This window comes from Streptomyces sp. HD (assembly GCF_028369295.1).
GTDB lineage: Bacteria > Actinomycetota > Actinomycetes > Streptomycetales > Streptomycetaceae > Streptomyces.
Window position 1 is genome coordinate 57,672 of record NZ_JAQMYP010000038.1, and the last position, 45,128, is coordinate 102,799.

Annotated in this window: 44 protein-coding genes and 1 pseudogene (1 of these 45 only partly in view); 21 read left to right on the top strand and 24 right to left on the bottom strand. The window is 70.3% G+C overall.

Annotation, left to right across the window (positions count from 1 at the left end):
- A protein-coding gene (locus POF73_RS31215) for a sigma factor-like helix-turn-helix DNA-binding protein (RefSeq protein WP_272122211.1) crosses the window boundary here: on the top strand, positions 1–248 show its end. 265 nt of this gene lie to the left of the window's left edge; only the last 248 of its 513 coding nucleotides appear in the window; its start codon lies beyond the left edge, outside the window; it ends in the stop codon at positions 246–248.
- Positions 245–493, top strand: a complete 249-nt coding sequence (locus tag POF73_RS31220) for a hypothetical protein (protein ID WP_272122213.1) — start codon at positions 245–247, stop codon at positions 491–493. The genes POF73_RS31215 and POF73_RS31220 overlap by 4 nt, the downstream gene beginning before the upstream one ends.
- A 49-nt stretch (positions 494–542) precedes the next feature.
- Here the strand turns inward: POF73_RS31220 and POF73_RS31225 are convergent, their stop codons facing one another.
- Positions 543–1,697 carry a cystathionine gamma-synthase gene (locus tag POF73_RS31225; RefSeq protein ID WP_272122216.1) on the bottom strand — a complete coding sequence of 385 codons (1,155 nt, stop codon included), beginning with the start codon at positions 1,695–1,697 and terminating at the stop codon, positions 543–545.
- Between the two features lie 180 nt (positions 1,698–1,877).
- On the opposite strand from POF73_RS31225, the gene POF73_RS31230 reads away from it, so the two are divergent.
- The 4 genes from POF73_RS31230 to msrA (POF73_RS31245) all read left to right on the top strand — a co-directional run bounded on the left by POF73_RS31230 (position 1,878) and on the right by msrA (POF73_RS31245) (position 6,886).
- Positions 1,878–2,996 carry a hypothetical protein gene (locus POF73_RS31230; protein ID WP_272122218.1) on the top strand — a complete coding sequence of 373 codons (1,119 nt, stop codon included), beginning with the start codon at positions 1,878–1,880 and terminating at the stop codon, positions 2,994–2,996.
- 198 nt (positions 2,997–3,194) lie between these two features.
- Positions 3,195–4,793: a M48 family metallopeptidase gene (locus POF73_RS31235; RefSeq protein ID WP_272122220.1), complete on the top strand. Its 1,599-nt coding sequence runs from the start codon at positions 3,195–3,197 to the stop codon at positions 4,791–4,793.
- A gap of 133 nt (positions 4,794–4,926) precedes the next feature.
- Positions 4,927–6,048, top strand: coding sequence for a hypothetical protein (locus POF73_RS31240; RefSeq protein WP_272122222.1), 1,122 nt, complete (start codon positions 4,927–4,929; stop codon positions 6,046–6,048).
- A gap of 124 nt (positions 6,049–6,172) precedes the next feature.
- Positions 6,173–6,886 (top strand): peptide-methionine (S)-S-oxide reductase MsrA, encoded by a 714-nt coding sequence (msrA, locus tag POF73_RS31245; RefSeq protein WP_272122297.1) that lies wholly within the window; start codon positions 6,173–6,175, stop codon positions 6,884–6,886.
- An 81-nt stretch (positions 6,887–6,967) separates the two neighbouring features.
- On the opposite strand, the pseudogene POF73_RS31250 reads toward msrA (POF73_RS31245), so the two are convergent.
- Together POF73_RS31250 and POF73_RS31255 are read right to left on the bottom strand one after the other, a co-directional pair.
- Positions 6,968–7,390: pseudogene (locus POF73_RS31250) on the bottom strand (hypothetical protein).
- A 134-nt stretch (positions 7,391–7,524) separates the two neighbouring features.
- Positions 7,525–8,130 (bottom strand): hypothetical protein, encoded by a 606-nt coding sequence (locus POF73_RS31255; RefSeq protein ID WP_272122226.1) that lies wholly within the window; start codon positions 8,128–8,130, stop codon positions 7,525–7,527.
- Between the two features lie 539 nt (positions 8,131–8,669).
- Between POF73_RS31255 and POF73_RS31260 the strand changes: the two genes are divergently transcribed.
- Together POF73_RS31260 and POF73_RS31265 are read left to right on the top strand one after the other, a co-directional pair.
- Positions 8,670–9,341, top strand: a complete 672-nt coding sequence (locus POF73_RS31260) for a HEAT repeat domain-containing protein (protein ID WP_272122229.1) — start codon at positions 8,670–8,672, stop codon at positions 9,339–9,341.
- A 4-nt stretch (positions 9,342–9,345) separates the two neighbouring features.
- Positions 9,346–10,350 (top strand): MerR family transcriptional regulator, encoded by a 1,005-nt coding sequence (locus POF73_RS31265; protein WP_272122231.1) that lies wholly within the window; start codon positions 9,346–9,348, stop codon positions 10,348–10,350.
- Positions 10,351–10,374: 24 nt separating this feature from the next.
- Here POF73_RS31265 and msrA (POF73_RS31270) read toward each other — a convergent pair whose 3' ends face one another.
- The 4 genes from msrA (POF73_RS31270) to POF73_RS31285 form a co-directional block, all read right to left on the bottom strand.
- Positions 10,375–10,887 (bottom strand): peptide-methionine (S)-S-oxide reductase MsrA, encoded by a 513-nt coding sequence (gene msrA, locus POF73_RS31270; RefSeq protein WP_272122233.1) that lies wholly within the window; start codon positions 10,885–10,887, stop codon positions 10,375–10,377.
- Between the two features lie 142 nt (positions 10,888–11,029).
- Positions 11,030–12,175: an RNA polymerase sigma factor gene (locus tag POF73_RS31275; RefSeq protein WP_272122300.1), complete on the bottom strand. Its 1,146-nt coding sequence runs from the start codon at positions 12,173–12,175 to the stop codon at positions 11,030–11,032.
- Between the two features lie 5 nt (positions 12,176–12,180).
- Positions 12,181–12,600: a YciI family protein gene (locus POF73_RS31280; protein ID WP_272122235.1), complete on the bottom strand. Its 420-nt coding sequence runs from the start codon at positions 12,598–12,600 to the stop codon at positions 12,181–12,183.
- A 145-nt stretch (positions 12,601–12,745) separates the two neighbouring features.
- Positions 12,746–13,675 carry a helix-turn-helix domain-containing protein gene (locus tag POF73_RS31285; RefSeq protein WP_272122237.1) on the bottom strand — a complete coding sequence of 310 codons (930 nt, stop codon included), beginning with the start codon at positions 13,673–13,675 and terminating at the stop codon, positions 12,746–12,748.
- Between the two features lie 174 nt (positions 13,676–13,849).
- Between POF73_RS31285 and POF73_RS31290 the strand changes: the two genes are divergently transcribed.
- Complete coding sequence (locus tag POF73_RS31290) at positions 13,850–14,890, top strand: NAD(P)-dependent alcohol dehydrogenase (RefSeq protein ID WP_272122239.1); 1,041 nt, start codon at positions 13,850–13,852, stop codon at positions 14,888–14,890.
- A 118-nt stretch (positions 14,891–15,008) separates the two neighbouring features.
- Here POF73_RS31290 and POF73_RS31295 read toward each other — a convergent pair whose 3' ends face one another.
- Genes POF73_RS31295 through POF73_RS31305 form a run of 4 tightly spaced genes read right to left on the bottom strand, consistent with a single transcriptional unit; the run spans position 15,009 to position 18,547 of the window.
- Positions 15,009–16,289, bottom strand: a complete 1,281-nt coding sequence (locus tag POF73_RS31295) for an iron chelate uptake ABC transporter family permease subunit (RefSeq protein ID WP_443049665.1) — start codon at positions 16,287–16,289, stop codon at positions 15,009–15,011.
- Complete coding sequence (locus tag POF73_RS46340) at positions 16,279–16,449, bottom strand: pentapeptide repeat-containing protein (protein ID WP_443049666.1); 171 nt, start codon at positions 16,447–16,449, stop codon at positions 16,279–16,281. Before POF73_RS46340 ends, POF73_RS31295 begins: the two co-directional genes overlap by 11 nt.
- Entirely contained in the window at positions 16,446–17,435 is a 990-nt protein-coding gene (locus POF73_RS31300; protein WP_272122244.1) for a FecCD family ABC transporter permease, read from the bottom strand. Before POF73_RS31300 ends, POF73_RS46340 begins: the two co-directional genes overlap by 4 nt.
- Positions 17,436–17,476: 41 nt before the next feature.
- A complete protein-coding gene (locus tag POF73_RS31305) occupies positions 17,477–18,547 on the bottom strand; it encodes an ABC transporter substrate-binding protein (protein WP_272122302.1) in 1,071 nt (356 codons plus the stop codon).
- Positions 18,548–18,719: 172 nt separating this feature from the next.
- Between POF73_RS31305 and POF73_RS31310 the strand changes: the two genes are divergently transcribed.
- From POF73_RS31310 to POF73_RS31330, 5 genes are all read left to right on the top strand, one after another.
- A complete protein-coding gene (locus POF73_RS31310; RefSeq protein WP_272122246.1) occupies positions 18,720–19,103 on the top strand; it encodes a VOC family protein in 384 nt (127 codons plus the stop codon).
- A 292-nt stretch (positions 19,104–19,395) separates the two neighbouring features.
- Complete coding sequence (locus POF73_RS31315; protein ID WP_272122249.1) at positions 19,396–21,891, top strand: tetratricopeptide repeat protein; 2,496 nt, start codon at positions 19,396–19,398, stop codon at positions 21,889–21,891.
- Between the two features lie 22 nt (positions 21,892–21,913).
- Entirely contained in the window at positions 21,914–22,195 is a 282-nt protein-coding gene (locus tag POF73_RS31320; protein ID WP_272122252.1) for a hypothetical protein, read from the top strand.
- A gap of 174 nt (positions 22,196–22,369) precedes the next feature.
- Positions 22,370–22,939 carry a TetR/AcrR family transcriptional regulator gene (locus POF73_RS31325; protein ID WP_272122304.1) on the top strand — a complete coding sequence of 190 codons (570 nt, stop codon included), beginning with the start codon at positions 22,370–22,372 and terminating at the stop codon, positions 22,937–22,939.
- Entirely contained in the window at positions 22,936–23,310 is a 375-nt protein-coding gene (locus POF73_RS31330) for a VOC family protein (protein ID WP_272122255.1), read from the top strand. The genes POF73_RS31325 and POF73_RS31330 overlap by 4 nt, the downstream gene beginning before the upstream one ends.
- 12 nt (positions 23,311–23,322) lie before the next feature.
- Here POF73_RS31330 and POF73_RS31335 read toward each other — a convergent pair whose 3' ends face one another.
- The 6 genes from POF73_RS31335 to POF73_RS31360 form a co-directional block, all read right to left on the bottom strand.
- A complete protein-coding gene (locus POF73_RS31335) occupies positions 23,323–24,093 on the bottom strand; it encodes a group II truncated hemoglobin (RefSeq protein WP_272122258.1) in 771 nt (256 codons plus the stop codon).
- Positions 24,094–24,191: 98 nt separating this feature from the next.
- Positions 24,192–27,443: a S8 family peptidase gene (locus POF73_RS31340; RefSeq protein WP_272122306.1), complete on the bottom strand. Its 3,252-nt coding sequence runs from the start codon at positions 27,441–27,443 to the stop codon at positions 24,192–24,194.
- A gap of 238 nt (positions 27,444–27,681) precedes the next feature.
- Positions 27,682–28,365, bottom strand: a complete 684-nt coding sequence (locus tag POF73_RS31345) for an ABC transporter ATP-binding protein (protein ID WP_272122259.1) — start codon at positions 28,363–28,365, stop codon at positions 27,682–27,684.
- 215 nt (positions 28,366–28,580) lie between these two features.
- The gene (locus tag POF73_RS31350; protein ID WP_272122260.1) at positions 28,581–30,047 is read right to left on the bottom strand and encodes an ABC transporter permease; all 1,467 of its coding nucleotides are present in this window, start codon (positions 30,045–30,047) and stop codon (positions 28,581–28,583) included.
- Between the two features lie 166 nt (positions 30,048–30,213).
- A complete protein-coding gene (locus tag POF73_RS31355; protein WP_272122262.1) occupies positions 30,214–31,473 on the bottom strand; it encodes a L,D-transpeptidase in 1,260 nt (419 codons plus the stop codon).
- A gap of 218 nt (positions 31,474–31,691) precedes the next feature.
- Positions 31,692–31,988, bottom strand: a complete 297-nt coding sequence (locus POF73_RS31360; protein ID WP_272122264.1) for a hypothetical protein — start codon at positions 31,986–31,988, stop codon at positions 31,692–31,694.
- 166 nt (positions 31,989–32,154) lie between these two features.
- On the opposite strand from POF73_RS31360, the gene POF73_RS31365 reads away from it, so the two are divergent.
- The gene (locus POF73_RS31365) at positions 32,155–32,541 is read left to right on the top strand and encodes an LAETG motif-containing sortase-dependent surface protein (RefSeq protein WP_272122266.1); all 387 of its coding nucleotides are present in this window, start codon (positions 32,155–32,157) and stop codon (positions 32,539–32,541) included.
- A 42-nt stretch (positions 32,542–32,583) separates the two neighbouring features.
- Positions 32,584–33,348: a hypothetical protein gene (locus tag POF73_RS31370; protein WP_272122268.1), complete on the top strand. Its 765-nt coding sequence runs from the start codon at positions 32,584–32,586 to the stop codon at positions 33,346–33,348.
- A 163-nt stretch (positions 33,349–33,511) separates the two neighbouring features.
- On the opposite strand, the gene hutH is transcribed toward POF73_RS31370, so the two are convergent.
- The 3 genes from hutH to POF73_RS31385 form a co-directional block, all read right to left on the bottom strand.
- The gene (gene hutH, locus POF73_RS31375) at positions 33,512–35,050 is read right to left on the bottom strand and encodes a histidine ammonia-lyase (protein ID WP_272122308.1); all 1,539 of its coding nucleotides are present in this window, start codon (positions 35,048–35,050) and stop codon (positions 33,512–33,514) included.
- Between the two features lie 135 nt (positions 35,051–35,185).
- Positions 35,186–36,334, bottom strand: a complete 1,149-nt coding sequence (locus tag POF73_RS31380) for a GGDEF domain-containing protein (RefSeq protein ID WP_272122270.1) — start codon at positions 36,332–36,334, stop codon at positions 35,186–35,188.
- 108 nt (positions 36,335–36,442) lie between these two features.
- Positions 36,443–37,252 (bottom strand): enoyl-CoA hydratase/isomerase family protein, encoded by an 810-nt coding sequence (locus POF73_RS31385; protein WP_272122272.1) that lies wholly within the window; start codon positions 37,250–37,252, stop codon positions 36,443–36,445.
- 218 nt (positions 37,253–37,470) lie between these two features.
- Here POF73_RS31385 and POF73_RS31390 point away from each other — a divergent pair, with 218 nt between their 5' ends.
- A complete protein-coding gene (locus POF73_RS31390) occupies positions 37,471–38,079 on the top strand; it encodes a hypothetical protein (protein ID WP_272122275.1) in 609 nt (202 codons plus the stop codon).
- Positions 38,080–38,174: 95 nt separating this feature from the next.
- Here POF73_RS31390 and POF73_RS31395 read toward each other — a convergent pair whose 3' ends face one another.
- Both POF73_RS31395 and POF73_RS31400 read right to left on the bottom strand, forming a co-directional pair.
- Positions 38,175–39,302: an adenylate/guanylate cyclase domain-containing protein gene (locus tag POF73_RS31395; RefSeq protein ID WP_272122277.1), complete on the bottom strand. Its 1,128-nt coding sequence runs from the start codon at positions 39,300–39,302 to the stop codon at positions 38,175–38,177.
- A gap of 167 nt (positions 39,303–39,469) precedes the next feature.
- The gene (locus tag POF73_RS31400) at positions 39,470–40,330 is read right to left on the bottom strand and encodes a biotin--[acetyl-CoA-carboxylase] ligase (RefSeq protein WP_272122279.1); all 861 of its coding nucleotides are present in this window, start codon (positions 40,328–40,330) and stop codon (positions 39,470–39,472) included.
- Between the two features lie 111 nt (positions 40,331–40,441).
- Here POF73_RS31400 and POF73_RS31405 point away from each other — a divergent pair, with 111 nt between their 5' ends.
- Together POF73_RS31405 and POF73_RS31410 are read left to right on the top strand one after the other, a co-directional pair.
- On the top strand, positions 40,442–42,037 hold the full coding sequence (locus POF73_RS31405; RefSeq protein WP_272122281.1) for an acyl-CoA carboxylase subunit beta: 1,596 nt from the start codon (positions 40,442–40,444) through the stop codon (positions 42,035–42,037).
- A 17-nt stretch (positions 42,038–42,054) separates the two neighbouring features.
- Positions 42,055–42,264 (top strand): acyl-CoA carboxylase epsilon subunit, encoded by a 210-nt coding sequence (locus POF73_RS31410; RefSeq protein ID WP_272122283.1) that lies wholly within the window; start codon positions 42,055–42,057, stop codon positions 42,262–42,264.
- Here the strand turns inward: POF73_RS31410 and POF73_RS31415 are convergent.
- Positions 42,261–43,391, bottom strand: a complete 1,131-nt coding sequence (locus POF73_RS31415) for an SGNH/GDSL hydrolase family protein (protein ID WP_272122285.1) — start codon at positions 43,389–43,391, stop codon at positions 42,261–42,263. The two genes, POF73_RS31410 and POF73_RS31415, sit on opposite strands and share 4 nt — an antisense overlap.
- Positions 43,392–43,510: 119 nt before the next feature.
- Between POF73_RS31415 and mmpB the strand changes: the two genes are divergently transcribed.
- Both mmpB and POF73_RS31425 read left to right on the top strand, forming a co-directional pair.
- Positions 43,511–43,639: a morphogenic membrane protein MmpB gene (gene mmpB / locus POF73_RS31420; protein ID WP_272122287.1), complete on the top strand. Its 129-nt coding sequence runs from the start codon at positions 43,511–43,513 to the stop codon at positions 43,637–43,639.
- A 31-nt stretch (positions 43,640–43,670) separates the two neighbouring features.
- Complete coding sequence (locus tag POF73_RS31425) at positions 43,671–44,291, top strand: Maf family protein (RefSeq protein WP_272122289.1); 621 nt, start codon at positions 43,671–43,673, stop codon at positions 44,289–44,291.
- Here POF73_RS31425 and POF73_RS31430 read toward each other — a convergent pair.
- Positions 44,260–44,766, bottom strand: a complete 507-nt coding sequence (locus tag POF73_RS31430) for a hypothetical protein (protein WP_272122291.1) — start codon at positions 44,764–44,766, stop codon at positions 44,260–44,262. The genes POF73_RS31425 and POF73_RS31430 overlap by 32 nt on opposite strands.
- Positions 44,767–45,128: the final 362 nt, after the last annotated feature.

Genomic DNA, 45,128 nt, shown 5'->3' on the forward strand with positions numbered 1-45,128 from the left:
GCGGTCTGGGCGTCCTCGCCCGGTTCCGCCCGCCCCCCGAGGGGCCGCTCGCCCGGCTCTCCCCGCAGGAACGCCTGATCCTGGTCCTCCGCCTGTACGAGGGGGTCGCCGAGGAACAGGTCGGGGCCCTGCTCGGCCTGCCGGCGGAGCGCGTCACCGCGATCTGCGACCGGGCGACGGCGACGCTGCTGCAGCCGCCGCGAGGAGCCGCGCCCGCCGTACTGGGAGCGAAGGCGGTGTCACCGTGAATCGCCCGCAGCGGGAAGCGGCCGCACGGCGGATCATGGAGGGCACGCCACCGCCGGTGCCGCCGGAGCTGTACACGGAGGTCGTGCGACGCGGCGGCCGCATGCTGCGCCGCAGGACGGCCGCCGTCCGGCTGATGTGGCTGCTGCTGTTCGCCGCGACGGTGGCGTTCGTGGTGTGGGCGGTGATGGCCCGCCCGTGGGTGGAGCCGCCGTCGGAGACGACCCCACCGCTGACGGGCTGGTGAGAACCGCCGGCCGGTGACGATCACCGGCCGGCTGCTGGGACCGTCCGGACTAGCCGAGCGCCTGCTGGAGGTCCTCCAGGAGATCGTCGACGTTCTCGATGCCCACGGAGAGGCGTACGAGGTCCCCGGGTACCTCCAGGGCCGAGCCGGCCGCGGACGCGTGCGTCATACGCCCCGGGTGCTCGATGAGGGACTCCACACCGCCCAGGGACTCGCCGAGCGTGAACACCTTGGCGCGGTTGCAGACCTCGACGGCCGCCTCCTCACCACCGGCGACCCGGAAGGAGACCATGCCGCCGAACGTCCGCATCTGCTTGGCGGCGACCTCGTGACCGGGGTGGTCGGGCAGCCCCGGGTAGAGAACGCTCGTCACGCGCGCGTGCCGGGTCAGCATGTCGGCGATCTTCGTGGCGTTCTCGCTGTGCCGGTCCATGCGCACCGACAGCGTCTTGGTGCCGCGCAGCACCAGCCAGGAGTCGAAGGGCCCGGCGACCGCGCCCATCGCGTTCTGGTGGAACGCCAGCTCCTCGCCGAGTGCCTCGTCACCGACGATCAGCGCGCCGCCGACGACGTCCGAGTGGCCGCCCATGTACTTGGTCAGGGAGTGCACCACCACGTCGGCACCCAGGGACAGCGGCTGCTGCAGGTACGGCGTGGCGAAGGTGTTGTCGACGACGAGCTTCGCGCCCGCGTCCCGGGTGATCTGGGCGACGGATGCGATGTCGGTGATGCCGAGCAGCGGGTTGGAGGGGGTCTCCACCCACACGGCCTTGGTCTTCGGGGTGATGGCGGCCCGTACCGCGGACGGATCGCTGGTGTCGGCGACCGACCACTCCACCCCCCACCGGGACACGACCTTCGCGAAGAGGCGGAACGTACCGCCGTACGCGTCATTGGGGATGACCACATGGTCGCCGGGGCTGAGCAGCGTACGCAACAGGCAGTCCTCGGCCGCCAGTCCGGACGCGAACGCAAGGCCGCGACGGCCGCCCTCCAGGGCGGCGAGGTTCTCCTCCAGGGCGGTCCTGGTCGGGTTGGCGCTACGGCTGTACTCGTAGCCGCCGCGCAGACCGCCGACGCCGTCCTGCTTGTAGGTCGAGACCTGATAGATGGGCGGGACGACCGCGCCGGTGAGCGGGTCCGCCGTGTTGCCCGCGTGGATGGCGAGCGTCTCGAAGTGCTGACTGATGTGCCTGTCACTCATGGGAACCGAGCGTAGTCCGCGAACGGAGCGGATGCCGCCGGGCAAATGCGCCGACCGAGCCGACCGGACTGGCTGAGATGCCAGGGCCGGCCCCGGGAAGCCCTCCCCCCACAGAACCCTTTCTCCACAGCCTCCCGACCTCGTTCGCCATTTGTCAGCGGCGTCTGGAACGCTGGAGCCATGGAGATTCTCTGGGTCCTGATCGCGCTCGTGATGCTCGGCTTTGTGGTACTGCCGTTCATGAGGCGCAGGCGGGGCATGATCGAGCAGGTCCCGCCGGGCCACCCGGACGCCGCGGACCCGGCGAACTACGGCTTCGTACGGCAGGAGGAGCTGGACATCCGCATGCCCGGCCCCGACCAGGACCTGCTGGACGTCCTGGACCTGGTCCAGCGCACCCAGGACTACCACGCGGCCTCGCAGCTGCTGGCCGGCACCGAGGCGGAGGGCGAGCTGCGCTGGCAGCGGGTGCAGGCCTTCGCCGGCGCCGCGTCGCTGGAGCTGAGGCAGCGGCCGGGCGGGGTCGCCGAGTCTCCCGGCGGGCAGTGGCTGCGGGTGTGGCGGGCCGAGCAGGCCAAGGACGCGGGCGGCGCGGCCGTACACGCGGAGTTCCTCGTCCAGCAGGCGTGGCGCACGGCGACGCCGGGCACGGACGAGTTCCGGATCATCATGGAGGAGGCGAGGTCGGCGTGCGGCGATGCCGCGCTGCTCGCCCCCGGTGACCCGATCCCGTACATCATCGAGCTGTCGGTGGCCCGTGGACTGGCCTACCCGCGGGCGGAGTTCGAGCAGCTCTGGCTGAAGATCCTGGACCGCGCCCCGGCCCACATGGGCGCACATCTGGCGGCCCTGCACTACTGGTGCGAGAAGTGGCACGGCTCCCGCCAGCTGGCCACCGAGTTCGCGGAAGCGGCGGCGGCCCGCGCGCCCCAGGGCTCCCTCCTCGCCGCCATGCCGCTCTTCGCCGTCTTCGAGCACCTGCCCGAGGTGAACCTGGTCAGCGGCTTCTACCGGAGCGAGGTCGTGACGAAGGCGATCCACGGCGCGCTGTTCGCGGTGCACGCGGCCCGCCCCGACGACCCGATGCTGGCCCATGTGCGCCATCTGCTGATCTTCTTCCTGGTGCGCGGCGAACGCTGGGCGGAGGCCATGGACCAGCTGATACACGTCGACGGCCATGTCGGCGCCCTCCCCTGGACCCTGTCCGCCGACCCGGCCGCGGAGTTCGCGGTGTACCGCGCGCTGGCGGTGGCCGGCTACGAGGCGAACGGCGGCAGCCCGGCGACGCTGCCGCACTGAGCTGCGTATCGCCCACTGCACCGCGATCGCCCCGCTCAACCGTGGTAACGCCCTGCTCGACCGCGTAACGCTCCGCTGAACCGCGTACACGCCCCCGGACCAGAATCCGCGTTGCCGCACCGACCTGCGCTGAGGCATACTCCGCTTCCCCCCACACGAGTTCGTCATGTCCATTTCTAGTGGGGGGACTTGCCCAAAATGGGGGCAACTCTGCGCGCGGTGCGCGCTCTCGTCCTGCTCGCCGGGTTCTATCTGCTCGGTTTCGTGATGCTCGGCGCGCTCGTCGCCGTCGACTGGGCCGTCGCCAAGGGCGGTGTCGGCGGTGTCACCGCCAAGGTGTGGATCGTCAGCGCGCTGCTGGCGATCCCCATCGTGCAGGGCATGTTCGCGCTGCGCACGCCCAAGGACGAGCCGCTGCCGGGCCTGTCCGTGACCGAGCGGCAGGAACCCGAACTCTGGGCGGCCGTACGGGAACTGGCCGAGCAGACGGGTACCCGCGCGCCCGACGAGATCCTGCTGACCCCGGACGTCAACGCGGCCGTGTCCGAGGACGCGACGTTCCTCGGCCTCAAGCCCGGACGGCGCCGCATGTACATCGGGCTGCCGCTGATGGCAGGGCTCAGCGAACCGCAGTTGCGGTCCGTCCTGGCCCATGAGTTCGGGCACTACACGCACCACGACACCCGCCTCGCCGCGATCACCCTGCGCGGCCGCCTCCAGGTGATGCGCACCGTCGCCAGCCTGCACGAGCGGTCCCGCAAGAAGGTCGCCAAGGAGGAGGCCAAGCAGGAGAAGAAGAACGCCAAGCGGCTCGCCAAGGGCAAGAAGGCGGGCTCGGTCGACGCCGGGTCGGCGGGCCTGAGCTACCGTCTCGCCGCCAGGCCGTTCCTCTGGTACGGCACCTTCTACCTGCGCGCCTCCCAGGGCGTGGGCCGCCGCCAGGAGCTCGCCGCCGACCTGGCCGCCGCACGCATCGCCGGCCGCGACGCCACCGCGTCCGCGCTGCGCGAGATACCCGTCCTGGACGCCGCCCAGGGCTTCTACATGCAGTCCTACGCCACCCTCGGCACCGGCGCCGGACTGCTGCCGCCACCCGGCGAGGTCTTCGGCGGACTGCGCCATCTGCTGGCCGGGCGCGCCGAGGAACTGGACGAGATGCGGCAGGCGCTGCCGGAGGAGGAGCAGTCGCCGTACGACTCCCACCCGCCCATCGCCGAGCGCATCGCCCGGATCGAGCAACTCCCCGACGACGGCCGCACACTCACCGGCGCCCGCCCCGCGCTCTCCCTGCTAGCCGACCCCGCCCAGGCGTTCACGGCGCTGGAACAGGCCGCGCTCACCCCCGAGGCACATCAGTTGCGCCGGGTCGCCGACTGGCCCCAGCTGGTGAACGAGTCGATGCTCTGGCACGCCGACCAGGACACCGAGCCGCTGCGCACGGCCGTCACCGAGGTGAACGGCGGCGACGGCTCCCTGACCGCCGTCCTGGACGCCGTCGACGCGGGCAAGCTGTGGCAGGTGGCCGACCGGCTCCCCAAGTCGCAGGAGGCGCAGTCCGCCACGGGCCGCGCCGCCCGCGAGTTCGCGCGCCCCCAGGTGCGCGCCCGCCTCTCCCGCATGGTCGTCGCCGACCTCGCCCGCCGGGGCCGGGCCCACTGGGAGCTGTCCTGGACGGACGCGGCACGGCTGCGCCTGCCGGACGGCTACGAGGAGGAGCTGAAGCAGGCGCTGGACGCGGCGGTGACGGACGTACCGGACACGCGGGAACTGCGCCGACTGCTGGCACAGGCGAGCTGACCGGCCGCCTGCTCCCACCGCCTACTACTCACCCCTGCCGCCCCCCTCCTCTCTCCCCTCCTCTCCCCCCCCCGCTACACACTTCCGCGCTACTCACCCCCTACAACTCACCGCTCAAGGACGCAGAAACCCCATGAGTCACATCCTCCCGATCGCACTGATCCTCTTCGCGATCTACTCCTGGTACCGCACACGCAAGAAGTCCGCCCCCAACAGGGCCGGCGGATCCGTACGCAACCGGGACCTGCCGAAGGCCGCCGCCGAGCTGGGCTTCCTGCCCGGCGAGCAGTTGGACACCGAACGGGCCTACGCCCCCGACCCGCGGATCACGGCCGTCAAGGAGGCCGTGCGGGGCGGGGACTGGAAGGCCGCCGCGCAGTTCCTGGCCGAGGCAGGGCGGGACTGGCAGGAGCGCGACCGGCGCTCCAGTGTGCTGGCCTCGGAGGCTGTCAAGGACGACTCCTGGCTGCTGGCGTGGCGCGCGGAGCGGTCGGAGGACGACCCCGACGTGGCGCTGGTACTCGCCGAGTCGCTGATCTATCTGGCCTGGGAGGTGCGGGGCTCGGCGACCGCGAACCACACGACGCGGGAGCAGTTCGCCGGTTTCCACCGGATCCTGGACGAGGCCCGTGAGGCGTGCGCGCACGCGCAGGCGCTGGCGGGGGACGACCCGTGCCCGTTCATCGTGGAGATACCGCTGGCCAAGGGCCTGGGCTACCCGCACGAGCGGTTCGAGGAGATCTGGGCCGAGATCGTCAGGCGCGACCCGCACCACCTGGCCGCGCACACCTCCGCGCTCCAGTACTGGTGCGAGAAGTGGCGCGGCTCGCACGAACTGGCTCAGTCCTTCGCCCGGTCCGCGGCGGAGAAGGGGGCGCCGGGCCAGTTGCTGAGCCTGCTGCCGCTGGAGGCGTACTTCGAGTACGAGATCCAGCACGACGAACTCGAACAGGACGAGTTCTACAAGCGCCCGGAGATCGTCGCCGCGGTCGACGCCGCCCTGGTCGACGTGGCGGCCGCGGCGGCCGAGAACCCGGACGACTGGCGGCTCGCGCAGATCCGCCATCTGCTGGCCAGCCTGCTGTTCTGGCAGGACAGGTACGAGGCGGCGGTCGAGCAGTTCCGGCTGGTGGACGGTTACATCGACGCCGTGCCGTGGGCGTACCGCGGTGGCCGGGACGCGAAGATCGAGGCCTATGTGCAGCAGCGGGACTACAGCGCGGCGCAGGTGGTGAAGGCGCGGGGCGGAATCTGAGGTGGTGGCCGTACGTTGAAGGGCGGGCTGCCCGGTGGGGGCGTGCCCCCACCGGCGTACCGCAGCCGTCGCCCCGGCCCGTGAGGTCCGCAAGGTTCCCGAGGCCCGCGAGGAAGGAAGCCTCATGCTCTTCGGCCGTACGCCCGTCCTGCCCACCCCCGAGCAGGCGCTGAAGGGCCGTCCGGAACCGGCCTTCACGGTCCCCGACCGCCACACGGTCCTCGGCAACCCCCTTCTCGGCCCCTACCCCGAGGGCCTGGAGGTCGCCGACTTCGGCCTGGGCTGCTTCTGGGGTGCCGAGCGCAAGTTCTGGCAGCTTCCGGCGGGCGTGTGGACGACCCTGGTCGGCTATCAGGGCGGGCACACCGAGAACCCCGCCTACGAGGAGGTCTGCTCGGGCCTGACCGGCCACACGGAGGTCGTCCGCGTGGTCTTCGACCCGAGCGTGATCTCGTACGAACGCCTTCTGAAGACCTTCTGGGAGTCCCACGACCCCACGCAGGGCTTCCGCCAGGGCAACGACGTCGGCACGCAGTACCGCTCGGCGATCTACACCCACACCCCGGACCAGGCCCGCACGGCCGAGACCTCCCGCAAGTCGTACCAGCAGGTCCTGACGGGCTCCGGCTACGGCACGATCACCACGGAGATCCTTCCGGTGGAGGGCAGGACCTTCTATCCGGCCGAGGGATATCACCAGCAGTACCTGGACAAGAACCCGGCCGGATACTGCGGCATCGGCGGGACGGGGGTCGAGCTGAGGACCCCGTTCGAGACGAACTGGGGCGCCTCGTGCCCCACGGGGGTCGCACCCGCGCCGGATACTGCAGAACAGTAGGTCTGCAAGTGCGCCCACCAAGCGGTGTCCGCAATGATCGCGGCTCCGAGTACGTGGCCACCTGAAGAGTCGGCGACGTGTTCAGCCGGTGGCTCGTGGGGTGTCCAGGGATCGGGCGAAATCGGCGAGCGGGTGGAAGTCGTCCTCACGTAGGCCCACCCGCGGGTTGACGTGGTGCAGCAGCCCCGACCCGCGATGGTGGGCGGTTACGTACGTCTGATCCAGCTCGCTCTGTTCGTCGTCCACCCAGGCGAAAGGACGGCCGTTGGCGTAGTCCACCAGTGGACCGGTCTTCCAGTGGACTCCGTCAGGACGTTCTTGGAGCAAGACGTCACCGAAGTCGACGAAGGGAAGTTCCGGAAGGCCGAGCTCCGGTGCGATCCACCGGTTGGCGTCGGCCATCCATGTGGTGGCCGTGGTGTAGCCGTCGGGACGCTACTCCGGCTTGGCTGCACAGGGGTTGAGCGGCCCGTCCACATCGAGGAACAGCAGTGGTCGGTTCATGGTTTCCCCCGGGTTTTACTCACTGTCGACTGCCCCCCGAGAAGCGTATCCGCAGAGATCGTCTCGGCATTGGGCCGCCCTGAGTGATGATCATGACGTGGGTGTGCTCACGGCATCGGAACCGCTTCTCTCGGTCAGTGGCAGTCGTAGCGGTGCGCATGCGGGAGATCGGGGCACTGACGGCAGAGGAAGACGTACAGGCCCCCTGCGTCCCCGATCTCCAGTTCCGGCCCGATGGCGTCGAAGACCGCCTGGGCCGCTGGAGCGTCCCACGTCGGTTGTGTCGTTCCGGGTTCGTGCTCATCCAGCGGGAGCCAACGTCCATAGGCCGGCTCGCCCGTAATGCTGAACAGGTGCTCCATGCGGTGGCCCCGGCCGCAGTGCGGCCAGTCGGGGCTCTGAGTCCAGGCCGGATATCCACCCACCTTGTTCTGCAGAGCACTCGCCGTCTCCGTGTACCAGAACCCGTACCGGTCCTGGAGTTCTTCGAGGCGGGGGCGCAGGGCCGTCAGCAGCTCATCGGGGAGGTCATAGCCCGGGTACTCGATCGCGGGAGTGGGACAGACCGTGCAGGGACGAGGAACGAGGTCATCGTCGTACTCACCCTCGCCGGGCGCGGGGACGTCGCGCAGCAACCCCGCCGCAACCATCTGGGCCTCGTTGCGCCAGAACAGCTTCGGCAGTACCGCTCCGGCAAGATCCTCCTCATGGATGAGGGCACACCAGAGCAACTGCACCACATCCGTTCCCTGAGGAAAATCCAACCAGGGAACGTCACGGGCGAAGAGCTGGATCACCGGCACCATGGGCACCGCACCGGGCTTTGACTGCTCCCAGAGGGCGCTGCCGGTGCCGTAGGCCCAATGCCCAGCCTGCGCACAGTACGGCCATGGTTCGTCAGCCGGCCAGAGCAAGGGACCGCCCATGGAACTGTCACGAACGCCGGGCTCCCCGCTCCTCGGATACAGCAAGATCGTCTCCTTGGCGAAGCCTGCGAACTCCGGTATCAGCTCCGCTATGTCGAACAGTGGCGGGGGAAGCTTTCGGGGCACGGTGTGAAACCTCCAAGGACGAGCATGCCGGCAGGGCGCTGGGCGACATACGCCCGAGCACTGGCAGAGCAGAGTCACATGCGACAACAGGCTCGGCGGCACCGGGGTGTCCTGCCCGATCGGTGTGGCGTCGGCCGAGGGACGGGCAGCGGACTCGACAGAGGCCGGTGAGGCTTTGACCTTGACACGGTGAGAAGGACTTCACTGCCTTCAAGGAGGTGGTCCCGATGACCGTGACGAGACAGCACACCCTTGCGATACGAGTGCTCCATGGCCTGGCGGACGGCCGTTCGTCCGTGCGGCTGCGGGCGGCTCTGGCGGTCGGCAGCGCGCCGGAGCCGCGCTTCGTCGACAAGCTCATCGAGCGATGCGCGATCGAGCCCGAGTTCTTCGTCCGCTCCATGCTGACCTGGGCGCTCACCTGCCATCCGGTGTCCATGACGCTCCCGAAGCTGCTCCGCGAAGTCCGCTCGGAGCGTGCGCAGGCACGGAGCCAGGCTCTGCACACACTGTCCAAGATCGGCGACCGGCAGGCGTGGCCGGCGATCACACGGGCGCTCCTGACCGACGTCGACGACGAGGTGGCTCGGAGCGCCTGGCGGGCCGCGGTCGTGCTCGTGCCGGAGGGCGAGGAGCCCGGGTTGGCGGCGGTGCTGGCGACGCAGCTCGGGCGCGGTGAGCGGGAGACGCAGCTGAGTCTCAGTCTGGCGCTGGCCGCGCTGGGTGAGGTCGGTCTGCCGGCTCTGCGTGCTGCGACGACGGCCCCCGACCTGCGTGTGCGCGCCCACGCACACGCCACGGAACGGCTGCTGCGCGACCCCGACGCCGGATTCGAGTTGGCGATCGAGGAGGCGAAACGCGTCGTGGTCCTCGACGGGTCCGGCCCGGAGGGACGATAGGCAGGTGCTGATCGGTGAAGTGGCGCGACGGTCCGGGGTCAGTGCCCGCATGCTCAGGCATTACGAGTCGCTCGGCCTGGTGCAGCCTTCGGGTCGTACGGGCTCCGGCTATCGGGAGTACTCCGACGACGACATACGGCGGATCTTCCATGTCGAGAGCCTGCGCTCGCTGGGGCTGTCGCTGCGTGAGATAGGGCGGGCACTCGACGATCCCGGCTTCGAGCCCTCGGCGCTCGTCGCCGACCTCATCCATCAGACGCGCGAACGCATCGCGGCCGAGACCGAGTTGCTCACGCGGCTCCGTCGGATCGACGCCGCGGAACCCGCCGACTGGGAGGACGTCCTCCAGGTCGTTGCGTTCCTGCGGGCGCTGGGGTCGAAGAGCGCTGCCGCGCGCCAGCGCGCCGCCCTTTCCCTGGTCGACGAGGTTCCGGTGCCGGTGGAGGCCCTGGTCGAGGCGGTATTGCGCGAGACGGAGCCGAACGTCGCCGGAGCCCTTCGATGGGCGCTGGCCCGATCGGGCGACGGCGGCACGGCACTGCTGGCGGAGGGGCTCGGCTCACCGGTGGCCGCGGTGCGGGAGCGTGCCGTCCGGTCCCTCGCCGAGATGCCCGGTGCTGAGGCCACCGCCCGGCTGCGCGTTGCCCTCGCGAACCCCGACTTCGTGGTCCGCGGGCATGCGGCTCTGGCCCTCGGGACACGGGGAGTGGCCGACGCAGTCCCGACGCTCGTCGACATGATCGTGGAGGGAAGGAACGACACCGACGCAGCCGATGCACTGAGCATGCTGACGAGCGACACCGCGACGGCGGACCGGATCGCCACCAGGCTCATCGACCGCCTCGCCCACGACACCACGCCGGCGCCTGCACGCGTCCGGCTGACGCAGGCGCTGGCGGACATCGCGGGGACCACGGCGTCAGCTGCCCTCGTAGAGCTGTCGTGTGACGGAGACCGTGCCGTTGCGCTGACCGCGGCGTACCTTCTTCGGCTGCGCCACGCAGGGTGACGGATCCCTTCGGCCGCCTCGCGGTCAGTCCTCGGCGCGGGTGGGCAGCCGCCATCCCGGGCGGGGGAAGTGGCAGGTGTAGCCGTCCGGGTAACGCTGCAGGTAATCCTGATGCTCGGGCTCGGCCTCCCAGAACGGGCCCACCGGCTCCACCTCGGTGACGACCTTGCCCGGCCACAGGCCGGAGGCGTCCACATCAGCGATCGTGTCCTCGGCGATCCGCTTCTGCTCGTCATCCACGTAGTAGATCGCCGAGCGGTAGCTGAGGCCGATGTCGTTGCCTTGGCGGTTCTTTGTGCTCGGGTCGTGAATCTGGAAGAAGAACTCCAGGATCGCGCGGAAGTCGGTCTTCGCAGGGTCGAAAATGATCTCAATGGCCTCCGCATGCGTGCCGTGGTTACGGTACGTCGCGTTCGGCACGTCACCCCCGGTGTATCCCACCCGGGTCGCCGTCACGCCCGGAAGTCGGCGGATCAGCTCCTCCATCCCCCAGAAGCACCCGCCCGCCAGTACGGCCCTCTGCGTCTGCGCAGCCATCGTGGCTCTCCATATCTGTCAGCTCGGTCACTCGGGCTGCTCTGCTCGCACACCGTCGGCGTCCCATGCCCGCCCTGTTTCAACGCGCGAGGGTTCCAGGCGATTCCGTGCCCGGACAAGAACCGGTGCGGGTCGTCGGGTGTCAGCGAGGGCGGGCGGTGTTGAGGCGGGCGGCCTGGCGGGTCAGGTGGGCTCGTTCGGCGAGGTTGGGGGCCTGTTGGGCCGCCTCGGCGTAGAGGCGGGCCGCTGTCGTGAGGTCGCCGTCGCGTTCGTGGAGGTAGGCCGCGACCGCGGTGTGACGGGGCAGGGACGGGTCCAGGGCGGCGAGGGCCGTCAGGCCGGCGCGTGGGCCGTCGGCCTCGCCCACGGCGACCGCGCGGTTGAGGCGGGCGACCGGGCTGTCGGTCACGCGTACCAGTTCGTCGTACCACTCGACGATCTGCACCCAGTCCGTCTCGTCGGCGGTCGGCGCGTCCGCGTGCAGGGCGGCGATGGCGGCCTGCGCCTGGTACTCGCCCAGCCGGTCGCGGGCGAGGGCCGCCTGCAGGATCTCGACGCCCTCCGCGATCAGCGCGGTGTCCCAGCGGCGGCGGTCCTGCTCGGCGAGCGGCACCAGGCTGCCGTCGGGCGCGGTCCGGGCGGCGCGTCGGGCGTGGTGGAGCAGCATGAGGGCGAGCAGCCCGGCGACCTCGGGGTGGTCGATCGCGGCCGCCAGCTGCCGGGTGAGCCGGATCGCCTCGGCGGTGAGGTCGATGTCGCCGGAGTAGCCCTCGTTGAAGACCAGGTAGAGGACGCGCAGCACGGTGGCGACGTCGCCGGGCTGGTCGAACCGTACGCCGGAGACCGTGCGCTTGGCCCGGCTGATCCGCTGCGCCATGGTCGCCTCGGGGACCAGGTAGGCCTGGGCGATCTGGCGGGTGGTGAGGCCGCCGACGGCGCGGAGCGTGAGCGCGACCGCCGACGAGGGTGTCAGCGAGGGGTGGGCGCAGAGGAAGTAGAGCTGGAGCGTGTCGTCCACCTGTGACGCGGGACCGGGTGGTGGTTCCTCGTCCACCAGGTCCTCGCGTCGGCGGCGGGCGGTGTCCGCGCGGGTCGCGTCCAGGAACTTGCGCCAGGCCACGGTGACCAGCCAGCCCTTCGCGTCCCGTGGCGGGTCGGCGGGCCAGACACGGACGGCCTCGACCAGCGCGTCCTGCACGGCGTCCTCGGCCGCCGCGAAGTCGGCTCCGCGGCGGATGACGACACCGAGCACGCCCGGTGTGAGGCTCCTGATCAGGGCCTCGTCCATCTGCGTCACTTGAAACTGCACTCCGTGATGCCGGGCTCGGCGGCCAGGAACGGGCGCAGCTCCAGCCACTCGTGGATCGGCTTCCCGCCCGCCCCGGGGGCGGCCGACAGCTCCGCGGCCAGTTCCAGGGCGCGCTCGTGGCTGTCGACGTCGATCACCATCCAGCCGGCGATGAGGTCCTTGGTCTCGGCGAACGGACCGTCGGTGACCGGCGGGCGCCCCTCACCGTCGTACCGCACGAACGTCCCCTCGGGAGCGAGTGCCTGGCTGTCGATGAACTCGCCGGTCTGCTCCAGCCGGGCCGCGAAGTCGTTCATGTACTGCACGTGGGCCGAGATCTCCTCCGGCGTCCACTGGTCCATCGGCACGTCGTTGACCGCGGCCGGAGCGCCTCGGTAGTGCTTCAGCAGCAAGTACTTGGCCATCGTGGTTCTCCTCGGTGCTGGTGCGACCCATTGTGGTCGCGTTCACCTCGGGGACGGAGCCGGACACGGGTTCTCGACATCGCTGCCCGAACCATTTCCTGCCGGTCTCTCCTCGTCGTCGGCGATGGCCGGGAGCACCGCCGGCCTACGGCGCCGAAGTCCCCGTCCCCGACCCCGCCTTGGTCGCGTCCGCCCCCCAGCTCGCCAGCAGCCGCAACGCCTCCGCGGACGGTGACCCCGGCTCCGCGTGGTAGGTGATCAGGCTCTGCTCGGTGCCGTCGGACAGACGGAACGACTCGAAGTTCAGGGTCAGTTCGCCGACGAGGGGGTGCCGGATGTGCTTGACGCCGAAGCTCTTCTCCTTGACGTCGTGCGTGGCCCACAGCCTCCGGAACTCCTCGCTCTTGACGGAGAGTTCGCCGACCAGGGCGGACAGCCGCGGGTCGTCCGGATGGCAGCCGGCGTCCATGCGCAGATAGCTGACCATGTCGGACGCCTTCTGGTCCCACTCCACGAACAGATCGCGGTACTCGGGCTTCAGGAACACCAGCCGCGCCCAGTTCCGCTCCTGCACCGGCAGCTCCGACCAGTCGCCGAAGACGGCCGCCGCCATCCGGTTCCAGGCGAGGATGTCCGCCCGCCGGCCGGAGATGTACGCGGGCACCCCTTCGATCGAGTCCAGCAGCTGCCGCAGCACCGGCCGCACCTGCTCCGTCCGGGCGGCCGGCTTCTTCTTGTGCTGCTTGGGCTTGGCGAGGTGCGTGAGGTGCGCGTGCTCGGCGTCGGTGAGCCGCAGCGCACGGGCGATCGCGTCGAGGACCTCCGCCGAGACGTTGCGCCCGTTGCCCTGCTCCAGGCGTGTGTAGTACGCCACGGACACCCCGGCCAGCTGCGCCAGCTCCTCGCGCCGCAGACCCGGCACCCTGCGGTGCCGCCCGAAGTCCGGCAGTCCGACGTCCTCGGGCTTCAGCCGGGCCCGCCGGGTGCGCAGGAACTCGCTGAGCTCGGCACGCCGGTCCAGGCCCGCCGCGGTCTCGGCGGCCGGTCCTGTCGGGGATTCGGGCTTTTCATCCATGCCTCAAGTATTCCCGGTCGTACGCCCATGATCCTGACCCCGCCAGTGGTAGGACCGGCAGACGTACGTACAACCGAGGTCTGGGTGACTCCCTCGCGCTCCGGCAGGCTGGACGCCGTGCCCGGACGGATCAGAAGGCAGCCGGGCGCGCGACCCCGCTAGGAGACCCCCGGCATGACCACCGTCGCCGCATACGCAGCACCCGCGTCCAAGGCTCCGCTGGAGCGCACCACCATCGAGCGCCGTGAGGTCGGCGAGTTCGACGTCCTGATCGACATCAAGTTCGCCGGTATCTGCCACTCCGACATCCACCAGGCCCGCGAGGGCTGGGGCGAGGCGACCTTCCCGATGGTCCCCGGTCACGAGATCGCGGGCATCGTCTCCGAGGTCGGCCCCGGCGTGACGAAGTACCAGGTCGGCGACCGGGTGGGCGTCGGCTGCCTGGTCGACTCGTGCCGTGAGTGCGAGAACTGCAAGGCCGGCCTGGAGCAGTACTGCACCGGCGGCAACGTCGGCACGTACAACTCCGTCGGCAAGGACGGCGAGGTGACCTACGGCGGCTACTCGGAGAAGATCGTCGTCGACGAGAACTTCGTCGTCCGCATCCCCGACGGTCTGTCCCTGGACGTCGCCGCGCCGCTGCTGTGCGCCGGCATCACCACCTACTCCCCCCTCCGGCACTGGAACGCCGGCCCGGGCAAGAAGGTCGCGATCCTCGGCATGGGCGGCCTCGGCCACATGGGCGTGAAGATCGCGCACGCGCTGGGCGCCGAGGTGACGGTCCTCTCGCAGTCCCTGCGCAAGCAGGAGGACGGTCTGAAGCTGGGCGCCGACCACTACTACGCGACCAGCGACGAGAACACCTTCAAGGAGCTGCAGGGCACCTTCGACCTGATCCTCTCCACGGTCTCGGCCCCGCTGAACCTGGACCGGTTCCTGTCCCTCCTCAAGACGGACGGCGCCTTCGTGAACGTCGGCGCCCCCGAGGAGCCCGTCGCCCTGAACCTCTTCTCCGTGATCGGCGGCCGCAAGACCCTCGCCGGCTCCGGCATCGGCGGCATCCAGGAGACCCAGGAGATGCTCGACTTCTGCGCGGAGCACGGCTTCGGCGCCGAGATCGAGCTGATCAGCGCGGACCAGATCAACGAGGCGTACGAGCGGGTGCTCAGCAGCGATGTGCGGTACCGGTTCGTGATCGACACGGCGACGATCTGATACGACGCCGATCCGCTACGGCAGGGCGGCTGCCGATCCGCTGCGGCGACTGCTGACGCCGATGGCCTGAGCCGCCCCTGAAGACCGAGGGCCCCGGAGCCGCACCGCTCCGGGGCTCTCAGCGTGTCGCCGTACGACGCCCCAGCAGCCACAGCAGATACGGTCCGCCGACGAGTGCGGTGAGCGCGCCGACCGGGATCTCCAGCGGGGGCAGCAGGGTACGGGCGGCGAGATCGGCGGCGGTCAGGACGGTCGCGCCGGTCAACGCGGCGTTGAGGAGCGGGAGTTGGGGCGTACGGGTGAGTCGGCGGGCCAGCTGCGGCGCGGTCAGCGCCACGAACCCGATCGGCCCCGCGGCCCCGGTCGCCGTGGCGGCGAGGACGACGCCGAGCACGGTGAGCCCGAGCCGCGCCCGGTCGACCCGTACGCCCAGCCCGGCCGCCGTGTCCGGGTCGAGCCCGAGCGGCCGCATGGCTCGGCTCGCCCACGCCAGGCCCGGCAGGCAGAGAGCCAGTACGGCGGCCAGGGGCCCGGCCTGCGCCCAGCCACGCCCGTTGAGGCTCCCGGTCAGCCACAGCTTGACCTGCTCGGCGGCCTCCAGCTCGCTGTCGGTGAGATAGAGCTGCACCACGGCGGAGAGCGCGACCCCGATGCCGACGCCGGTGAGCACGAAACGGCTCGGCTGCATGCCGTGCCGCCAGGCGAGCGCGTATACGAGCCCGGCCGCGCCGAGTCCCCCGAGGACGGAGACGACCGGTACGGCACCCGGCGAACTCACGACGCCGGTCGCGAGCGCGAGCACGGTCGCGGCGGCCGCGCCATGCCCGACGCCGATGACATCGGGACTGGCCAGCGGGTTCCGGGTGACGGTCTGCACCAGCGCCCCGGCCAGCCCGAGCGCGGCGCCCACCATGACCCCGAGGGCGATACGGGGGACGCGCAGCTCGTTGACGACGAGGTCGTGGGGGCCGGAGCCGGTGCGCAGGGTGCGCCAGAGCTCGGGGGGTGAGAGGTAGGTCTGGCCCATGCAGGCCGAGGCCACCATGACCCCGACGAGAACCGCGAGAAGGACCAGGGCTACGGCGACGGAACGGCGGTGCAGGAGGAGGGAGACGCGGGGGTGGGGCCGGAGCAGGACAAGCCCAGACGCCGGACCACCACCAACCGGGCCCGCACAGCGACGCCGAGCGCGCTCCAGCCGAGCGCCCTTCAGCCGAGCGCCGTCCAACCAAGCGCACTTCAACCGCGCACCCTTCAGCCCAGCACCCTTCAGCCGAGCGCCGTTCAGTCGCGCGCCTTTCAGCGACGCCCCCTTCACCGGACACCCCTCACCCGCACGCCGCCCAGCCGAGCGCCGTTCAGTCGCGCACCTTTCAGCGACACCCCCTTCACCGGACACCCCTAAGCCGCACGCCGCCCAGCCGAGCCGTCTCCTTCAGCCACGAGCCTTTGAGCCGCGCGCCCCTCGGCCGAGCGCCCCGCAATCGCACGCCCCTCAGCCGAGCCCTCTTCAGCCGCGCGCCCTCCAGCGACGCGCCCCTCGGCCGCCCGCCCGTCAAGAGACCGCCCCTCTCCGCCGTACCAGCAGAACCAGCACCGGCACCCCCACCAGCGCCGTCATGACACCCGCCGGCACCTCCGCCGGAGCGCGCACGACCCGACCCGCCACATCGGCTGCCGTCAACAGCGCGGCCCCCAGCAGCGCGGACAGCGGCAGCACCGCCCCGTACCCGCCCCGCCGCAGCAGCCGCCGGGCGAGATGGGGCACCGCCAGCCCCACGAAGGCGATCGGGCCCGCCGCGGCGACCGCGGCAGCGGTCAGCAGGGTCGCCCCGAGGGCCGCGCACCCCCGTACGACAGCCACCCGATGCCCCAGCGCCCACGCCGTCTCGTCGCCCAGCGCCAACGCGTCCAGCCCTCGCGCACAGGCCAGCACCAGTACCGCCCCGCCCACGAGGAACGGCAGCATCCGTACGACCGTCCCGGCATCCCGCCCGCTCAGCGCCCCCACCTGCCAGAACCGGAACTGGTCGAGCGTGGCCGAGCTGGAGGTAAGGACCACGGTCGTGCCGCCGGCCGTCATCGCCGACAGCGCGGTCCCCGCGAGCGCCAGCTTCACCGGCGACGCCCCGCCCCGCCCGCGCGCCGCGATCCCGTACACCAGGCACGCGGCGACGACGGCGCCGGCGAAGGCGTACCAGACGTACCCTCCGAAGCCGTGTCCGAGCCCGAGGGCGATGGCGAGGACGACGCCCGCCGCGGCCCCCTGGCTGAGTCCGAGGATGCCGGGGTCGGCGAGCGGGTTGCGGGTGACGGCCTGCAGTGCGGCCCCGGCCGTGCCGAGCGCGGCACCGGCCGCCAGCCCCACCTCGGTGCGCGGCAGCCGCAGGGACCGTACGACCAGCGCGTCCGGCGAACCCCCGCCGTGCAGCAGGGCGTCGAGCACGGCGGACGGCGGCACGGCCCGGGTGCCGACGGCGAGGCTGAGCAGGGCCGCGACGGCCACCGCGAGAACGGCGGCCGGAAAGGCCAGAGGGGAACTCATCGTCGTCGTACGCGACTCGGAGCGCTCTTGGCTCGGAGCGCTCACTTGCCGACGTGCTCGGCGAGCTGTCCGATGACCAGCCGGGCGGCGGTGGGACCGGCGTTGAGGTACCAGGGGTCGTCGTCCACCTTGACCGCGTGCCCGGCCTCGACCGCCTTCATCGACTGCCACAGCGGCCCGGCCACCAGCTTCGCGGCATCCGTCTTCGCCGCGTCACCCTGCACGGAGTAGAAGATCCAGTCACCGTCGGCGGTGTCGATGCTCTCGGGGCCGACGTCCTCGGAAATGGCGTTGAACCGCTGCGACTCGGGCCGCTTCAGTCCCATGTCCACGGCGATGGACCCGGTGAAGGACGAGACCCCGAACATCCGGGTCCGGTCCGGTGTGAACCGCACCATGGAGACGGCGGGGTCCCCTGCCACCCCCTGCCCCTTCTTCCGGGCCTCGGCAACGATGTCGTCGAGCAGCCCCTGTGCCCGCTGCCCCTTGCCGACGGCCTCGCCGACGAGCAGCAGGTCGCGCTTCCAGTTGACGCCGTTGCCCGCGGTGATCACGGTGGGCGCGATCTTCGACAGCTTGGGACAGAGGTCGCCGAGGGAGTCGTTGGCGAGGATCAGGTCGGGCTTGGCGGCGGCCAGCGACTCCAGGTTGGGCGCCTGTCGGGTGCCCGCGTCGGTCATCGCGGCGAGCCGTGCCTTGTCCTCGGGGAAGGCGTCGGCGAGGTAGTCCGGTACGAGTCCGGCGTTGTCGGCGCGGGTGGTGGCCGTGGGGACGATACCGAGGGAGAGCAGGTCGTCGAGCTGTCCGGTGCTGAGGACGGCTATCTTCTCCGGCTCGGCCCTGAGGGTCGTAGTGCCCTGGAAGTGCTTGACGGTGCGCGGGAAGGCGCCGTCCTTGTCGGTGTCGGCACCCATGCCGTCGGCGAGGGCGCTGGGCGCGGCGGAGGGCCCCTGGCCGTCGGCGGAACCGATCACCTGGCTGCGCGAGCCCTCCCCTTTCCCGCCGCCGCTGCCACTGCCACTGCCACTGCCGTCCGACGCGGACGCACAGCCGACGAGCAGCCCTCCGACGGCGACCGTGGCCAGGACGGCCTTCAATCCGACTGCTCGCACCACGACTCCCACACTTCACCGATCACGTGTCAATAAGGCAAGCCTTACCTTAACCCGATCGATCACATGCGGAACGCGGACCTCCGGCCGATGTGCCCCGTGACAGCCCCGCCTGGCGTGAAACCCGGAACCCGGAGCCGGTCCGAACCGTGCACACGAGGAGGCAGCCCCGATGACCGTGCAGCTCAACCACACCATCGTCGCCGCGCACGACAAGAAGGCGTCGGGCCAGTTCCTCGCCGACGTCCTGGGCCTGGCGGTGAGTCCGCAGTACGGCCCCTTCATCCCGGTCGAGATCCCCAACGGCGTGACCCTGGACTATCTGGAATCACCGGGCGCGATAACCCCGCAGCACTACGCGTTCCTGGTGTCGGAGGACGACTTCGACACGATCTTCGGCCGGATACGTCGGGCCGGACTGACGTACTGGGCCGACCCCTTCCACAACCGCCCCGGCGAGATCAACCACAACGACGGCGGCCGCGGCGCCTACTTCGACGACCCGAACGGCCACAACCTCGAAATCCTCACCAGGCCGTACGGGAGCGGAAGCTGACCGATTCACAAAAGCCGAGGGGAATCGCTGCAATCCCTACAGCCCCCCGAGACAACAAAGGGAAGATCCGGAACCGCATATTCGCCGGGAAATGGGATGCCTTTTCCCGGCGAAGCACTAGCCATCCCGCTCACCCCTCCGAGATAGTGTGATGCGGCTCTCGGCAGGGTGGTCGCGCTCGCGGTGACCAGCCACCTGCCGAACACAGGGCGGGGGGCTGTGCATCGTGATCAATTATCAAGATTTCGAAATCTACATCGAACCCACCAGGTCCGATAAATATCGCGCATCAGTGCGATCCCCCGTCGGCGAGTACGAGTCCGAGAAGGACTTCAAGCTGCCCTCCGGCCTGGAGCTGGAGAACTTCCTGCTCAGACTGGGCCGCCCCAGGATGGGGACGACACGCGGGCCGGGAAATCCGGAGCTGGCACCGCTGAAAGATTTCGGCACGCGCCTGTACGAGTCGTTGTTCCAGGGGCGATTGAAATTCGCGCTGGATACCAGCCTCAAAATGGTCGAATATACCGGGGAAGGGCTGCGCATCCTGCTGAAGCTCGGCTCGTCGGCGAAGATCTCCGAGCTTCCCTGGGAGTTCCTGTACGACGCGGAACACAGCCGTTTCTTCGCCCATTCCGTGCGCACCCCCCTCGTGCGCTACCTGAAGCTGGACCACCGTCCCCACCCGGTCACCGTGCGGGCTCCGCTGCGCGTGCTCGTCATGATCGCGAACCCGGCCGGCCTGCCGAAGCTGGACGTGGAGCGGGAGTGGGACCACGTCAACGCGGCCCTCGCGGACCTGCAGGCCGCCGGACAGGTCAGCGTGGAGCGGCTGGAGAGCGGGACACTGCCCCACCTGCAGAAGCGTCTGCGCGCCGGCGGAGTCCACGTCTTCCACTTCATCGGGCACGGCGCCTATCTGAAGGAGTGGCGGGACGGTGTGCTGTTCCTGGAGGACCGGCAGGGGCGGGAACGCAGGACCAGCGGAGGAGAGATCGGCGGCCTGCTCCACGACAACGGCGTACGACTGGCGGTACTGAACGCCTGCGAAGGGGGCAGGGGCGACGACAGCGATCTGTTCGCCGGTACGGCGCAGAGTCTCGTGCAACGGGGCTTGCCGGCGGTCGTGGCCATGCAGTTCGCCATCACCGATACCGCCGCCATCGAGTTCGCCCGGGAGTTCTATGACTCGATCGCCGGCGGACACCCGCTGGACGCGGCGGTGTACGAGGGGCGCCGCGCGATTCTCAACGAGGCGAGCAGCTTCGAGTGGGGCACTCCGGTGCTCTACTCACGCGCCCCCGACGGCCGGATCTTCGACGTGGCGAAGGAGCCGACCTCGTTCGGAGCCCCGACGGACCGGACGGAACCGGAAGCCTCTCACGGCAGGACGACGACCGCGACGACGCCCACGGCGCCGAGCCCGAGCAAGGCCCGGTCCGGGCCGGGCGGCGCCGAGGACACACGGAAGCCTCCCGTCGAGGACCGGCCGAAGCCCACCGGGGGCACCGGGGACACCGGGGACACCACACCGACGGACCCGAACAGCCCCGCCGGACTGGTCGCGCGGGCCGCCGCGCACCGTGAGCTCGGCCGGCCCGACGAGGCACTGCGCGATCTCGACCGGGCGCTCACACTGGCCCCGGACCATGTGCCGGCGCTCATCGACCGAGGGGCGCTGCGGGGACAGCTCGGCCGGTACGACGACTCCCTGCGGGATCTCGACCGGGCCCTGGGGCTGGAGCCGGACAACACGGGAGGGCTCCTCGAACGAAGCGCCACCCATTGGGAACTCACCCAGTACAGCTTGGCGTTGCGGGACCTCGACCGGCTGCTGCGACTGGAACCGCACAACCCCGACGCGCTGCACGCCAGGGGAGCCACCTACCGCGAGCTGGAGCGGAACGACGAGGCACTGCGCGATCTGGACCGGGCCCTGCAGCTGAAACCGGACGACGCGTGGACGCTGATCGACCGGGGCATGTGCCACTGGAACGCCGGGCGCGAGGACGAGGCGTTCCTCGACCTGGATCGCGCGCTGCAGCTTGAGCCCAACAACGTGATGGCGCTCGCCGTCCGGGGAGCGGCCCACCGGGACCTCCAGAACTACGACCCCGCTCTGCGCGACCTCTCCCAACTGCTGACACTGGAACCCGACAACGCCTTCGCCCTGCACGCCAGAGGAGCGATCTGGCGGGAGCTGGGGCGTTACGACGACGCTCTGCGCGATCTCGACCGGGCGCTGGAGCTGGAGCCCGACAACGCGCAGGCGCTGATCACCCGGGGCACCACGTACCAGGACATCGGCCGGAACACCGCGGCGGTGCAGGACTTCAACCGCGCCCTCGCACTGGACCCCGACCTCACCCCGACCCTGCCCGTCGAGCACGGCCCCGCCGCGATGCCGGTGTACGAGGTCGAGTACGACGACGACGTCTCGGCGCGCCCCGCGCAGGGGCCGTCCTTCTGGGAACGAGCGCGCTACGGCGAGGCGTTGCGAGACCTCAACCAGGTGGCCGAACAGGAGGCGAACGAGGCGTTCCTGCTGCGGGACCGCGCCGCCTCCTACCTGGAGCTCGGGCGGTACGCGGAGGCGCTGAACGACCTGGACCGCTCGCTGGAGCTGGACCCCGACCACGCCGTCGCATGGGCGTTTCGCGGGCTGGCGTACAAGGCGCTCGGAGAACACTCACAGGCTCTGCTGGACTTCGACCGGTCGCTGGGGCTCGACCCCACCACGGACTGGGTGCAGAAAGAGCGAACCATCCTACTGAGAATGCTCAGTTCCTGATCGCGTCTGGGGGAATGCCGCGATGCCACTGATAGGGACAGGCCGGGTATGGCCGGGGAAATCCGAGTACTACGACGTGGTGCTGCGCGCCTACGTGACGTACAGCGTCTATGTGCTGCCCGATCGGTCGAGCGTGGACTTCGACGTCCGCGTCTACGACGAGAACGGCAATCTCGTCGCATACGACGTCGCGCCCGACGCCGACGCCGCCTGCACGATCACACCGAGGTGGACCGGCGGTTTCCGGATCTTCGTCGACTCGGCACGCGGAATGGCCAACTACACCCTCTCGATTCAGCCCTGACGGCCAGGAGGGCAGGACCGGCGGTACGGATCGGAGTGAGCACTCACTCGCTCTTGACGGAGTGAGCGCTCACTCCGTACCGTCCGTCCTATGAAGGAACCCTCTGCTTCCACCCCTGCCCCCTCGCCGCCCCGCCGCCGGGCCCCCGGTATGACCCCCGACCAGCGGCGTTCGATGATCGTCGCCGCCGCGCTGCCGCTCGTCGCCGAGCACGGCGCCGCCGTGACCACCGGGCGGATCGCGCGGGCCGCCGGGATCGGGGAGGCGACGATCTTCCGGGTGTTCGCCGACAAGGACGAGCTGCTGGACGCCTGTGTGGCGGAGGCCGTCAGCCCGGACCATGTGCTGCGCGAACTCGCCTCCGTCGACCTGGAGCTGCCGCTCGCCGAGCGGCTGGCCGAGGCCGCGGACGCGATGCGGGCCCATCTGGAGCGGATGGGCACCGTGCTCGGTGCGCTGCACGCCTCGGGGCGTCGGCGTGGGCGGCCCGACGCTGAGCGGCCCGCACCGGCCGACCGCGACGCCTCCACCCGCTCGCTGCGCGATGCCGTCTCCGAGCTGATCGAACCCGACCGGGACGCGCTGCGGCTGCCCGTGGAGAAGGTCGCCGCCCTCTTCCTCGCCACCCTCTTCGCCCAGTTGCGCGGCGGCGCGCTCGGCGGGGAGGACAGCCCGACCCCGGCCGAACTCGCCGACGTACTCCTGCACGGCGCACTCAGGCAACCAGGGAGCCGACCCGCATGACCGTCACCCTCAACCACACCATCGTCCCGGCCCGCGACCACACCGCGGCCGCCCGCTTCTTCTCCACCGTCATGGGGCTGGAGCAACTCCCCCCGGACGGCAGCGGCGGCCACTTCGCGCCCGTGCGCGTCAACGGACAGCTCACGCTGGACTTCATGACGGCCGAGGCCGCCGAGGGCCACCATCTGGCCTTCGACGTCGACCCCGGCACCTTCGACGAGATCCTCGGCCGCCTGCACGCCCTCGGCGTCCCCTACGGCAGCGACCCGTCCGCCCCGGACAACGGCCGCGTCGACCATCCCCTGTGTGCCCGGGGGCTCTACTTCACCGACGACGCGGGGAACCTGTACGAGGTCATGTCCCCGCGCTGACCCGGCGGCCCCTCAACCCTGGTAAGGCGGTGCGGCGCCCCAGTTCCACCTGGGTACCGGCTGCTCGGCCGGCGGCGTGGCGTCCGGGCCGGAGAAGTACACCGCCAGGCGTGTGCCCCACTCCACGTACGCCAGGAAGGCCGAGCGGAACTCCGCGTCGGTCGGGAGGGCGGCCTCGTCGGCGGCATCCTGGATGAGGTTGACCCAGCGGCGGCGCTGGGGCTCGGTGATGCCCCGGCCGATGTGCTTGGCGACCATGTGGCCGTGGCCGCCCTGGGTCTCGGAGTAGGCGGGCGGGCCGCCGAAGACCTCGCCGAGCCACAGCGCCACGTGTTCGGCGTGGTCCGGGTCCAGGCCCGCGAACAACGGGGCCAGGAGGTCGTCCTTGAGGACCTTGTCGTAGAAGGCGGACGTAAGGCGGGAGAATGCCTCCGCGCCGCCCGCCCAGGCGTACAGCGTCGGCACCGACGCGCCCGTGCCGCGCACCGCGGTGGGCTTGTAGTGGCGCATCTCCTCGATGTGCGTGACGTACGGGCGGATCTCCGCGAAGAAGTCGGCGAACAGCTCCGACTTCCGGAAACCCTCCATGTGGTCCTGCGTCGATGTCCAGGTGATGCGCAGGACGTAGTGCTCGAAGTCCTCCTCGCAGCGGGCGAGTTCATAGTCGACGCAGTGCGGGGACGCGGCGAGCTGGGCCGCGGCGCGGGTGTAGGCGGCCAGGAACTCCGCCGATTTCTGCTCGGGAATGCGGTACCGGATGTATTCCACCGTGTGAGCCGTCATGGCCCCACGGAAACACGAACCGCCCACCGGAGGCTGCACTTCCGGCGGGCGGTTCGCTGTCGGCTCAGCGGTACCTGTGGGTCAGCGGTACCTGTGGATCACTTGCCGTAATACGCGTTGTAGATCGAGACGGTCGCTTTGTTGCCCTTCTTGTCGGCGACCTTGGCGTGGAAGGAGATCGCCTTCCCCTTCGCCGGGTTCTTCACAGTGACCTTGCCGTCCCTGACGTCCAGCTTCTTCCAGGTCTGGCCGTAGTCGTACGACACGTACACGTGCAGCGACTTGAGGTTGCTGCCCGCGGCCGCACCCACCACGGTGACCGGGAACGTCTCCTTCTTGTCGGCCTCGACCCGGCTGTCCAGGCCGGTCCTGGCGCCGAAGCGGACCGTGGAGGCCGGGAGGGTGGCCGGCTCGGCGGACGGCTTCTTGGAGCGGAAGGTCCAGCTCGCGTCGATCCGCGTGGAGGCGGCCGCGACCTTGACGCTCCGCTTGACCGAGGTCGTCAGCCTGTACTCGGCGTCCCCGGCCGGAACCTTGAACGTCCCGCCGCCCCACACCGTGTCGTCATAGGTGCCGACCTTGGTGCCGTTGCGGTACAGGCTCGTGGTCGCCGAGGTGAAGACCGAGGAGCCCGCGTGTTTGCCGGCGTCCGCGAACACCGGCAGCTGACCGTAGATCTCGTTGCCCTCACGGACCAGGCCATAGTCCTTGTTGATGTGCGGGCCGAAGACCGCCGTGTTGAAGGTGTTCGAGTAGCTCTGACCCGGCTTGTAGGTCTGCGAGTCGCCCGCGGAGTAGGACGCGTCGATCACCGGGGTGCCGTCGGCGTTCCGGCCGGCGTACTGCTCGAAGTCGAACGACCACTTGATCTTGTCGGACGTGGACAGGTACAGCGTCCGCGAGCCCGGCAGCTTCTGCTCGATCGGGTCGCTCATCACGCCGGTCTCGGGGAAGCTGCCCACGGTGAGCAGCGCGCCGGTCTTGCCGGGGGCCGCGGCACCGAGGCCGTTCTTCACCTTGGCGAGTTCACTCGCCTTGAAGTGGCGGACCTTGTCGCCCTGGATCTTCTTGACCTTGGCCACGGTGGCCACGTTGTACTCGGTGTCGTCGCCCTTGGTCCACTGGCCGTTCCAGGTCTGGCTCAGGCCGCTCGCGACCTCCGGGCCGAGGTGCGCCATGCGCACGTTGGCGAAGGTGTCGGCACTGATGCCGAGGCCGATACCCGCCGGGTCGTAGGAGTAGTCGGCGGCTGCGGCCACCTGCTTGGCCCGCGCGTCCGGCACGGTGATGTCGGCCGGCTTGGTGGTGCGGGCGTCGATCGTCACGGTGGTGTTCCTGGTGAGGTCCAGCTTCGGCTGGATCAGCCAGTCGATCCCGGCCGTCCCCGGGTCCGGGTCCTTGCCGATGTAGGCGTTCAGCAGATACGAGCCCCTGGGCAGCCGCAGCTTGGTGGTGCCGGACTCGGTGACCGGAACCTTCTGGTTCAGGTTCGTCGCCAGGCCCGAGTACCCGAACAGGGTGGTGTCGTACTCGGGTGCCGGCTTGCCGTCCCGGCCGATGTGCTTGACGGTGACGTCGTAGGACTCCACCTCGCGCAGCACCGCGGCGGCCGTACGGACGTTCTGCCCGCCGCCCGTCGCCGTCACGTATGCGGAGTAGGCGCCGTCGAGCGTGCCGCCCAGCTTGGTGTTGACGGTGAGGTCGACGGCGGCCTTCCCGCCCGCCGGAACCGTCACCTTCGTCGCGCCCAGCTTGAAGAAGCCCGCGGGAGCCGGCCGGCCCTTGGGGTCGGTGCCCGTCGCGGAGAGGGCGAGCGTGACGTCCTGAGTGCCGAAGTTGCGGTACGTCAGCTTCTCGATGGCCGGCCTGTCGTCGGTGTGCGGCCACTGCTGCACACCGAAGCTCACCGACGCCGGGTCGGCGATCACAGTCTGCTTGATGGCCTTGTCGACCTGGATACGACCCGAACCCTGCTGGAACGGCGTGTACTTACCGCCCTTGGCGGACCCCGTCAGCGCACCCTTGAGCTCGGCGTACGTCCAGTCCGGGTGCTGCTGCTTCAGGATCGCCGCCGCGCCCGCGACATGCGGGGTCGCCATGGAGGTGCCCTCGATGGTCAGGTAGCCGGGCGGGTTCTCGCCGACCTCCTGCTCGATGACGCTGCCCTTGGCGGACGCGGCCGTGATGGCGACGCCCGGCGCGGTCACGTCCGGCTTGACGGCGCCGTCACCGAGCCGGGGACCGGTGCTGGACCAGGGCGCGAGCACGTCCTTGTCGTCGACGGCGCCGACGGTGAGCGCCTTCTCCGCGCTGCCGGGTGAACCGAGACTCTCCGGGCCGGAGTTGCCCGCCGCGATCGCGAAGAGGATGCCCTTCTCGGTGGACAGCTTGTTTACCGCCGCTTCCACCGGATCGATCTCCGGGGTGTCGGCGCCGCCCAGGCTCATGTTGACGACCTGGGCGCCCTGCTCGGCGGCCCACTCCATGCCGGCGAGGATGCCGGAGTCGTCGCCGAAGCCGTCGTCGCCGAGGACCTTGCCGCTGATGATGTCGGCGCCGGGTGCTACGCCCTTGTACTTGCCGCCAGACCCTGCGGGAGATGCAGCGCCGGTGCCCGCCGCGATGGACGCGACGTGCGTGCCGTGGCCGAACTTGTCCTGCACCGTGGCGGCGGGGGTGAAGTTCTTCGCCGCGACGACCTGGTCCTTGAGGTCGGGATGGGTCGCGTCGACGCCGGTGTCCAGGACGGCGATCTTGACGCCCTTGCCGTCGTAGCCGGCCGCCCACGCCTTGGGAGCGCCGATCTGGGCCACGGACTTGTCGAGGCTGGCCTTGCGGACGCCGTCGAGCCAGACGTGCGCGACGCCCGAGGCGGCCCTGTCCCCGTTGGTGAGCGCGTCCCACAGATCGGGCGCGTCCTGCTGCGAGGCCTGCACCGCGTCCGCGTTCAGGGACGTCAGGGTCCGGCGCAGCTTGCCCGCGTCGCGGACGTCCGCCTTGGCGCCGGTGGCAGCGCCCTTGTAGCCGACGATGACCTTCAGGCCCTTGGCCTGGGAGGTACGGATCGCGGACCTGGTCAGCTCGGTGACGTCGAACAGCCGCTGGTCGAGCTTGCCCGCCGCGACCAACCGAGCCGCGTCGGCCGGGATCACGAGGGTGTGCCCGCGGATCTCGCGGATCTGGACGGGTATGTGCCCGCGCCCCTTCGCCCGGTCCAGGCCGACGACCCGGCCCTTGGAGTCGACGGCGACCCGGTCACCCGTGATCAGGGTGACGCGGGTGGGGGACGTGAGTGGTTGAGCGGCGCCGGACGGACGCTGCTTCGGTTCGGCCGACGCCGGGCTGGTCATTCCCGAGGCGAGGGCCACGGCGGCCGCCGTGGCGACAGAGGCCGCGCATACGCTTTTGAGTTGTCTGCGCAAGATTCCCCCTTGCAGATGGTCCGGACGAATTCCCCTTCGTCCGGCCGGGGGAGGTCACGTACGCATGCGCGTCACCCCCCGGAATACGCAGTATGCCGAGGGGCGTTCAGGCGCCTCAATAGTGGCGAGAACTCCGTTACGCAGTGGTCAAGTTGGGCTCCCGAAGTCAGGCTCCCGCATTCTCCTTGACGCTGATGCGCCCCTTGCGGATGGTGACCAGCCGCGGGGCCTTTTTCGCGATCGCCGAGTCGTGGGTGACCATGATGAAGGTCAACCCCAGTTCCTTCCACATGCGTTCGAGTACGTCCATGATCTCGTCGCGCATCGACTCGTCGAGGTTGCCGGTGGGTTCGTCGGCGAGCAGCACCTTGGGTTCCTTGACCAGCGCCCGGGCGATGGCGACGCGCTGCTGCTGCCCACCGGACATCTCGGACGGCAGATGTGTGAGGCGTTCGCCGAGGCCGACCGAGTTCAGCGCGTCGGCCGCCCGTTCGCGCCGTTGCTTCGGCTTCACGCCGAGGGGGACGAGGGCGGTCTCGACGTTCTCCTGTGCGGTGAGGGTGGGGATGAGGTTGAAGGCCTGGAAGACGAAGCCGATGTTCTCGCTGCGGACCTTTGTCAGCCGGGTCTCGGAGAGCTTGGCCAGGTCGGTCCCGTCGAACACGACCTCACCCGCAGTGGGCCGGTCGAGGCCGCCCAGCATCTGGAGGAGGGTGGACTTGCCGCCGCCGGTGGGGCCCTGGATGACGAGCCGGTCCCCGTCGGCGATGGTGAGGTCGACACCGTCGAGGGCGTTGATGGATTCCTTGCCCCGGGTGTAACGCTTGGTGACGCTTCTGAGTTCGTACATGTGGGTGGCTCCTGGGAGTTGGGGGGTTCGGGGGTGGTTCACGTGGATTTCGGCTGCGGGTGGGTGGGGGCCGGTCGCGTAGTTCCCCGCGCCCTAGGGGGTGGCTGCATGGTCGGCGGGACTGCAACGCCCCAGGGGCGCGGGGAACTGCGCGACCAGCCCCACCACCACCCGCAGCCGAAGTCCCCGGCCCTCGCCCCCACGGCATCCGTTGGCTATTCGACTCGCCTCAGCGCATCCGCCGGGCGGAGCCGGGACGCCCGCCAGCCGCCGAACGCGCCCGCGATCAGGCCGCCCGTCACCGCCAGCCCCACGGCCAGCGCGACCGTCGTAAGGCTGACCGGGGCCGTCAGGGCGACGTCGAGGGTCGTGCTCGCCGTCTGCCGACCGGGACCGCCGCCCCCGAAGCCACCGCCGCCCATGCCGCCGCCACCGGAACCGCCGCCCAACTGCGCCTGCAGCGTGGGGCTGATCGCCGTCACCGCGTACGCACCCGCCAGGCCGAGCCCGATCCCCAGCGCGCCGCCGAGCAGCCCGTTGACCATGGCCTCGCCGACCACCTGCCGGGTCACCCGGCCCGACTTCCAGCCCAGCGCCTTCAGCGTGCCGAACTCCCGCACCCGGCGGGAGACGGCCGAGGAGGTGAGCAGACCGGCGACCAGGAACGCCGCCACGAGCACGGCGATCGACAGCCACTTGCCCACGCTCGTCGCCAGCGAGGACGCCGTGGACAGGGACCCGGACACCGTGTCCGCGAGATCCGCCGAGGTCGTCACCGTCGTACCGGAGATGTTCTTCTGGATGGCCGACTTGACGGAGTCGATCCGCTGGGAGTCGGTCGCCTTGACGTAGATCGTGGTGACCTTGTCCTTGGCGTCGGCGAGCGTCTGCGCCTGCTTCAGCGGGATGTAGAGGTTGGCCGCCGCGTCCCCGCTGTCGGGCGTGGCGATGCCGATCACCTTGAACTCGGTGCCCTTGACGGTGACGGTCGAGCCGACCTTGAGCTTCTTCTCCTTGGCGTAGGAGGTGTCGGCGACCACCACCTTGTCGTTCGTCTCCGTCGTCCTGAAGGTACGGCCACTGGTGATCTTCGACGACGTCAGCGGGCCGAGCGCCGGCTTGGTGACGTCGGTGCCGTAGACGGAGTAGTTGTTGACGTCGAAGTCGGCGCCCCCGCCCCGCACTTCGCCCTGCGGCTGTCCGCTGCCGCCCCCGCCCTGCCCGGGGCCGCCCTGCTGGCCCCCGCTGCTCTGGTCCTGCTGGAACTCACCCCGCGTGAACTGCCCGCTGACCTTGACGACCTGCAGGCTCAGCCCGCCCACGGCGTCCGAGACCCCGCTCTGCGAGCCGACCTCGGTGACCGTCGAGCCCGCCAGCGTCTGGAAGCCCTGGACCATGACGCGGTCGGTGGACTGCTCCTCGTCCGAGCCGTCCTCCCGCGCGTCGAACTGGAAGCGGGGCCGCTCGGAGCTGTTCGCGGCCGGTTCGGCGGCCTTGGTGACGGTCATGTCCGTGCCCAGGCCGTACAGAGACTGCAGGACCTTGTCCTGGGCCTTGCCCATGCCGGACGACACGGAGTTGACGACGATGACCAGCGCGATACCCAGCGCGAGCCCGGAGGCGACGACGAGGGCCGCCTTTCTGCGGCGGCGCAGCTCGCGCCTCAGGTAGGTGAAGAACATGCGCCGCAAGCTAGGGACGGCGCGTGATGAAGGGATAAGGCTGAAATAAGAGATGGATGAGAAGGCTGAGACCCCACCGGAAACGCCGATGCCGCCCCTGAGGGCGGCATCGGTTGTGTGTGAGTCAGTTGTAGGGCGGCTGTGCGCGCCCGACGGGTCGGACGCCTCAGACGGCCGAACCGGCCTTCCACTGCGCCCAGTCCATGTTCCAGCCGTTGAGGCCGTTCTCCGGCGCGATGGTCTTGTCGCCGGTGTTCTGGACGATCACGACGTCACCGACGATCGAGTTGTTGTAGAACCAGTAGCCCGCGCTGCCCTTGTCGTTGGCGCCCTTGGTGTCGGACAGGCCCACGCAGCCGTGGCTGGTGTTCACGCTGCCGAAGATGGACTTGGCACCCCAGTAGTTGCCGTGGATGAAGGTGCCGGAGCTGGACAGGCGGATGGCGTGCGGCACGTCCTTGATGTCGTACTCGCCCTTGCCGTCGTCGTCCGTGAAGCCCACGGTCGCGCCGTTCATGCGCGTCTCCTTGAACTTCTCGGACATCACCATGATGCCTTCGTAGGTCTTGTTGTCCGGCGACCCGGCGGAGATCGGGATGGTCTTGATGGTCTTGCCGTCCTGCGTGACCTTCATCTGCTTGGTCTTCGCGTCGACGTAGGAGACCTGGTTACGGCCGATCTTGAAGGTGACCGTCTTTTCCTGGACGCCGTAGACGCCCTGGGAGCCCTCGACGCCGTCCAGGGACATCTTCAGGGTGACGGTCGAGCCGGCCTTCCAGTACTCGTCCGGCCGGCAGTCCATGCGGGTGTCGTTGAACCAGTGGCAGACGACTTCCTGGCCGCTGGTGGTGGAGACGGAGATGCCCTTCTGGACGGCCGCCTTGTTGCTGATCGCCTTGTCGAAGTTGATCGACACGGGCATACCGACGCCGACGGTGGAGCCGTCCTCCGGCGTGAAGTAGCCGAGGAAGCTGTTGTTCGGGGAGACCGTGGTGAAGGAGCCGTTCTCGTGGGCCTCCAGGCCCTTGGCGTCCTTCGCGGTCACCGCGACCTTGTAGGTCGTGGAGCGCTCCAGCTGGGCGCTGGGCTTCCAGCTGGTCTTGTCGGCGGATATCTCGCCCTTGACGGCCGCGCCCTCGGCGGTCGTCATCGTCACCTCGGTGAGCGTGCCCTTGCTCACGGTGACGGCGGCGGAGTTGATGGAGGCGTTGTCCTTGCCGTCCTCCGGCGTGATCTTGATCTGGGCCTCGGAGGTCTTCTTGGCCGCCGCCTCGTCGACCTTGGCCTGCGAGGTGTCGCCGTCGCCGCTGCCGGAGGCGTCGTCGCCGCCGGAGCAGGCAGAGAGCACCAGGACACCACCGAGCAGTGCGGACGCGACCGAGAGGCCCCTGCGCCGCTTACTGTTCGTCATCACACGCTTCTCCATTGTTCCCGAATCCCAAAAACCCCGAGAGTCCCCGTCAAGAATCTTCAACGCTACGACCGGTTCGTCCCGTTCCACATACCTGGTATGTGTGGGGCACACCACGTCCGCCAAGAAGAAATGGCGTGACGGATGGTGCGGGTGTCGGTCAGTGCGCAGCTTGAGACGACGAAACCCCGGGCGGCGGTTGCCGCCCGGGGTCACGAATTCCCCAAGACGCCTCAGCCGACCCTGTTCACCGCTTCGTCGTCGAAGTCCTCGTCGACATCATCGTCGCCGAAGCCCCAGTCCGGCGAATCCGGGTCGCGCTCGATCCGTTCGCTGGACCAGGAGGCCTGCACGAGCTCGATCCCCGGTACCTCGCTGACCAGGTCGAACGGATCGACGAGATAGGCAACGGCCTCCGCGGTGTCTTCCGTCACACTGCCCTCGGCGTGGACCCGTTCGTCGGGCGGCATGGTGCTGTCGTCGGCGATGCGCCGCAGCGCGGCCTTGGTGAGGGCGTCCTCGTCGTCCACTTCGAGAACGACTTCCACGCGAAGACGGACAAACCGTGATGTTTCTGGAGTACTCATGCCCGGAGAGTACGGCTCTTCTCCCCCGTGACTTTCCCGTGACCCGCGACTTTCACTAACATCGCCCCACACGGCCAATTCGCCAGCGCCACAAGGGGATCGATATTCCGTGCCCGCCGCTCACCGATCGTCGTCCACCGCACGCCGATCGCTGCTGACCGCAACCGCCGCGGGGGCCCTGCTGGGCGCCCTGTGGTTCGTTCCCTCCGCGAACGCGACGGGCGAAGAGCCGGCGAGAACGGGCCCCCCGACGACCTCCACGATGCAGGCACGGGCCGCGTCGGAGAGCACGGACGGCACCACCGCGGACGGCGCGGACACCGGCAGTACGAGCGCGGACGGTACGGCCGCCGACGGCCTCGCCGGGGACGACACCCGGCTCGCCGACACCGGAGGCTTCGACACGACCCCGTACATCGTCGGCGGAACCGCGTTCCTCGCGCTGGGTGCGGGCTTCGTCGCCTACTCGGTTCGCCGGGAACGTCTCGGTTTTTGAAATCACTTGACGCTTCCTTCACCTGGGCTTCATAGTCCGCGCATGAAGAGATCATCGGGCGTGCGCGCAGCCGCCACGGTTGCCGTGAGCGTGCTGTCGCTCGCCCTTGTCACGGGTTGCGGAGGCGACTCCGGCGGTTCTGACGCGAAGGCGCTCAGCTCCGCGGAGTTGAAGAAGGCGATCATCGCCCAGGGCGATGCCGCCGGCTACAAGGTGGACGCCTCCGGCAAGCAGCTGCCGAAGTCCAAGGAACAGGTCACGAGCAGCGAGGAGAAGTGCCGGCCGCTCGCCTACGCCATGGGCGGCCAGGCACCGGGCGACTCGGCGTCGCACACGGCCGTCATGGCCACGCAGGAGAAGAAGAAGCCCACCGGCTCCCCCTCCAAGTCCCTGGAGGACCTGACGGAGGGCGAGTTCGAGGACTCGTTCACGGACGCGCTGAGCCTGAACATGACCGTCGTCGGCCTCTCCTCCTACGACGGCGACGGCGCCACGGAGACCTTCAAGTCCGTGGCGGACGCGGTGAAGAGCTGCTCCGGCGGCTTCCCCCTCACCATGCAGGGCACGGACCAGAAGCTCACCAAGATCACCGAGGAGAAGGCGTCCGGCGCAGGTGACGAGTCGGTCGCGTTCACCGTGGTGAGCGACATGGAGGACGGCGACGTGGGCACCGCGCACGCCGAGGTGGTGCGTCACGGCAGCACGATCGCCACGTACTACACGATGAACCTCGGCCTGATGATGACGGACAAGCCGTACGACGTCCCGGCCGCCGTCATCGACGCCCAGGCAGCGAAGCTGAAGTAACCCGACGACCACCGCACCGGGGCCCTGTCGGCCGTACGAGTCGTACGGCCGGCAGGGCCCCTTCGATGCCACTGAAACGGCCTCATGTCACTGCGGCGGCCGGATGCCACCGCGGCGGCCTCATGTCACTGCAGCGGCCGGATGCAACCGCGGCGGCCTCATGTCACTGCAGCGGGCCGGTGACCTTCTCCGCGGCCGCGACCAACTCCCCGCCGCGCACGAACGCGTCGGCAGCGGCGAGGTCGGGGGCCAGGAACCGGTCGGGCCCGGCGCCGTTGACTCCGGCGGCCCGTGCGGCGTCGATGACGGCCTGGGAGGCCGGTGCCGGGGTGAGCCCCTCGCGCAGCTCGATGGCGCGGGTGGCGGCGTAGAGCTCGACGGCGAGGACGCGCGTGAGGTTGCCGACGGCGGTACGCAGCTTGCGGGCGGCGGACCAGCCCATGGAGACGTGGTCCTCCTGCATGGCGGACGACGGGATCGAGTCCGCGGAGGCGGGCACGGCCAGCCGCTTCATCTCGCTCACCAGGGCGGCCTGGGTGTACTGGGCGATCATCAGCCCCGAGTCGACACCCGCGTCGTCGGCGAGGAACGGCGGCAGACCGTGGCTGCGGTTCTTGTCGAGCAGCCGGTCGGTACGGCGCTCGGCGATGGACGCGAGATCGGCGGCGGCGATGGCGAGGAAGTCGAGGACGTAGGCGACGGGCGCCCCATGGAAGTTGCCGTTGGACTCGACGCGCCCGTCCGGCAGCACCACCGGATTGTCGACGGCGGAGGCGAGCTCCCGCTCAGCGACGAGCCGGGCATGCGCCATGGTGTCCCGCCCGGCACCGGCGACCTGCGGAGCGCACCGCACCGAGTAGGCGTCCTGGACGCGGGGCGCGTCGTCCTGGTGGTGCCCGGTGAGCCCCGAACCCTCCAGCACGGCGAGCATGTTGGCGGCGGAGGCGCCCTGCCCCGGGTGCGGCCGGATGGCGTGCAACTCGGGCGCGAGCACCTTCGCCGTCCCCAGGAGGGCTTCGAGGCTCAGGGCGGCGGTGATGTCGGCGGCCTTGTACAGGCTGTCCAGGTCGGCGAGGGCCATGACCAGCATGCCGAGCATGCCGTCGGTGCCGTTGAGGAGGGCGAGGCCTTCCTTCTCTCGCAGCTCGACGGGAGCGATGCCGTGCGCGGCGAGAAGCTCACCGGCGGGCCGCACCACCCCGTCCGCCCCCTCGGCGTCGCCCTCCCCCATCAGCGTGAGGGCGCAGTGGGACAGCGGCGCGAGGTCACCGGAGCACCCGAGCGAGCCGTACTCGTGAACAACGGGCGTGATACCGGCGTTGAGAACATCGGCGATGGTCTGCGCGACCTCGGGCCGTACGCCGGTGTGCCCCGAGCAGAGCGTCTTGAGCCGCAGGAACATCAGCGCCCGTACGACCTCCCGCTCCACGCGCGGCCCCATCCCCGCGGCGTGCGACCGGACGATGTTGCGCTGCAGCTGGGCCCGCAGCTCCTGGCTGATGTGCCGGGTCGCCAGGGCACCGAAGCCGGTGGAGACGCCGTACACGGGGTCGGGCTTGGCGGCCAGCGCATCCACGATCTCGCGAGCCGCGGCCAGCGCCGCGACCGCCTCCCCCGACAACTCGACCCGGGCCCCGCCGCGCGCCACGGCGAGGACGTCGGACGCGGTGACCCCGGACGTCCCCACCACCACAGTGTGCATATCCATATTCAGGAGCGTACGCACTGAAGACGAAGATGTCACTAGCCGAGAATCGGTTCACCCCTTACCGGAAAGGGCACCGCCGCTTCCCGGCGCCGGCCGACACCGCCCAGAGGGCCAGGGTGCCCGCCACCGTCACGGCACCCGCCCCCGGAACCGCCGCCGCTCCACGGCCCCCTCCCCGAAGGGCTCCGCATCGGCGAGCCGCACCACCGGATCATCAGGCCCCTCCCGCCCCGCCACGACAGGCCGGTCCGACCGCACGGCCTTCGCCTGGTACTGCGCCGCGTCAGCGAGCCGGAACAACCGCCGAGCCGACCGAACGGCCCCGATCTCATCCTCGGTGGACGCCACTCCACAGGCGACCCCCTCCCCCAGCTCCAACTCCCCGGCCCGACGGCACAGTTCATCGGCGGCCTTCACCACGTCATCGGCAGGCGACCCCACGACCAGCAGACAGAACTCGTCCCCGCCGAGCCGCGCCGCCAGAGCCCCGGGCAACATGGCCCCGCACAACGACAACACCGACCCGAACCGCTCCAGCAACCGATCCCCCACGGCATGCCCCCGGGTGTCGTTGACCCGCTTGAGCCCGTTGAGATCACACACCACCAGGCTGACCACGGCACCCTGATCCCGATGCCGCTCGATCGCCTCCTCCAGTCGCACATCGACCGCCCGCCGATTCGCCAGCCCGGTCAGCGCATCGGTGAACGCCAGCCGCCGAGCCTCCTCCAGCCGCTCACTCTGCGCGATCCCGGCGGCCACCACCGAGGCCAGAACGGTCGCGAAGTCGGCGTCCCCCCGGTCGAAGACCGGATCACCGACGGACCGGGCGACATACAGCTCCCCCCACGCCCGTCCGTTCAGCACGATCGGCGCGACGACACAGCACCCCCGCCCACGCCTCCGCAGAGCGGCCACCCGCTGATGGCAGTACCCCGGGTGACCGGCGGAGAGACCGTCGGCCGTCTCCACCCACGCGTTGGGTTCCCCACCGGAGGCCCACCGCTCGTGCAGGAACTCGGTGATCTCCGGGAACTGATGCACCGGATAGGCCTCGTCCCCCGGAAACTCCTCCTCCCCCTGCTTCCGGTCCCCGACGTTCACGAGCACCCGCAACCGCCCGAGTTCCCGCTCCCACACCGACAGCGCGGCAAAGCTCCCGGCCAGCGCCCGACACGCGCCGAGCGCCGCCGCCCGCCAGGACTCACGCGGGGTGTGCGCCGCCGCCATCCCCTGCGCCAACGCCACCACGGCCGCGAGCCGTCTGTCCTCACCCATCACTCCAGGCTAGGGAGTTTTGCGACGATTTGGGATATTGGCGTAGCAAACGGGGAGGTCACCGCAGCCCCGAAGGCCAAATCGCCCCCTGCTCCCGACTCCTCACTCCTACTCCCCCGGCCACTCCGGCTTCCGCTTCTCGTTGAAGGCAGCCACCCCCTCCGCCCGGTCCCCCGAGAACGCCGTGGCCCGCCAAGCGGCGTCCTCGACCTCCAGCCCGGCCCGCAGATCCATCCCGTACCCCACCCGCAACGCCCGCTTGGCGTTCCGCAACCCCACCGGCGAGTTCCCGGCGATCCGAGCCGCGAGGGCCAGCGCCGCCTCCCGGTCCCGCCCCTCTTCCACCAGCTCGTCCACCAACCCCAGCTCCCGAGCCTCGACGGCCTCGACCCGCCGCGCGCTGAAGATCAGCTCCGCCGCCCGTGCGGCCCCCACCCGGCGCGGCAGCAACTGCGTACCCCCACCCCCCGGAATGACCCCGACCGACACCTCGGGCAGCCCCACCACGGCCGTACGGTCGGCCACGATCAGATCGCACGACAACGCCAGCTCGAAGCCACCGCCCAGCGCGAACCCGTGCACGGCCGCGATCGTCGGCACGGGCAGCTCCAGCACCCCGGTGTACGCCCCGCGCGCCACGGGCCGCTGCCGCACCAGATCGGCGTCGGTGAACGAGTTCCGCTCCTTCAGATCCGCCCCGACACAGAACGCCCGCTCATGCGTGGAGGTCAGCACCACCACCCGTACGTCCCGGTCGGCAGCCAGCGCCGCACACGCCCCCGCGATCGAACGGGCCATCTCCGTCGACACGGCGTTCATGGCCTTGGGCCGGTCGAGGGCGAGTTCCGCGACATGCCCCACACCCCCGTCACCATGCCGCCGCACCAGCACGAACTCCCCGTACCGCTCCTCGCTCATGACACCCTCCGGTTAACGTGGGTTAACAACACTCGCCCCGATCATCGCAGCCGGACCCCTCCGGGAAAAGGCCCATCACGAGCAGGTCCCGGCTCCGGGCCCGACACCCCGTTCGAGTGACATCCCGCCCGACTCCCGACCCACCGCCCACGCCGGCGCATAACGTGCGCGAGGCCACGGCGCATCGGGGGCGCGGGCGTGTTGGGAGGGGGATCGTGATGGGACTTGCGGCGGACAGGCCGAAGGCGCGGCAAACGGCACAGGGGACGACGCCGAACGCGGAAGGGGCGGAAACAGCGACGTACGCCACCTCCGCCGGCCTCTTCGGCCCCCGAGGCCGTCACCGCCGCCCCCGTCCCCGCAAGGTCCTCCTCGCGGCCGGCGGCCTGGCCCTGGCGGCCGGCGCCCTGAGCCTCGTACGCCTGACCCCGGACCCCGTCGTCACCGACCTGGGCGCAACGGAATCCGGCGACACCCCGCCCCTGGACCTCGGCACCGACTCGGTCCCGACCCCCCACCCGAAACCCAGCCCGTCAACGACCTCCGCGATGGGCGGCCCGGGCGCGACACCGACAACGGGCACGATCGTCGTACGGACCACGAACACCCCGGTCATACGACAGCGCGAGGTCCTCGCAACGCCCGACGCACCGCGCCCCACACCACACCCACCGGCGACCAGTGAAGCCCCCCGACCGACTGCGACCCCACCACCGACGCCGGACGAGCCCTCCACGAGCCCCCCGTCCCCCCAGCCGACACAGCCCGACGAGAACACGGTCTGCATCCCGGTGATCGCCCTGTGCGTGGACCCCCTGAACGACTGAGCCGCCCGCACAACGCCCCTCAAAGGGCGCGGGGAACTGCGCGACCAGCCACAACGCAACCCGCACCCGACAAACAACAACCACCCAGACGGCGCTCAGTCCCCCGCAGACGCCCTCCGCGTCAGAAGCCACGGCTCCACAACACCCAGCCCCCGCACCGGCCGCTGCCACATCGGCTGCAACGCAAACCGATACACCGGCGGCTCCTCCCCCTCCTTCTCGGCGGCAACCGCCGCCTCCGCCGCCTCCGCCTCGGAGGCCGGCGCCTCACCCGTTCGGATGAGTTCCTCCGCGAACGCGCTGTCGACGAGGACGGCGTCCCGCGGGGCTATGGACGTCAGCCGGGAGGCAAGGTTCACGGTCGTACCGAAGACATCGCCCATTCGAGTGGTCACCGTGCCGAAGGCGATGCCGACCCGCAGCTCGGGCATGGTCTCGTCGTTGGCCATCGTCTCGATGAGGCGAAGGGCGATCTCCGCCGCGACACCCGCGTCATCGGCGGCGTACAGAACCTCGTCACCGAGCGTCTTGATCAGCCGTCCCCCGCGCGCGGCCACCAGATCGGCGGCCGTGGTCTCGAAGGCCTCGACGAGTTCGCCGAGTTCCTCCTCCTCCATCCGGCGGGTCAGCCGTGTGAAGCCGACGAGGTCGGCGAATCCGACCGCCAGCCTCCGGTCGACCATCTCCTCGTCGTCGGCGGTCTGGATGACCCGGCCGGCCGAGGCGGCGAGCTGGCGGCGCCAGACGTAGACGAGGAACTCCTCCAGCTCGGGCAGGAGCAGCTCGATGATCGGATAGGTCACCTCGGTCCGGGTCATGCCCGGCTCCGGGGGCTCGGTCAGGCCCTCCAGGAAGGAGTCGATCTGCCACTCGGCGAGCCGCGCGGTGGTCTGCCCGGTCGACCGGGCCACCTGCACCGCCATGGCCTCGCTGAGCAGCCCCGCCTCGACGAGACCGGCGAGGCGCCTGAGCGCCAGTACGTCGGCCTCGGTCAGCGCCTTGGCCTGTCCGATGTCGGCGAAGCCCATGGCCCGCCAGAACCTGGACGCCAGCTCCATGGAGACACCGGCGCTACGGGCCGCCTGAAACGGGGTGTAGCGCCGCTCGGCGCCGAGGATGAGCTGTTCCAGACGCAGGGCGAGCGGATCCTCGCCGGGTTCGGCGGCGTGGGGGTCCACCCGGCCGTCCGCGCCCGTGCCGGAGCCCGAATCGTCGACGGTCACGCCTGCTGCCCTTCCGATCTGCCGCGGTCAAGTAATCGACCGGCCTTCACTGTACGGCAGGTGTGGGCCACCTCACTCCCGAGAGCCCGCAGGTGATCCCACACCCCTGGCGGCGCGCCGCGAGCGCCCCCACCTCGGCGTAAGCCCCGCCGGCCCACGCCCGAATGTCACGCCAACCGCAGGTGCACGATGTCCCCCGCACCCACCGGCTCCTGCACCCCGTTCTCCGTGGCGATCACCAGTCGCCCGTCCCCGTCGAGCGCGACCGCCTCCCCGGTGATCGACCGGTCTCCCGGCAGCTCGGCCCGCACCACCTTCCCCAAGGTCGCGCACCCGGCCGCGTACGCCTCCTGCAACCCGCTCACCACCGGGTCCCCCGCCGCGGCCCGCCACCGCCCGTACCAGTCCTCCAGCGACCGCAGCATGCCCCGCAGCAGCGGATCCCGGTCGGTGCTGACCGCCCCGGCGAGCGCCAGTGAGCCCGCCTGGGGCACCGGCAGCTCGTCCTCACGCAGCGTGACGTTGATGCCGACGCCGACGACCACGCCGTCGCTCCCGGCCCGCTCGGCCAGGATCCCGCCGGCCTTGCGTTCCTCGCCCCCGACGGTCACCAGGAGGTCGTTCGGCCACTTGAGTGCCGTGTCGACGCCGGCGGTCCGCGCCAGGCCCGTCGCCACGGCGACGCCGGTGAGCAGCGGGAGCCAGCCCCAGCGCGAGATCCCCACGTCGGACGGCTTGAGCAGCACGGAGAAGAACAGCCCGGAGCGGGCCGGAGCCGTCCACTGCCGTTCAAGCCGTCCCCGGCCGGCCGTCTGCTCCTCGGCGACCAGGACGGCGCCCTCCTCGGCCTTGCCCTCGGTCGCCAGGGCCACCAGGTCGGTGTTGGTGGAGCCGGTGCGCTGCACCACCTCCACGTCCCGCCACAGTCCGCCCTCCCGCACGAGCCCGCGCCGCAGCGCGGCGGCGTTGAGCGGCGGACGGTCCAGATCGGACCAACGGCTGTCGTCTGATGCATCTCGCGGCGTCATGCAAGCCACCCTAGGTGTGGTAAACGCCGCACTGCCGATTGGTAGGCACCCCACTACTCTACGGATGAGTAACCGTCCCCCCTTTTGAGCAGGCAGGGAGCCACGATCCCGATGTCCGAGCCGGAAGAGATCGACATCCACACCACCGCGGGCAAGCTCGCGGATCTCCAGCGCCGTATCGAGGAAGCGACGCACGCCGGCTCCGCACGCGCCGTCGAAAAGCAGCACGCCAAGGGCAAGTTGACGGCCCGTGAGCGCATCGAGCTCCTCCTGGACGAGGGCTCCTTCGTCGAGCTCGACGAGTTCGCCCGGCATCGGTCGACGAACTTCGGTCTCGACAAGAACCGCCCGTACGGGGACGGGGTGGTGACCGGATACGGCACCGTCGACGGCCGTCCCGTCGCCGTCTTCTCCCAGGACTTCACCGTGTTCGGCGGTGCGCTGGGCGAGGTCTACGGCCAGAAGATCGTCAAGGTCATGGACTTCGCGCTGAAGACCGGCTGCCCGGTCATCGGCATCAACGACTCCGGCGGCGCCCGCATCCAGGAAGGTGTGGCCTCGCTCGGCGCGTACGGCGAGATCTTCCGCCGCAACACGCACGCCAGCGGTGTCATCCCGCAGATCAGCCTGGTCGTCGGCCCGTGTGCGGGCGGTGCGGTGTACTCGCCCGCCATCACCGACTTCACGATCATGGTCGACCAGACCTCGCACATGTTCATCACCGGCCCGGACGTCATCAAGACGGTCACCGGCGAGGACGTCGGCTTCGAGGAGCTGGGCGGCGCCCGCACCCACAACTCGGCCTCCGGCGTGGCGCACCACATGGCCGGGGACGAGAAGGACGCCATCGAGTACGTCAAGCAGCTGCTGTCGTACCTGCCGTCCAACAACCTCTCCGAGCCCCCGGCGTTCCCGGAGGAGGCGGACCTCTCGATCACCGACGAGGACCGTGAGCTGGACACGATCGTGCCGGACAGCGCGAACCAGCCGTACGACATGCACACGGTGATCGAGCACATCCTGGACGACGCCGAGTTCTTCGAGACGCAGCCGCTGTTCGCGCCGAACATCCTCACCGGCTTCGGCCGGGTCGAGGGCCGCCCCGTCGGCATCGTCGCCAACCAGCCGATGCAGTTCGCCGGCTGCCTGGACATCCAGGCCAGCGAGAAGGCGGCCCGCTTCGTGCGGACCTGCGACGCCTTCAACGTCCCGGTCATCACCTTCGTCGACGTCCCCGGCTTCCTCCCGGGCGTCGACCAGGAGCACGACGGCATCATCCGCCGCGGCGCCAAGCTGATCTACGCCTACGCCGAGGCCACGGTCCCGCTGATCACGGTCATCACCCGCAAGGCCTTCGGCGGCGCCTATGACGTCATGGGCTCCAAGCACCTCGGCGCCGACCTCAACCTCGCCTGGCCCACCGCCCAGATCGCCGTCATGGGCGCCCAGGGCGCGGTCAACATCCTGCACCGGCGCACCCTCGCCGAGGCGGAGGCGAACGGCGAGGATCTGGAGGCGGTGCGGGCCCGGCTGATCCAGGAGTACGAGGACACCCTCCTCAACCCCTACGTCGCGGCCGAGCGCGGCTACATCGACTCCGTCATCATGCCGTCCGACACCCGCAGCCACGTGGTCCGCGGCCTGCGTCAGCTGCGCACCAAGCGGGAATCCCTGCCCCCGAAGAAGCACGGCAACATCCCCCTCTAGGCCTGCTGGGAGCAGCCATGAACATCAAGGTCCTGCGGGGCAACCCGACACCGGAGGAGCTGGCCGCCGCACTGGCGGTGGTCCGCGCCCGCGCCGCGGCGGCAGCAGCCACGCCGCCCGGCGCGCCCAAGCCGCGGGACGGGTGGTCGGACCCGTCCCGCATCGCAGCACACCGCCTGCCTCAGCCGGGCCCGGCGACCTGGGCCCGTACCTACTGGCCTGGCTAAAGGTGCGCTGACACGGCTTCGGCGATCACCTCGTACCCGACGTCGTTCGGGTGCAGGTGATCGCCGAAGTCGTACGACGAGTGCAGGCGGTCGGGGTCCGCGGGGTCGGCCAGCGCCCGGTTCAGGTCCGCCGGCGCGTCGTACTCCCCCGAGCACCGGATCCACTCGTTCAGCTCGTGGCTCACCTTGGCCGCGTGTTCGCCCCAGTGGTCCGAGCCCCCGAACGGCAGCAGGGTGCAGCCGATCACCCGCAGGCCCGCCGCCCTGCCCTGCCGTATCAACTCCCGGTGCCCGGCGATGAGTTCCTCGGCCTCCACCACCGGCGCCGGTTTGTACGTCGGCTGCTCGTCCGTCTCGCTGAAGCCGATGTCGTTGAGGCCCAGCAGGACGACGAGGGCGTCCACGCCGGGCCGGTCGAGGACGTCCCGGCGCAACCGGTGGACACCCTTCTCCCCGTACCAGGCCGAGTCGTTCAGCAGCAGGTTCCCGCCGATCCCGGCATTGAGCACGGGCCGCCCCGTGCGCCCTGCGAGCACGTCCGACCAGCGCCGGTCCGCTCCCACCGTCGACCCGAACCCGTCCGTGATCGAATCGCCGAAGAGGGCGACGGCGTCCGCGCGCCCCGCGTCGACCTCCACCCCCGTCAGGAAGTACCAGGACTCGGTCACCGCGTCGAAGCCCTCGCCGCCCGCGTCCGCCGTCAGGTCGCCCTCGCCCCGGTAGGCGGTCGTGAAGGCCTGGGCGTGAAAGGTCGCGGGCCCGGTGGCGGCGTCGAAGTACAGCGTGACGGTGACCGACTCCCCGGCGACGGCGTCGAGCCGGACGTCGTCGCTGACGGCCTCCCCGTGCGCGGGTATCCCGACCTGCCCGGCGCCCCCGAAGGTGAGCCGCGTCAGCGACCCGGGCAGCACGCCGGCCCGGTCCGCCGTACGCCCCACACTCGCGCCCGCGACCCGGACCGGTGAGGTGCCGTACGCGTTGGAGAGCCGCACCCGCACCCGGCCGCCGCCCGCGGAGAGCCGGACGACCTGCCGCAGCGACTGCCGCCAGAAGCCCTCCTGGGACCAGTTGGGCGTGAATCCCTCGCTGGGGCGCTGAGGTGACGCGGTCCAGGCAGCGGTGAACATGAGACCCCTTCCAAACAGAACTACAGTCCCTTTAGCTAATGGGACAGTAGCACCGTTTAAGGAAAGTTGAGTACGCGTACTCAGGCGGCGCCCCGGATCGCCGACCGACGATGGAAGGCATGCTGTGGTCCGACCCCGAGAACGAGCCGCCCAAGGAACTGCGCGACATGCAGGAGATGTTGCGGCGGCTGGGCGTTCTCATGGCGCTGGCCATGGTGCTCGTGATGATCGTGCTCGGACTGAGGTGAGCCCGGTCGGGCACGCCGATACGCTGACGGCATGACTGATCAGCCCCGCCGCCGACTCATCCTCGCCTCCCAGTCCCCTGCCCGGCTCAACCTCCTGCGCCAGGCCGGCCTGGCCCCCGAGGTCATCGTGAGCGGCGTCGACGAGGACGCCGTCACCGCGCCCACCCCCGCCGACCTGGCGCTGGCCCTGGCCGAGGCGAAGGCCTCCGTCGTGGCGGCGAAGCCCGAGGTCAAGGGCGCGATCGTGATCGGCTGCGACTCGGTCCTCGACCTGGACGGCGAGGCTCTGGGCAAACCGGCCGACGCCGAGGAGGCCACGGCCCGCTGGAAGTCGATGCGCGGACGCGCGGGCACCCTCCAGACCGGCCACTGTGTCTACGACACCCTCACCGGCCGGTACACCTCGGCGACCGCCTCCACGGTCGTCCGCTTCGGCGAGCCGACCGATGAGGAGATCGCCGCGTACGTCGCCTCCGGCGAACCCCTCTACGTCGCCGGGGCGTTCACTCTGGACGGCCGCTCGGCCCCGTTCATCGACGGCATCGACGGCGACCACGGCAACGTGATCGGCATCAGCCTGCCGCTGGTACGACGACTGCTGGCCCAACTGGGCATCGGCATCACGGAGTTGTGGGCGCCGCCGGAGGGGTGACCGGAGAGCCGCCGGCCGGGGAGCCGTCGCCGCCGGCACCCCCGTCGGGGGCGGAGTCGGCGGGCGCCTCGGAGCCGGGCGCGCCCTGGGCGTCGTACGTCATCAGCACCAGCACTATCAGGCCCAGCACGACGACCATGAACAGGAACGCCGTCCAGCCCACCAGCCCCCAGGCGAACGCGCCCAGCAGCCCGTGCACCACCGCCGCGCTGATCAGCAGGATGCGCCCGAAGCCGGCCGGGGCGCGGTCGCGCAGCGCCACGAGCAGGGCGACCAGGCCGCACAGCGCGAAGTAGGCACCGAAGACCAGGCCGCCGATCTTCGAGGACATCGACATCACGTCAGGGTCCAGCCCGGCCAGGGACATGTCCTGCCGGTCGACGACGATCCCGAGGAACCACTGCAGCGCAGCGACGCCGAGCCCCTCGACGAACAGCACGACCGCCACCACCCACGCCACCGGTCTGCGCACCACCGGTCCCCACCCACTTCCGAGCTTCCGCGCTGTTACCCCAAGTACGTACGAGACATCGCGAACGCTACTAACGGGTAAACCCCGGGACAAGGGTTCGGTCGGAGGCAAAGAATCATTGGGCCATTCGTAGGGATTCCACAAAGAAACCGAGTGGCCCGCAGCACGTGATGACAGAGACCTTGGCCACAGCGGAGGGCTAGGGTTTCCCGGAAGAGACCTGCGTGCCGAGGCGCGACATGGGATTTCGCAGGTCGAGCGAGCCTGGAATCACGCTCCGTGTGGGCAAGCTCACCACTGGGGACGGGTCGATGTGGCGTGTCGGCAGTCCCTAAACTCGGCTTGTTTCAAGGAGGGAGCCTCAA

Excerpts from the sequence above, each read along its gene's own strand:
- POF73_RS31225 (WP_272122216.1), bottom strand. The coding sequence starts at position 1,697 with ATGAGTGACAGGCACATCAGTCAGCACTTCGAGACGCTCGCCATCCAC.
- POF73_RS31230 (WP_272122218.1), top strand. The coding sequence starts at position 1,878 with ATGGAGATTCTCTGGGTCCTGATCGCGCTCGTGATGCTCGGCTTTGTG.
- POF73_RS31235 (WP_272122220.1), top strand. The coding sequence starts at position 3,195 with ATGGGGGCAACTCTGCGCGCGGTGCGCGCTCTCGTCCTGCTCGCCGGG.
- POF73_RS31240 (WP_272122222.1), top strand. The coding sequence starts at position 4,927 with ATGAGTCACATCCTCCCGATCGCACTGATCCTCTTCGCGATCTACTCC.
- msrA (WP_272122297.1), top strand. The coding sequence starts at position 6,173 with ATGCTCTTCGGCCGTACGCCCGTCCTGCCCACCCCCGAGCAGGCGCTG.
- POF73_RS31260 (WP_272122229.1), top strand. The coding sequence starts at position 8,670 with ATGACCGTGACGAGACAGCACACCCTTGCGATACGAGTGCTCCATGGC.
- msrA (WP_272122233.1), bottom strand. The coding sequence starts at position 10,887 with ATGGCTGCGCAGACGCAGAGGGCCGTACTGGCGGGCGGGTGCTTCTGG.
- POF73_RS31275 (WP_272122300.1), bottom strand. The coding sequence starts at position 12,175 with ATGGACGAGGCCCTGATCAGGAGCCTCACACCGGGCGTGCTCGGTGTC.
- POF73_RS31280 (WP_272122235.1), bottom strand. The coding sequence starts at position 12,600 with ATGGCCAAGTACTTGCTGCTGAAGCACTACCGAGGCGCTCCGGCCGCG.
- POF73_RS31285 (WP_272122237.1), bottom strand. The coding sequence starts at position 13,675 with ATGGATGAAAAGCCCGAATCCCCGACAGGACCGGCCGCCGAGACCGCG.
- POF73_RS31290 (WP_272122239.1), top strand. The coding sequence starts at position 13,850 with ATGACCACCGTCGCCGCATACGCAGCACCCGCGTCCAAGGCTCCGCTG.
- POF73_RS31300 (WP_272122244.1), bottom strand. The coding sequence starts at position 17,435 with ATGAGTTCCCCTCTGGCCTTTCCGGCCGCCGTTCTCGCGGTGGCCGTC.
- POF73_RS31310 (WP_272122246.1), top strand. The coding sequence starts at position 18,720 with ATGACCGTGCAGCTCAACCACACCATCGTCGCCGCGCACGACAAGAAG.
- POF73_RS31320 (WP_272122252.1), top strand. The coding sequence starts at position 21,914 with ATGCCACTGATAGGGACAGGCCGGGTATGGCCGGGGAAATCCGAGTAC.
- POF73_RS31325 (WP_272122304.1), top strand. The coding sequence starts at position 22,370 with ATGATCGTCGCCGCCGCGCTGCCGCTCGTCGCCGAGCACGGCGCCGCC.
- POF73_RS31330 (WP_272122255.1), top strand. The coding sequence starts at position 22,936 with ATGACCGTCACCCTCAACCACACCATCGTCCCGGCCCGCGACCACACC.
- POF73_RS31335 (WP_272122258.1), bottom strand. The coding sequence starts at position 24,093 with ATGACGGCTCACACGGTGGAATACATCCGGTACCGCATTCCCGAGCAG.
- POF73_RS31340 (WP_272122306.1), bottom strand. The coding sequence starts at position 27,443 with ATGACCAGCCCGGCGTCGGCCGAACCGAAGCAGCGTCCGTCCGGCGCC.
- POF73_RS31345 (WP_272122259.1), bottom strand. The coding sequence starts at position 28,365 with ATGTACGAACTCAGAAGCGTCACCAAGCGTTACACCCGGGGCAAGGAA.
- POF73_RS31350 (WP_272122260.1), bottom strand. The coding sequence starts at position 30,047 with ATGTTCTTCACCTACCTGAGGCGCGAGCTGCGCCGCCGCAGAAAGGCG.
- POF73_RS31355 (WP_272122262.1), bottom strand. The coding sequence starts at position 31,473 with ATGGAGAAGCGTGTGATGACGAACAGTAAGCGGCGCAGGGGCCTCTCG.
- POF73_RS31370 (WP_272122268.1), top strand. The coding sequence starts at position 32,584 with ATGAAGAGATCATCGGGCGTGCGCGCAGCCGCCACGGTTGCCGTGAGC.
- hutH (WP_272122308.1), bottom strand. The coding sequence starts at position 35,050 with ATGCACACTGTGGTGGTGGGGACGTCCGGGGTCACCGCGTCCGACGTC.
- POF73_RS31380 (WP_272122270.1), bottom strand. The coding sequence starts at position 36,334 with ATGGGTGAGGACAGACGGCTCGCGGCCGTGGTGGCGTTGGCGCAGGGG.
- POF73_RS31385 (WP_272122272.1), bottom strand. The coding sequence starts at position 37,252 with ATGAGCGAGGAGCGGTACGGGGAGTTCGTGCTGGTGCGGCGGCATGGT.
- POF73_RS31390 (WP_272122275.1), top strand. The coding sequence starts at position 37,471 with ATGGGACTTGCGGCGGACAGGCCGAAGGCGCGGCAAACGGCACAGGGG.
- POF73_RS31400 (WP_272122279.1), bottom strand. The coding sequence starts at position 40,330 with ATGACGCCGCGAGATGCATCAGACGACAGCCGTTGGTCCGATCTGGAC.
- POF73_RS31405 (WP_272122281.1), top strand. The coding sequence starts at position 40,442 with ATGTCCGAGCCGGAAGAGATCGACATCCACACCACCGCGGGCAAGCTC.
- POF73_RS31410 (WP_272122283.1), top strand. The coding sequence starts at position 42,055 with ATGAACATCAAGGTCCTGCGGGGCAACCCGACACCGGAGGAGCTGGCC.
- POF73_RS31415 (WP_272122285.1), bottom strand. The coding sequence starts at position 43,391 with ATGTTCACCGCTGCCTGGACCGCGTCACCTCAGCGCCCCAGCGAGGGA.
- mmpB (WP_272122287.1), top strand. The coding sequence starts at position 43,511 with ATGCTGTGGTCCGACCCCGAGAACGAGCCGCCCAAGGAACTGCGCGAC.
- POF73_RS31425 (WP_272122289.1), top strand. The coding sequence starts at position 43,671 with ATGACTGATCAGCCCCGCCGCCGACTCATCCTCGCCTCCCAGTCCCCT.